Below are 46,165 nucleotides of genomic sequence, written 5' to 3' on the forward strand. Positions count from 1 at the left end.
GCGGAGCCGGTGGCGCCGCGGGATTCCTGGGCTTCGGCGGTCAGGCGGGCGGCCACGGCACCGGCGGTCAGGGCGGGGTGGGCGGTAACGGCGGGGCTGCCGACATCGGCGGCGCAGGAACCAGTTCCACGGCCCCCACCGCGGGTCAGCAGGGCTTCCAGGGTGGGGCAGGTGGTCGAGGCGGAGACGGCGGCGCCGGCATCAACGGGACGGGTGGCGGCGCGGGCGGCAAGGGCGGCATCGGCGGCGAGGGCGGCGACGGCGGCACGGGCGGCAGCAACACCGACGTCACCGGCGGCGGCTCCGGCGCCGAGGGCGGCAAAGGCGGTTCCGGGGGCGCGGCCGGCGGTGCCGGGGCCGGGTCAGACGGCGGCGCAAACGGGGCAATCGGCACCGGCGGGCGCGGCGGCAACGGCGGAGGCGGCGGTAACGGCGCCACCGGTACCGGCGGCTCCGCCGGCGCGTCACCCGCCGCGGGATTCCAGGGCGGCCAGGGAGGTGCGGGCGGCCAGGGCGGGGACGGCGGTGCCGGCATCAACGGCGCAGGTGGCGGCCAGGGAGGCAATGGCGGCCAAGGCGGATTCGGCGGCACGGGCGGTCAAGGTGGCGCCAACACCGCAGGCGGTGCCGGCGCCGAGGGCGGCAAGGGCGGCACCGGAGGCACAGCCGGAGCGGCCGGCATCGGCGGTGCCGGCGGCGGCAACGGATCGATCGGCGTGGGGGGCCAGGGCGGTGCAGGCGGCACCGGCGGCGGTGGTGGCACCGGCACCGCCGGAACCAATGCCGTCGCACCCACCAACGGATCACAGGGCGGCGCAGGCGGCGCCGGCGGCGTCGGCGGTGACGGCGGAGCCGGAATCGACGGCCAAGGTGGTGGTCAAGGCGGCATCGGAGGCGACGGTGGAAAGGGCGGCCACGGCGGTCAGGGCGGCAACAACACCGGCACCACCGGGGGTAGCGCCGCCGCGGGCGGTAAGGGCGGCACCGGCGGCGCGGCCGGAGCGGCAGGCGTCGGCGTGGACGGCGGCCTGAACGGGTCGCACGGCAGTGGCGGCCAGGGCGGGACCGGTGGCACCGGCGGCCAGGGCGGCACCGGCAACGCCGGTGGCAGCGGCAGCGGCCCCGGAAAGGGCAGCCAGGGAGGCCTGGGCGGCGCGGGCGGCATCGGCGGTGACGGCGGTGCCGGCATCGACGGCCAAGGTGGTGGTCAAGGCGGCATCGGAGGCGACGGCGGAAAGGGCGGCTACGGCGGCCAGGGCGGCAACAACACCGCGAGCAGCGGCGGCAACGGCAACAGTGGCGGTAAGGGCGGCACCGGCGGGGCGGCCGGGGCCGGCGGCAACGGCACCGACGGTGGTGCGGCCGGCTCGAACGGCGTCGGCGGCACGGGCGGCACGGGCGGTAACGGGGGCAACGGTGGCACAGGCAGCGCCGGCGCCACCTCGACGACCGCAGCCACGGCCGGCACAGGGAACCAGGGCGGCCAGGGCGGCGCCGGCGGTCAGGGCGGTGACGGCGGTGCCGGCATCGACCTGCAGGGCGGCGGCCAGGGTGGCCAGGGCGGCAATGGCGGCACGGGCGGCGCCGGTGGTGTCGGCGGCACCAACACCGGCACGAGCGGCGGTGGTGGTGGCGACGGCGGCAAGGGCGGCACCGGCGGCGCGGCCGGGGCGGCCGGATCCGGCCAGGCCGGCGGCGGCGACGGAACGATCGGAACCGGCGGACAAGGCGGCAAGGGCGGCACCGGCGGCAACGGGGGTACCGGCACAGCCGGTACCAGCAGTGGCGCGCCCACGAACGGCAGCCAGGGCGGCAAGGCCGGCGCGGGCGGCCAAGGCGGCAGCGGCGGCGCCGGCATCGACTTACTGGACGGCCAGGGTCCGCAGGGCGGAGGCCAGGGCGGCCAGGGCGGCACCGGCGGCGTCGGCGGTACCGGCGGCGCGGGCGGCAGCAACACCACGGCGGGCAGCACGACGGCCGCTGCCGATGGCGGCAAGGGCGGCACCGGTGGTACGGCCGGGGCCGCCGGCACCGGCACCGACGGCGGCGCCAGCGGATCGATCGGCACCGGCGGCCAAGGCGGCACCGGGGGTAAAGGTGGCACCGGCGCGACCGGGGCCGGCGGCAGCTCGGGCTCGGCGCCTACCGACGGCAAGCTGGGCGGTACCGCGGGTGCGGGCGGTGTCGGTGGTGACGGCGGCGCCGGCATCGGCGGCCTCGGCGGCGGTCAAGGTGGAACCGGTGGTCAGGGCGGCACCGGCGGCACCGGCGGCACCGGCGGCAGCAGCAACGCCACCGGCGGCAAGGCGACCGGCGGTGTCGGCGGCACCGGGGGCGTCGCCGGCACTGGCGGCGCCGGTGGCACCGGGACCGACGGCGGTTCTGGCGGTACCGGAGGCCAGGGTGGCACCGCCGGCACCGGCGGCGCCGGCGGTCTGGCGAATACCTCCGGCAAGGGCGGAAACGGCGGAACCGGCGGTATTGCCGGTACCGGCGGCGTGGGCGGCAATGCCGGCGGCGGAAACGGCAACGGGGGCACCGGCGGTTCCGGCGGCACCGGAGGTACCGGCGGCGTCGGCGGTAACTCCAGCATCTCCACCGGCGGTACTGGTGGCGACGGCAGCGTCGGCGGGACCGGCGGCACCGGCGGCACCGGTAGCGGCGCGGGCACGGGCGGCACTGGGGGCAGCGGTGGCACGGGCGGAGGCGGAGGCACCGGCGGCAGGAGCGGCTCTGTCAACGGCAAAGCCGGCGAGCCCGGAACGGGAGGCGGCGTCGGCAACGGTCCCACCGGTGTGAACGGTGGCACCGGCGGGAGCGGCGGCGGCCTCGGTACCGGCGGAGCCCCTGGTTAGCCGATGGGTAGTCGCGACCCGACCTGGCCGACCACCACGGGCAGCCCCGGATCACTCGGCGCGTCCAACGGCGACGGCGCCGCGCCCGCGGCCACCAGGTGCGCGGCGAACGAGGCGATCATCGCGCCGTTGTCGGTGCACAGTCGCGGTTTGGGAATCCGCAACGTCAGGCCCGCGTCGCGGCAGCGCTGCGTGGCCAGCTCGCGCAACCGCGAGTTCGCGGCCACCCCACCGGCGATCAGCAGCGTCGACACCCCCAATTCGGTTGCCGCACGCACCGCCTTTCGGGTGAGCACATCGGCCACCGCTTCCTGGAAGCCGGCGGCCACGTCGGCGGGCACGTAGGCGGGATTGCCCTCGACATAGCGGGCCACGGCGGTCTTCAGACCCGAGAAGCTGAAGGCGTACGGGTCATCGCGCGGCCCGGTCATGCCGCGCGGAAACACGACCGCGTCGCGGTCGCCGGTGCGGGCCAGCTCGTCGAGCACCCGGCCGCCCGGGTAGCCCAGGCCCAACAGCCGGGCCACCTTGTCGTAGGCCTCACCGGCCGCGTCGTCGACGGTGCTGCCCAGTTCTACGATCGGTTCTCCGAGAGAGCGGACGTGCAGCAGGTGGGTGTGCCCGCCGGACACCAGCAGGGCGACCGACTCGGGCAGTGGGCCGTGCTCGTAGACGTCGGCGGCCAGGTGTCCACCCAGGTGGTTCACCGCGTAGAACGGCACCCCCCAGGCGGCCGAATACGCTTTGGCCGCAGCAACTCCCACCAAGAGCGCACCCGCCAGCCCCGGTCCGATGGTGGCCGCGACGATGTCCGGCCTGGCCAGTCCGGCCGTCGCCAACGCCCGGCGCATCGCGGGACCCAGTGCCTCCAGGTGCGCCCGGGACGCGATCTCAGGCACCACTCCACCGAACCGGACGTGCTCGTCGACGCTGGACGCGACCTCGTCGGCCAGCAACGCCACGGTGCCGTCGGGGTCAAGCCGGGCAATCCCGACACCCGTTTCGTCGCAAGAGGTTTCGATGGCAAGGATGGTCGTCATCTATCGAGCGTCCCTCCGCATGGTGTACGCGTCGGCCCCGCTGACGCGGTAGTACCGCTTGCGCAGACCGATCTGCTCGAACCCCACACTGCGGTAGAGGCCGATGGCGGGTTCGTTGTCGGTACGGACCTCGAGGAACACCACTCCCCCGTCCGCGAAGTCCAGCAGGGCGCCGAGCAGTCGGCGGCCGATCCCGTGCCCCTGGTAGGCGGGGTCTACACCGATGGTGTGCACCTCGTACTCGAACGGCGCGATCCGCCCCAGCCGGGAGATGCCCGCATACCCGACGAGCGTGCCGCCGCTGCGGGCGCCGACGTAGTGGTTGGTCTTGCTGTGCAGTTCACGTTGGAACGCGACGGCCGGCCACGGGTCGTCGCCGTCAAACAACATCGCTTCCAGTTCGGCACACCGTGCGGCGTCCCCGTACGTCAGCGGACCCAGGGTGACCGGGTCGAGGTGGGCGGTCACGACCGAGCCGCCAGCGGCTTGGCGTCGGGTCGACGCAGGTACAGCGCCACCAGCGGCGCGGGTTCGGCGGACCACTCGGGCACCGCGCGCACCAGACCGGCCGGCGTCGGGTACCCGGGCTGGCAGTACGGCAGGTCGAACAGCGCCGCGTGCTCCGGGGACCCGGCGACCGCGCCCGCCGTACCCGGGTCGACGTCGGCCGCGGCGTTCACGGCGGGGCCTTCGGTGCGAACGCCGTCGCGGTAGCGCGCCCAGTAGACCTCCCGGCGTCGGGCGTCCGTCACCACCAAAGTCTCACCGGCGGTGAGCACGCCGATGGCGTCCAGGCTGCACACGCCGTGCACCGGGATGCCCAGTGCGTGCCCGTAGGCGGCCCCGCTCGCCATGCCGGCCCGCAGACCGGTGAACGGCCCGGGTCCGCAGCCCACCACCACGGCGTCCAGATCGGCCATCGTCAGCCCTGAATCGGAGAGCGCCGCAACAACATTGGGAGTCAGCCGCTCGGCGTGGGCGCGGGCGTCGACGGTGACCCGCTGCGCCAGGGTGGCACAGTCGTCGAGCCTGACGATGCCGGCCGTCACGGCCGGGGTGGAGGTGTCGAGCGTCAACAGGATCATGCGTGAACCCACTCCCACGTCGCGGTCCGCACGTCCGAATGGGCGAGGCGCTCGAGGCGGACGTCGAGGTGCCGTTCGGCGAGCCGCTCGACGAGCCCTTCGCCCCACTCCACCACCACGACGGCGTCTTCGAGATCGGTATCGAGGTCCAGCGAGTCGAGCTCGCCGAGCAGGTCCGCGCCGTGCTGGTCGAGCAGTCGGTAGACGTCGACATGGATCAGCGACGGATTGCCCGCGGAACGCGCGCGATGCACCCGCGCCAGCACGAACGTCGGCGACGTCACCGGGCCGTCGACGTCCATTGCCGCGGCAATTCCCTTGGCCAGCACTGTTTTTCCGGCACCCAGCGGACCCGAGAGTACGACCACGTCGCCGGCGCGCAACTTTTCGCCCAGCTTTGAACCGAGCGCGAGCGTGTCCTCGACACGCTCGAGCGTGGCCTTGCCGCCATCAAACCCAGAGTCAGCCACGGCGCCGAAACCGTCCACGTAGCCGCTCGCCGAATCGGCGGTAGTGCCACTTCAGCTTGCCCGGCTGTGACCGCTCGATCAGCCGGATCAGCCCGTCGTTGATGGTGTCCGGCTTGTCCAGCAACGCCAGGTGGCTGGCGCCAGGGACGATCACCAGCTCCGACTGCGGCAGCGAGGCAGCCATCAACCGGGAGTATTCGTCCGGGGTGAGCAGGTCGTGGTCTCCGCAGGCGATCAGGGTCGGGATCTTCAGCAGCGTCCACAGTCCCGCGGTTTCGTCGTGCTTCTCCAGGGCGCGCAGGAAGCCGACCAGGGTGGCGATCGGGGTGCCGTTCATCATCCGCTGGGAGAAGGCGTCCAGACTGCGGCTGACCTGCAGATCGCTGTAGGACGCGGCGCGCAGGATAGGGCCGATCAGGGACCGGGACACGTTGCGTCCCCGGTGCATCAGCTTCGGTGCGGATTTGGCGGTGAACCGGACCGCGTCCAGCGCCGGGTTTTTCAGGAACGCCCCCAGCGGTGAGCGGGTGACGCCTTCGGCGGCCGACGAGATCAGCGCCGCTCCCACGATGCGGCGGCCGTACTGTTCGGGGAATTGCCCGGCGTGCGACAGCACCGTCATGCCGCCCATCGAATGACCCACCAGAATGATCGGACCACGCGGCGCGGTGACCTGCAGCACCGTTTCCAGATCCTGGCCGAGTTGAGTGAGCGTGTAGGAGCCCGGCTCGCCCTCGCCGGACTGGCCGTGGCCACGCTGGTCGTAGAACACCATGCGCACCTGTGAACCCAGCACCTCGCCCAGCCGCATCCGCTGAAAGTGGAAGGCGCCCATCCGCAGACAGAAGCCGTGCGCGAAGACGACGGTCAGCGGTGCGTTGGGTGGCCCGGCCTCTCGGACCGCCAGCGGTACCCCGTCAGAGGTCATCACCACCTGGGCGCGGTCGCTGTCGAGTCGCTCGAAATCCTCGTCCGCCCAGGGGTCTTCGTCGGACGAGGTGCGTTCGATGATCGTCTTGCGGGCCGACGCACCAACCAGGGTGGCCACCGCGGTCAGCCCAGCACTACCCGCGAGCCAGGCCTTGCCCTTCGGGATGCGGTGGCTGTGGTCAGCGCTCAACGGCTTCGACCTCGCGGTAGGTCCTGGTGATCCGGCCGCGGATGCCGGTAACCACCTCGTAGTGGATCGTCCCGATCAGGTCGGCCCAATCCTGCGCGGTAGGTTCCCCGCGGGTGCCGGGCCCGAACAGGATCGCCTCGTCGCCCTCGGCCACGTCCGGCCGGCCGGGCCCCAGGTCGACGACGAACTGGTCCATACAGACCCGTCCCACCCCGGGGCGCCGACGGCCGTTGATCAGCACGTCCAGCCGCCCGCCCAGGGACCTGAACACGCCGTCGGCGTAGCCGATCGGAATCAGCGCCAGGTTCGTGTCGCGGGGGGCAATCCACGTGTGCGCGTAGGACACGCCCTCCCCGGCTTTGATCGACTTGACCAGTGCGACAGGGGATTTGACCGTCATGGCCGGAATCAGACCCATGTCGCCCAGTCTAGGCACCGGGCTGAGCCCATATATCGCGATGCCCGGGCGCACCAGGTCGAAGGTCAGGTCGGGACGGGCCATGGTGGCCGAGGAGTTCGACAGGTGTGCCACCTCGAAGCGCACCCCCTGATCGGCCGCATGGGACAGCATCTCGCGGAACCGCTGGGCCTGGATGTCGTTGATCGGCTGCTCGGGGGCGTCGGCGAAGACCATGTGCGACATCAGCCCGCGCAGTGTGATCGCCTCGTCCGCGACGGCCTGCTTGAGCGCGCTCACCATGGCGGGGAAGTCCGCCGCGGCCACGCCGTTGCGGTTCAGGCCGGTGTCCACCTTGACGGTGACGGTCGCCTGGGTGCCGGTCCGGTGTACCGCGTCCAGCACTTCTTCGAGTTGGCGCACCGAGGAGACCGCGATCTGCACGTCGCCCTGCAGGGCGGGAGCGAAGTCACAGCCCGGCGGATGCAGCCAGGCCAGAATCGGGTCCAGAATGCCGTCGGCCCGCAGCGCAAGAGCCTCCTCGACGGTGGCCACGCCGAGTTCGGTGGCGCCGGCGGCCAGCGCGGTAAAGGCGACGCGGGTCGCGCCGTGGCCGTATCCGTCGGCCTTGACCACGGCCATGACCTGCGCTTTTCCAGCATGTTCCCGCAGCACCCGCACGTTGTGCGCGATGGCGCCCAGGTCGATAACGGCCTCGGCGAGGACGCCCGGGGTCAGGGAGATCGGCGTGACGGACACGCCGACCATTGTCCCAGAACGTCAGAGTGGCGATCCAGAACGCTCAGTGGGCGAAGTGCTCCGCCTCGTAGTGCCCGCCGGGCTTGAGCTTGTCCAGCGATGCCAGCGCCTTGATGGCGTCGTCGTGCAGCGCCCGGGCCAGGTCGGCCGAGAGCCCCTCGCGCACCACGATGCGCAGCACCGACACGTCGGTCGCGTTGTCGGGCATGGTGTAGGCCGGCACCTGCCAGCCGTACCCCCGCAGCTCGTGGGAGACATCGAACTCGGTGTAGCCGCGGTCCTTGGCCAGCCGGAAGCTGACCACCGGAATGGCCGAGCCGTCGGAGATGATCTCCATGTGCTCGCCGGTGCGCAGCTGCTCACCCAGCCAGCGCGCGGTCGAGGACAGCGACTGCATGACCTGGGTGTAGCCCTCGCGGCCCAGCCGCAGGAAGTTGTAGTACTGGCCGACCACCTGGTTGCCCGGCCGGGAGAAGTTCAGCGTGAAGGTGGGCATGTCACCGCCCAGATAGTTGACCCGGAAAACCAGGTCCTCAGGCAGGTGTTCCGGGCTGCGCCACACCACGAACCCGATCCCGGGATAGGTCAGGCCGTACTTGTGGCCGCTGACGTTGATCGAGACCACGCGCGGCAGCCGGAAGTCCCACACCAGCTCCGGGTGCAGGAACGGCACCACGAACCCCCCGCTGGCGGCGTCGACGTGCACCGGAACGTCCACGCCACCGTCGGAGGCCAGCTTGTCCAGGGCCGCGCAGATCTCGGCGACGGGCTCAAGTTCGCCGGTGTAGGTGGTGCCCAGGATCGCGACCACGCCGATGGTGTCCTCGTCGACGGCGTCGAGAACCTGTTCGGGCGTGATGACGTAGCGGCCCTCCTCCATCGGCAGGTAGCGGGGTTCGACGTCGAAGTAGCGGCAGAACTTCTCCCAAACCACCTGCACGTTGGAGCCCATCACCAGGTTGGGGGTGCGGCCCTTCCAATCTTTGGTCTTGGCGCGCCAGCGCCACTTCAGCGCCAGACCGCCCAGCATCACCGCCTCGCTGGAGCCGATGGTGGACACGCCGACGGCGCTGCCGGGATCGTCGTCGCGCAGGCCCTCGGCGTGGAACAGGTCGGCCACCATGCACACACAGCGCTGCTCGATGGCCGCGGTCGCCGGGTATTCGTCTTTGTCGATCATGTTCTTGTCGAACGTCTCGGCCATCAGCTTCCCGGCTTCGGGGTCCATCCAGGTCGTGACGAAGGTGGCCAGGTTCAGCCGCGAACTGCCGTCGAGCATCAGCTCGTCGTGGATGAAGCGGTAGGCGGCTTCGGGATCCATCGACTCGTCGGGCATCCGCAGCGCCGGTACCGGCGCGGTGAACATGCGACCGGTGTAGGCCGGAGTGATCGAGTGGGTGGCCATCGACGGGTGGCTCTTGGACACGGCGATCCCTTTCGTTGCTGGTTGCTAAAGAGCGGCCACAGCTGCCCGGATGTGGTGCAGAATCCGCGACGACGAGGTCGGCGCCTCTCCGGGTCCCGGGTCGGCGGCCGACAGCGCCGCCGCCCGGGCGTGGACGAATGCCGCGGCCGCCGCGGCCTCGCCGGCGGGTAAACCGGAGGCCAGCAGCGCGCCGATCATCCCCGACAGCACGTCGCCGGACCCGGCGGTGGCCGCCCAGGACTGCCCGGCGGGGTTCAGGTAGACGGGCCCGCCGGGTTCGGCGATCACGGTGACGTTGCCCTTGAGCAGCACCGTGGCCCCCAGGGCGTCGGCGAGCCTGCGCGTCGCGCCCACCCGGTCGTCCCCGGGCGGCGATCCGGCCAGCCGGGCGAACTCCCCGGCGTGCGGTGTCAGCACCGTCGGTGCGGTGCGGTCGGCGACCAGCTCCGGATGGGCGGCCAGCATGGTCAACCCGTCGGCGTCCACCAGCACCGGCAGGTCGGTCTCCAGGGCGAACCACAGTGCGGCGGCGCCGGCCTCGTCGGTGCCCAGTCCCGGCCCGACCACCCAGGACTGCACCCGTCCGGCCGCCGCCGGGGTGGGTGAGGCGATCACTTCGGGCCAGCGCGCGAGCACTTCGCGATGGGCGCTGCCGGCGTAGCGGACCATGCCCGAGTGGGTCGCCACCGCCGCGCCGGTGCACAGCACCGCGGCGCCCGGGTAGGTCGAGGAGCCGGCCAGCACTCCGGTGACGCCCTGGGTGTACTTGTCGTCGCGGGCGCCCGGCACCGGCCAGCGCGCAACTACGTCGGCGGCCTCGAAACTGAGCAGGTCGGTGCCGGGCAGTTCCAGTCCGATGTCCACGAGTTCGACGCGGCCACAGTCAGCCAGCGCGTGCACGGGTTTGAGGCCGCCGAAGGTGACGGTGAGCGCGGCGCGCACCGCGGGTCCGGTGACGGCGCCGGTGGCCACGTCGATGCCACTGGGAATGTCGACGGCAACCACCGGGATGTCACCGGCCTGTTCGAAGACGTGAGCCGCCGCCGGCCGCAGCGGCCCCGAGCCGGAGATGCCCACTACTCCGTCGATCACCAGATCAGTTGTGGGATCGATGTTTTCGACGACACGCCCGCCCGCCTTGCGGAACGCGGCCAGCCCTTTTCGGTGGGTCTTGTCGGGGTTGAGCAGCACCGCGTCGGCGGCCGCACCGCGCCGTCGCAGGAAGGTCGCCGCCCACAGCGCGTCGCCGCCGTTGTCACCGGACCCTACGACCGCGCAGACCCGGCGGCCCGCGACTCCGCCCGTGCGGGCGGTCAGCTCACGGATAATCGCGGTGGCGAGGCCATAGGCGGCGCGTTTCATCAGTGCGCCGTCGGGCAGGCTGGCCAGCAGCGGCGCTTCCGCGTCGCGAATCGTGTCCGCAGAGTAGTAATGCCGCATCGTCAGCCCGGTGCTTCCTGTGTCTTGCGCCGTCCGAAGACGGCTTTGAACCGCTCGGCCGGATTCCAGGACCCGGTCTTGCGCTCGCGGGCCATCGGGAAGAAGGCGAGACCGATCAGCAGCGCCGCGAAATGGCCGATGGCGGTGAAGCTGAGCTCGATCCGGTCCATCACCAGCACGGGGAAACCGAAGATGAGCAGCAGCACCCCCAGGTAGCCCCAGCGCCAGGGCCGGGCGATGCGGTAGGTGAGTATCCCCATGACCCCGACCAGGAAGTAGCTGACCCCGATGTCGTGGGCGCGCACCGATCTCGACGAGGCGTCATGCATCTGAATAGCCAGGTAGAGCAGGCCTTCGCTGATATAGGTGGCGACGATGTGTGACGTCAATCCCACAGTCAGCCAACGCAATTGGCCGAGCCATCGCTCGGCCGGCGCCAGGAAGATGGTGAACAGCAGCAGGTAGGGCTCCAGGCTCCGGCCGTCAATCCACAACAGGCTGGAGAACAGCACACCCAGCGGATCGGTCGCCAGGGCGTGCACGTTGGTGTAGCGGTGCAACAGGATCGAGTGCAACTGGTGCCCGGTGAGCAGGTTCTGCACGATCGTCGTGATGGCCAGCGCGAGCAGCCAGCCGTAGGTCAGTGGCGCGCTGGTGACGTAGTGCCACACGATGCGCACCAACGCCCGGGCCCGTACCGATACCGATACCCTCGCCACCGTGTAACCCTTTCACGCCCGGTGTCGCTGCGTACAGCGTGGGGCGTCGCCCGACAGCGCAATAGGGAGCGCCGCATTCGTCACGAAACTTTGGCGTTCGGGCGCGGGCCGGTGCCACATGACCCACGCGACACCCGCTGTCACCCCGGTTATTCCTGACCCTCGATCATCGAGTTGGCCCAGGCGATGTGCCCTTCGAAGCCAAGCGATTCCGCCATTGCGCGATAGCGGTGCACCAGCTCCCAATATTCAGCATCCTCACAGCGGGCCCGGGCTACCAGCGCGCGCAATCGCAACAGCGTGATCTCGCGTATGGCCGAACCGTCGTGGACGCCCAGATTCGCCAACCGCTCGATCGCTTCGTGGGCCTCGGTAAGGTCGTCCACGTCGCCACGGTGCAGGAGTGTCTCCACTAGGACGCTGGTGGCGCAAACGCTGTAACCGAACCTTCCCTCCAGGTGTAGCTCGTCCGCGACTTTGCGCATCGCCGGAAGGGCGGCGTCGTGGTCACCGCGCCCCGCCTTCTCCTGGGCGGCCCATAACTCGACGACAGGTACCATCTGCAGGCCGACCTGCTTGCGCTGCAAGTTATCGGAAGCCTGCGCGATCAGCTGCAGTCCGCGCTGGCGGTCGGCCGAAGCCTCTCGACTCAGCAGCGCAACACCCAGCGTGTACTCGGCCATTGCCAGTGCGAGATCATTGCCGGCCGGCTCTGCCGTCTTCACCGCCTCCTCGATGCTGCGTACCGCGGAGTCGTCCACCCGCAGCACGCCGTAAGGGATCGCGTGACCGTAGGTCCAGATGACGACACCGGCGAACGTTATCGAGTCGTTGCTGTGTCGGGCGATCGCGACGGCGTCGTCGAGGTCTTGGCGCCAGCCGGGGCGGCCCAGCCACCACCGCGCAGTACTGCGCCATGCCACGGCGACCGCCAGCGGTGATGCAAAACCAAAGCTGGCGCCTTTGGCTGGGTCGCCGGCGGCCAGGTCGATGACGGTCTGCGACCACCGCAGGATTTCCCCGAAGTCACCAGCGTCCTCCCAGGTGGCGAACGCTGCGTGCGCCAACCCGGTGGTCAAGGTCGGATCGCCGATCGACTCGAGCAGCGCCATCTGTTCGGATGCCAGACGTGAGCCCTCACGCGCGCGCCGGGAGTAAAGCAGGTCGGCCAACAGCCCGGTCATGCCGACGGCTAACGACACCTTGTCCCCGGCGGCGTTGCACAACTCCCGCAGCTCCGCGAAGCGGCCCCGGCTTTCCTGGGCTGATCGGTCTTGGGAGTCGGTGGCACACAGCATGGTGCGGGGAGCAATGCGCATCGACAACCGGTCAGGGACATCGATGGGCAGTGCGTCGGCGATGCGGCTTGCCCGGTCCCAACTCGCCCGGGCGGCGCCGAGGTCACGGTTGGTGGACCACGCGGCGGCCCGCATGTGCCAGGCATACGCCGCGTGTAGCTCGCCGGCGGCCTGCAGATGTTCGGCGATCAGCGTCGCGTTTTCCTCCACCGAGTCCGGGTCGCTCTCTTGGATCGCGGCGGCCAGGCGTCGATGCCACTGGGCGCGATCGGATTTCAGTTGGGATTCGTAGGCCACCGCATGGATCAGCGGGTGGCGGAAGGCGTACTCGGCGCTCGGGGTAAATCGCACCGGATCGATCAGCTCGGCGCCTAGCAACCCATCGAGGGCCGGGTCGATGCCCAGCGCGGCGAGCAGCTCCGGTTGGAAGCGGGCACCGATCACCGACGCCGCGTTCAACGTCCGCTTGGACGCCGTGTCCAGGCGGTCGATGCGCGCCTCGATGGTCGCCTGCACCGTAGCCGGCACGCTGACGTCGGCGGCGTCGGCGCGGTTGACGTAGGCGCCGCGCACACCCTCCAGCACGTCGCGCTGCACCAATTCACGCACCATCTCCTCGGCGAAAAACGGGTTTCCACCGGCGCGCTCGGCGATGGTCGCGGCCAGGTCGGCCACCGAGAGATCCGTGCCCAGCAGCTCTGCGATCAGCGCCGCGGTGTCCGAATCACCCAGCGGAGCAAGGACTATTCTCTGTGCGCCGTGCGTCCGTGTCAGCGCTCCCTCGTACTCGGGGCGAGCGGTGATCAACACCATCGACCGGGTGCGTGAGATGACGGATAGAAAGTCGGCCAGCATAGACTCGCTGACCGCATCAATCCAGTGTGCATCCTCGATCAGGTACAGTGTCGGCTCGCTGCGCGCCAGCGTCGCGGTGTTGATCAGTGCGATTAACCGGCGTCGCCGGGCATCGGGGTCGATCTGAGGCAGCGGCACTTCGGGGTCCGCGATGCCGAGCAGATCATCAAATAGCACCAGATCCTGCGGGTCGACATGGCCGACTCGGTGCCGGACGCTGTTCCGGGCGGCCTCGCCGCCGAGGTCGGCCACGCCCATGCTCGCGCGCAGCAGCCGCGTCAGCGCATAAAATGGGACCTCAGTGGCATGCGACTCGCAGAAGGCCCAACACACTCCGACCCCGCGACCGGCGGCCAGCGCCGCGACTTCGCGGGCCGTCCGCGTCTTGCCGATGCCCGGCGGTCCCACCACAGTCACGACACCGCCGTAGCCGCCGATCGCGCGGTCCACCATGGCGTCAAGAGCCGCCATCTCCCAATGTCGGCCGACCAAGGTGGCGTCGGTGCGCCCGACTAGTTCATCGCGCGGGGCGATCCCCAGCAGCTGGCGCGCTCGCACCGGTTCTTCGGAGCCCTTGATGCGCACCCACTGCGGCTCACCCAGCTGCGCGGCGTATTCGACCAGACGCGCGGTGGACTCCGAGAGGAGCACCGCGCCTGGGGATGCAACGGCTTCCATTCGCTGCGCCAGTCCGACCGTCTCGCCGGTCGCGGCGTACCCCAGTGACCCCGAACCAATCTCACCTGCGATCACCCGGCCCGAGTTCAGACCCACCCGCAGCCGCAGGGTCACCCCGTCCCGGAATGCCACTTCACCCGCCAGTCCGTTGGCCTCCTCCTGGATTTCCAGGGCGGTCAGGCAGGCGCGAAAAGCATGATCCTCCAATGCGATTGGGGCACCAAACAGTGCCATCACGCCGTCGCCGTTGTACTCCACGGTCCCGCCGTAGCGCCGTACCACCGCCGCCGAGCGCTCCACCAGCTCGATCATGATTTCACGTAGCCGTTCCATGTCCACCGCGGCCGCAAGATCCATCGAGCGCACCACATCGGCGAACAGCACCGTCACCTGCTTGTACTGGGCTGTGTCACCGGGAACCGAAGTGGGATAACCGCATTCGTCACAGAATTTGGCGCTTTCGCGCAGGCCGGTGCCACATGACCTGCACGCCACCCCCGTTGTCATCCCTGGCTTAACCGATCTAAGAGTCCCGACTACTCAACCTTGAAGGATAAGGCGTTCACCTACGGCTTCTCGGGCCTATCGGATTTCACGGGCTTATCCGGTTGTTCCGGCGCCAGGTGCCGCCACCAGCAGGTGATGTAGATCAGCATCGAGAGCACCAGGACGACGATCACCCACAGTACGACCCTGACGTCGACCTCGGCCCCGAACGGCGGCGCGTTGGGCAGCGCGTTGCGCAGCGGCACCACCGCGAAGAGCATCGCTGCGTACCAGGTGGTCATCGGGGGCTGGAACTTACGCTTGTCCCGGGCCGTCTGCACCGCGACGAACAGTCCCATGCCGGCGAGTGCCACCAGAACCGCGATGATGACGACCGCGAACGTCTTGGTGCTCGGTGACCGCTCCAACTCCACCCGATACGGTGCGGCGGCCGCGGAATTGTCGGTCGTCGAGATGTCGATGCGCCAGCCGGCGAGACGGTCGGCGAACGTCACCGCCGCCCGTTCCGGCACCGGGTTGTCGCCCCGGAAGACCTCGACCGTGACCGGCCCGGAAACGTAGTGATCGAACGGCCAGTCGGTGACGGCTCCCGCGATGCTCAGTGGCACCGGAAAGCTGCCGGGCACCATGCCTTTCGACCATGAGCGCTTGGTGGGCGACGCCGCGGAGGTGACGACGACGCTGAATTCCTGGGTCAGATCATGGGTGCGGGGGTCGAGCAACGTAGGTCCGGGCACGATGGCGAGGTTGGCCAGCAGCACCGTGTTGCTCTGCTGAACTTCCTGCAAATCCATGGTGATGGTGGTTCCGTCGGTCATCGGCCGACCCTGGGTCAGGTCGTGCGGGCCATGACCGGCGCCGGCGTATACGAAGTTCGTGGCGATGTAGGCCGCGATGAACAGCAGCACACCGGCGATTCCGAGCTTCATATGTCATGCCTATAACCGTGTCCGAAAACCCGCAAGGACCAGCAGCGAACTCAATTCTCGGGTCTGAGATGCCGCCACCAGCAAGCGATGTACAGCGTCAGCGAAATCACCAACACCACAATGACCCACAGAATCACCGTCACGTCGATCCACGCGCCGACGGGGGGCGGGTCGGGGAGCGCGCCCCGCAGCGGCATCACCGCGAAGAGCATCGCCGCATACCAGGTGGTCATCGGCGGCTGAAATTTCCTTCGGTCGCGAAAGGTCTGCACCGCGACGAACAACGCCAGCACGGCGAGCGCGACCAGGACACCGAGAATGACGACGGCGAAGGCAGCGGTACTGGGTGACCGGTACAGATCCAGCCGGTAGGGCGCACGTTCGTTGCCCGCCCCGAGCCGATTGACCTCGATCTTCCAGCCGAGCAGCCGGTCGACCAGTGTCGCGGTGGCGGGTACCGGCGTCTGGGCTGTCCCGGTGAAGAGCTGCATCGCCAGGGGCCCCGACTCGTACTGGTCGAACGGCCAACTGGCGACATCACCGGTGAGGGTGACCGACACCGGAACGATGTCGGGCAGCGTGCCCTTGGGCCAGGTCCGCTTGCTCGTCGATACCACGGAGGTGGCTACGACGCTGAGATCGTCGTTCAGCGTGTGGGTCTCGGGGTCCAGCAGCGCCGGTCCCGGCAGGACGGTGATGTTTGCCCGCAGCACGCTGTTGTCGGACTGGATGTCCTCGATGTCGAAAGTCACCTTGGTTCCATCGGCCGGGGCGGGACCGTCGGCGATCCGACGTGGATGGCCCATACCGCTGTCGACGTACAAGACGATGGAGCCGATGTAGGCCGAGATGAAAAGCAGGACGCTCGCGATCGCAAGCTTCACGGGCCGGCCGGCTTCTCCGGCGCCAGATGCCGCCACCAGCAGGACACGTAGATCCCCATCGAGGCGACCAGGGCCACGATCACCCACAGCACCACGGTGACGTCCACCCACGCGCCGAACGGGGGCGCGTCCGGAAGCGCGTTGCGCAGCGGGATCACCGCAAAAAGCATGGCGGCGAACCACGTGGTCATCGGCGGCTGGAATTTGCGGCGGTCGCGCACCGTCTGCACGGCGACGAAGAGCGCGAAGCCGGCGATCGCGACAAGCACCCCGAGCAGGGCGATCGCGAGCGCCACGGTGCTCGGCGAGCGCTGCACCTCCGCGCGGTACGGCGTCTTGGCATCGCCCGTCCCGCCCTGTACCTCGACCTTCCACCCGGGCAGACGGTCGACGAATGTCACCGAAGCCCGCTCCGGCGTCTGCGGGGTGCCCCGGAACAGGTTGATCGACACCGGTTTGGAGACGTAGCTGTCGAAGGGCCAATCCGATACGTCGCCGCTGATGTTGAGCGAGACCGGGACGACGCCGGGCTGCGTCCCCTTCGGCCAGGTTCGGCTGGTCGGTGCGGTCGCGGATGTGGCGGCGACCGTCAGGTCTTCCTTGAGATTGCCGGTGAGCGGATCCAGTAGCGCGGGTCCGGGCGTCACCGTGAGGTCTCCGACGAGCGCGTTGCGGTAGGGCTGGATGCCCGTGATATCCAGCGTCACCGTCGTCCCGTCGGCCGATGGCTGGCCCTCGGTCAACGGATGGGCGGGGCCCATGCCGGCGAGCGCATAGAGCGCGACCAGGCCGACGTAAGACACCACGAAAACCCCGAGACTGACAATCCCCCACCTCATGGCGTCTCCGACTATTCGACTGTCACCGACTTCGCCAGATTACGCGGCTTGTCCACGTCATAGCCACGGGCCCGGGCCACCGACGCGGCGAACACCTGCAGCGGGATGGTCGACAGCAGCGGCTGCAAAAGTGTTGAAACCGAAGGTATTTCGATTAGGTGGTCGGCGTAGGGACGCACCGTCTCGTCACCCTCTTCGGCGATCACGATGGTTACCGCGCCCCGAGTCTGGATTTCGCGGATATTGGACAGCAGCTTCGCGTGCAGGGTCGCCGACCCTTTCGGCGAGGGCATGACGACGATCACCGGTAGGTCGTCTTCGATCAGCGCGATCGGGCCGTGCTTGAGTTCGCCGGCCGCAAAACCCTCGGCATGCATGTAGGCGAGTTCCTTGAGCTTGAGCGCGCCTTCCAGCGCGACCGGGTAGCCCACGTGGCGGCCCAGGAACAACACGGTCGACGACTGGGCGAACCGGTAAGCCAGATCGGCCACCGGGTCGGTCGCCGCGATCACCCGGGCAACCAGGTCCGGCATCGCCTCGAGTTCGCGGTACTCGCGTTCGACCTCGTCGGGGTACTTGGTGCCGCGGGCCTGCGCCAGCGCCAAGCCCACCAGGTAGTTGGCGGTGATCTGGGCCAGGAACGTCTTGGTGGAGGCCACCCCGATCTCCGGCCCGGCGCGGGTGTACAGCACCGCGTCGCACTCACGCGGGATCTGCGAGCCGTTGGTGTTGCAGATCGCCAGCACCTTGGCCTTCTGCTCTTTGGCGTGCCGAACGGCTTCCAGGGTGTCGGCCGTCTCCCCGGACTGGGAGATGGCGACGACCAGCGTGCTGCGGTCCAGAACCGGGTCGCGGTAGCGGAATTCGCTGGCGAGCTCGACCTCGACCGGCAGCCGCGTCCAGTGCTCGATCGCGTACTTGGCCAGCAGTCCGGAATGGTAGGCCGTGCCGCAGGCGACGACGAAGACCTTGTCGACCTCGCGCAGCTCCTGGTCGGAGAGGCGCTGCTCGTCGAGCACGATCCGGTTGTCCACGAAATGGCCGAGCAGTGTCTCGGCCACCGCGGTGGGCTGCTCCGCGATCTCCTTGAGCATGAAGTACTCGTAGCCGCCCTTCTCGGCGGCGGCCAGGTCCCAGTCGATATGAAATTCCCGGTACTCGCGGCCCGCTTGCAGGTCGTCGTTCCCGTGGAAGTCGAAGATCCGGTAGCCGTCGGCGGTGATCACCACCGCCTGGTCCTGGCCGAGTTCGACGGCCTGGCGGGTGTGTTCGATGAATGCGGCGACGTCGGAGCCGACGAACATCTCACCCTCGCCGATGCCGATGACCAGCGGCGTCGAGCGGCGGGCGGCGACGATGGTGCCCGGCTCGTCAGCGTTGGCGAAGACCAGGGTGAAGTGGCCTTCCAGCCGGCGCAGCACCGACAGCACGGATGCGGTGAAGTCCCCGGCCGTCTCGCCGTGGTGATACGCGCGCGAGACCAGGTGCACCGCAACCTCGGTGTCGGTGTCGCTGGCGAACTCCACGCCTTCGGCCTCCAACTCCTGGCGCAGCGCGGCGAAGTTCTCGATGATGCCGTTGTGAACGACGGCGATCTTGCCGGCGGCGTCGCGATGCGGGTGCGCGTTGCGGTCGGTGGGGCGGCCGTGGGTGGCCCAGCGGGTGTGGCCGAGGCCGGTGGTGCCGGACAGTTCGGCCGGAGCCATCTTGGCCAGTGCCGCCTCCAGATTGGCCAGCTGGCCGGCGCGGCGGCGCACCATGAGCTTGCCCCTGCCGTCGGCGAGCGCGATGCCAGAAGAGTCGTAGCCGCGGTATTCCATCCGGCGCAGGGCGTTCATCACGACGTCGCAGGCAGGACGCTGCCCGACGTAGCCGACGATTCCGCACATTCTGACCAGGGTAGTGCAGGCGCTGAATTATCACCGGGACCGGCGATATCGTTTATCTCTCTACCTGCATGAAAGGTCTGCTGTGTCACAGCCGTACCACCCGCCCGGCCCGTATCCACAGCCCGCCGCGTCCGGATATCCAGAGCCGCTGTTCCAGATCGGCCTGCTCAAGCACACCGGTGCGCTGATTTTCTGGCATCAGCAGACCTCGCGGTACACCGGCACGCTGCAGCAGTGTGAGCAGGCCTACAAAGACGCCCAGACCCACTGCCTGCTGGCCGGCTGGTGGAGTTTGGGTTCGCTCGTGGTGCTCAACTGGATCGCGCTGTTCTCCAATATGCGCGCCATCCGTCAGGTGCGGGCGCTGGCCCAGAACCCACACTCCTACGGGCACCACCAACACCCGGTGGCCCCGCCTGCCACCCCACCCGGCTGGTATCCCGACCCGTCCGGCCAACCCGTCCAGCGTTATTGGGACGGTGCGACGTGGACCGCCTTTACCCATCCACCGGGGCACCGCTAACGTCGACGGGTGGCCCGCATCCGCAAGCTCGTCGCCGCCCTGAACCGTCGTGGTCCACATCGTGTTCTGCGCGGTGACCTGGCCTTTGCCGGCCTGCCCGGCGTGGTGTACACCCCGGAGTCCGGGTACAACCTGCCCGGCATCGCCTTCGGGCATGACTGGCTGACCGGCTCGGCCCAGTATTCGGGCCTGCTGGAGCATCTGGCGTCCTGGGGCATCGTGGCCGGGGCGCCGGACACCCAACGTGGCCTCGTCCCGTCGGTGATGAACCTGGCATTCGATCTCGGCGTTGCCCTCGACATCGTCTCGGGTGTGCGGCTGGGCCCTGGCGAGATCAGCGTGCACCCCGCCAAGCTCGGGCTGGCCGGCCACGGGTTCGGCGCTTCGGCCGCGGTGTTCGCTGCGGCCGGCATGTCCGGTTCGGCCGGCAGGCCGCTGGCCGCGGTGGCCGCGCTCTTCCCGACGGTGACCGCTCCCCCGGCCGAGCTGCCGGCTGCGGGCCTGGACGTGCCGGGTCTCATCCTGACCGCCCCCGGTGATCCGAAAGCGCTCAACTCCAACGCCCTCGCACTGGACCGCGCCTGGGACAAGGCCACGCTGCGCATCGTCAGCAAGGCAGAAGCCGGCGGCCTGGTAGAGGGCCGGAGACTGCCGAAAGCCGTGGGGCTGGCCGGTTCTGATCGCAAGACCCAGCGGGCGGTCCGCGCGCTGCTGACCGGCTATCTGCTCTACACGCTGGCCGGCGACAAGACCTACCGCGATTTCGCCGATCCGGACGTGGCGCTGCCCCGAACCGACCCGGTGGATCCAGAAGCGCCACCGGTGACACCCGAAGAGAAGATCGTCGCACTGCTGAAGTGATCGGCGCGCGTGTGTCCCGGCGCACACGAGCGGGTAATGGCCACCTATGGCAGACGTGGAGACTCTGTACCAGCGTTGGATCAGCGAGCTGTGGGCCGGGCAGCCGGTCGCGGCGGAGATCGTCACCGATGACTTCGTCGGGCACTGGCCCGATCGGGAAGTGCACGGACCGGACGAACTGACGCAGATCATCGAGCAGACGCGGAATATGTTGAAGGAGCTGACCTTTGACATCGAACTCGGCCCGCTGCACGACGGCGACCTGGTCGCCGGCCGTTGGGTCGGCAGCGGCGAGAGCCCGGACGGCCCGGTGCGGTTCACCGGCAACGACATTCTGCGGCTCACCGATGACGGGCAGCGATTCGCCGAATACTGGACCGGCACAGCGACAGGCTGACGCGGGGCCCCGGAGCGGCCGTGGTAATTGTCGTTGATGCGGATCGGGATCGCGCTGGACTATTCGGGCGGCTTTCACGAGGCGGTCGACCGTGTCGTGGAACTCGAAAAAGTCGGTATCGACGTGGCCGTGGTCGCCGAGGCCTATGCCTTCGACGCCATCAGTCAGCTTGGCTTTCTGGCGGCCCGGACCAGCACCGTCGAACTGGCCTCGGGCGTGTTGCCTCTCTTCATCCGGACTCCCTCGCTGCTCGCCATGACGGCCGCCGGCCTGGACTACGTTTCCGGTGGCCGCTTCAACCTGGGCATCGGCACTTCCGGACCGCAGGTGATCGAGGGGTTCCACGGCGTCGAGTTCGACGCTCCGCTGGGCCGGACCCGGGAAGCCGTCGAGATCTGCCGGCAGGTTTGGCGCAGGGAGAGTCCGCTCGAGTACGACGGCAGGCACTATCAGATCCCGCTGCCCGCCGATCGCGGGACTGGCCTGGGCAAGGCCCTGAAGCTTATCAATCACCCTGTGCGGCAACGTATTCCGATATCGATCGCGGCACTGGGCCCGAAGAACGTGGAGCTTACCGCAGAGATCGCCGAAGGTTGGCAGCCGGCGTTCTACTATCCGGACAAGGCGCACCTGGTGTGGGGTGAGGCGCTGGCGGCCGGCGCCGCCAAGCGCGATCCTGAGCTTGGGCCCCTCGACGTCATGGTGGGCACGGCGCTCGCGATCGGCGACGACGTCGAGGACCGGTTCGCCTGGATCAAACCGCAATTGGCGCTCTACATCGGCGGCATGGGCGCAAGGGGCCGCAACTTCTACCACGACCTGGCCACCCGGTACGGGTTCGGCGAGGCCGCCGACCGAATCCAGGAGCTCTACCTGGCCGGCCGCAAACGCGAGGCGATCGACGCGCTGCCCGATGAACTGGTGCGCGGGGTCTCGCTGATCGGCCCGCGTGGGTTCATCGCCGAGCGGCTGGCCGTCTTCGCCGAATCGGGGGTGACCACGTTGCTGGTGCGGCCGGCGACGGCGGATGCCGGTGAAGCCGTTCGCTATGTCGAGGAGCTGCTGCAACTGCTTCCGTGACATCACTGCCCCGCCTGCGGGAGTTCGTTTGCCGCGATTTCGCAGGGCGTCGACCCCTTCGCGGGCGGGGTAGGAGGCGGCACCTCGACCGGCGGCGACTCCCCAGGGACCGTCCCGGTGACAGGTGATCCGGTTACCGGTCGCGCCGCACCGATCGGTTGCGAGACCGGCACGGCGGCCTCCCCCTGGAGTGGGGCGAACTCGGGTTTCTTCGGTTCTTCGGGTGCTTCGAGCCGGTCCGGTTCGGGCCGGTCGTTCTCGTCCTCGAACGGGTCGTCGGACAGGCTGTCGGCGGGGGCGCCGTCGGGGGCGGACGAGCCCAGCAGGTCACCCATACTCGCGACGATCCGGCTGGCGAGACTTCCAAGGCCACCGAGACCCTCCAGGCCACCGACACCTTGGGAGCCGACGCCGCCGTCGAGACCACCCGCGCCAACCGGTTCACCCGACCACCCGGTCCCTGATTCCATCGGCGCCGGCGCCGGCGCCGGTGCCGACCGGGGCGCGGCGGTAGTCGTGGGGATCGGCGCGAACCGTGCGAGCGCCGCCGGCAGCGTCCCAGCGGCCGGTCCTCGCGGCGGCTGGTCCAGCGGGCCGAAATCACCAGGGATCTCGAAGTAAGCGCGCGAGGCCGCAGCGAACCGGTCGGTGACCATGTCGTAGGCCGCTGTGACGCCCGCCCGGGTGGACAACATCGCCGACCGCCACTCATGGCGAATGTCGTTGTCCACGAACGGCTTGATCTGTTGGGCGACCACATCGCGGGCGCCCGCATCGGTCGCCACAGCGGCGGCCGCTGCCAGCCATGCCGGCCGCTGCGCCAGCGTGCGGTCGTCGATCGCAGTGGTCGTCGCGACCTTCGCGTCGACCAACTGCCACAGGTTGTCACGCAGCGACTCGCAACGCTGGGCCGCCGCGCGAACTTCGGTGACCAGCGCGCCGGCGGTGTCGCAGTGGCGCCGCAGAAACGCCACCGCGGCGTCGGCGCCCGACCCTGTCCACGCCGTCGCCAACGCATCGAGCTGGTCGCGCAGTAGTCGCAGCGCGTCCGTGGCCACCGACCCCGCGGCGCGCAACGCCACACAGTCACCGTCCAGGACGGGTAGGTCGAGCCCCTCTTCGCCGGCGTACCAGTCATGAATCAGCGCGGGGTCGCCGGTCAGGTCCGGATCCCGGTAACCGATCTGTTCGCAGGCCAACAGGTACGTCTGCGCGTGCTCAACCGCGGGCAGGCCTTCGGCCAGGCGTCCCACGACGTCCAGTCGCGCGGCCACGGTCAGGCGATCCGGGCCGCGGCATACGACTCCGCCTCAGCGTATCGATCGGCTGCGGCCCGCAGCGCGGCGGCGATTTCGACCGCCGCCCGCGACCACTGGGACAGCTCGGCGGCCAGGCGGTCGAGTTCGGCCCGCAATCGCTGGCCGCACGCGGCATACGCCCGGCCTGCCCGAGTACTGTCAAAGGCCAACCTCGACAAGTGGTTTGAGGCCGCCTCGCCGATCAGTTCCGCCGCGTCGTCGATCCGGCCGGCGATCCCTCGCACATCCGCGCTATCGAGTCTCATACCCCATTCGACGCCACGCGGGGCGCCGGGGTTCCACCCGGTTTTTAGCCGGCAGCGCCGACGGCGTCGGCCACGGTGGCCGCCAGCCGCTGCGCGATGTCCTCGTCGGCAGCCTCCACCATCACCCGGATGAGCGGTTCGGTTCCCGAGGGACGCAACAGGATTCGCCCGGTGTCACCGAGTTCGGCCTCGGCCTGCGCGACCGCGGTCTGCACCGACGGAGCCACGGCGGCGGTGGCCTTGTCGGCGACCTCAACGTTGATCAGCACCTGCGGCAACGTCTGCATCGCCGCGGCAAGAGTGGCCAGCGACGAACCGGTCTGCACCATCCGGGTCATCAGACGCAGCCCGGTGACGATGCCGTCGCCGGTGGACCCCAGGGCCGGCATCACGATGTGGCCGGACTGCTCGCCACCGAGGCTGTAGTCGCCGGCCCGCAGCTCTTCCAGGACGTAGCGGTCACCGACGCCAGTGGTGCGCACGGTCACGCCGGCGGCCCGCATGGCCAGATGGAGTCCGAGGTTGCTCATCACGGTCGCCACCAGCGTGTCGGATGCCAGTTCCCCGGCCTCCTTCATGGCCAGGGCCAGCACCACCATGATGGTGTCGCCGTCGACGAGTTCGCCGTTGGCGTCGACAGCCAGGCAGCGGTCGGCGTCGCCGTCGTGCGCGATCCCCAGGTCGGCGCGGTGGGCGATCACCGCTTCCCGCAGCGCCTCCAGATGGGTGGAGCCGCAGCGGTCGTTGATGTTGAGGCCGTTGGGTTCGGCGTTGATCGCGATGACGCGGGCTCCGGCAGCGCGGTAGGCGCTCGGAGCCGCTTGCGAGGCTGCGCCGTGGGCGCAGTCGACCACCACGGTGAGCCCATCCAGGCGGCTCGTACTGGCCTTGCCGACGTGACGCAGATAGCGTTCGGCCGCGTCCTCGGCGTCGACGACCCGGCCGATGCCCGCGCCGACCGGGCGCAGTCCCGGCCCGGTAGCGACCAGATTCTCGATCTGGTCTTCAGTGTCGTCGTCCAGCTTGTGGCCGCCGGGGCCGAAGATCTTGATGCCGTTGTCGGGCATCGGGTTGTGCGAGGCCGAGATCATCACGCCGAAGTCGGCGTCGTAAGCGCCAGTGAGGTAGGCGACTGCGGGCGTCGGAAGCACACCGACTCGCAGCGCGTCCACACCTTCGCTGCTCAGGCCCGCGATGACGGCGGCCTCGAGCATTTCACCGCTGGCCCGCGGATCGCGCCCGATCACAGCCATCCGGCGGCCGGGTCCGGTTGAACTCGCCAGGTGCCGCGCCGCGGCTGCGCCCAGCGCTAGCGCCAACTCGGCGGTCAGCTCGCGATTGGCGACTCCACGGACGCCGTCGGTGCCGAAAAGTCGACCCATGCGGACAAACCTCTCACAAGATAGCGATAGTGCTCATACCCACTTTTGGCTGCGAGCGTGCCGACCGGGCGTGCGACACGCCGACTGACACACGCTCGCAGCCAAAAAGTGGTGGCTGATCAGCGCTTGCTGTACTGAGGCGCCTTGCGAGCCTTCTTCAGGCCGTACTTCTTGCGTTCGGTGGCACGCGGGTCGCGGGTCAGGAAGCCGGCCTTCTTCAACGCCGGCCTGTCCTCGGGGGTCGCCACGATGAGCGCGCGGGCGATGCCCAGACGCAGTGCCCCGGCCTGGCCGGAGGGGCCGCCGCCGTGCAGGAGGGCGTAGATGTCGTAGCTTTCCAACCGCTCGACGGTCACCAGCGGCGCCTTGATGAGCTGCTGGTGCACCTTGTTCGGGAAGTAGTCCTCGAGGCTGCGGCCGTTGAGGTCGAACTTGCCGGTGCCGGGCACCAGGCGCACCCGCACCACAGCCTCCTTGCGGCGGCCGACGGTCTGGATCGGGCGCTCGAACACGAACGACTCGGTCTCGACCACGGCCTCTGCGACCTCGGTGGTTTCCAGACTGGTCTCGGTCACTGCGCCACCTGCTTGATCTCGAACGGAACCGGCTGCTGAGCGGTGTGGGGGTGCTCCGGGCCGGCGTAGACGCGAAGCTTCTTCTGGATCTGCCGGCTCAGCTTGTTCTTGGGCAGCATGCCGACGATCGCCTTCTCCACCACGCGGTCGGGGTGCTTCTGCAGCAGCTCACCGATGCTCCGCTGGCGCAGACCGCCGGGATACCCCGAGTGGTTGTAGGCCATCTTGCTCTGCAGTTTGTCGCCGCTGATGGCGACCTTTTCGGCGTTGATGACGATGACGAAGTCACCACCATCGACGTTGGGCGCGAACGTGGGCTTGTGCTTGCCGCGCAGCAGCGTCGCCGCTGCTACGGCAAGGCGGCCAAGCACAACGTCCGTGGCGTCGATGACGTACCACGACCGCGTGGTGTCACCCGCCTTGGGCGCATATGTGGGCACAGCGCTTACCTTCTCTTCTCTCGGGTGGATCCCGGTGCGAACCGGGGGCCGGTCAGGCGTTTGCGGTTGGGGCTGGTCTCGGCGACCGACAGTGACCCGAGGACCCACGTACCCGCAGGTACCGCACGCCAACGGAGCAGCTTACCGACGCGCATCCCCGCAGGTCAAAACGACTACCACGACCAACTGCCGGCCGCCCGGCGATCGGCGCCGGCCACCTCGGCTGCGCCGTCGCGGACCGCTTGTCCCAATTCGATCAGGATCTCATTGAGCGCGGTGGCCGCCTGGTGCCATTTGAGCTGTTCGGCCTGGTAGGCAGCGGCCGCCTGCCGGGTCCAGAGGTGCTGCAGCGGCGTGATCTGGGATCTCAGCTCATCCAGCGCCGCGTTGAAGCGTGCGGCTGTGGTGTGAATCTCCTGCCGGACGGAGTGTTCGATGGCGTCGAAGTGATACGACAGCGTTGAATCCATGACGGTCTCCGATCAGAGGGTTCCGCCGGTGGCGGCGATTCGGTCGGCATGGCTCTGGCCGGCCTCACGCAGCGCGGCTTCGTTGTGGCGGATGGTTTCGGCGATGGCGTGCAGGACGTGATGAAGCCGCGCCGACTCGGCGTTCCAGCGATCCACCACGTCCTTGAACCGCGCCGCGGCGGTCCCGCCCCACACCGACGGCGGTACGGCGCCCATCTGCCCGATGAATGCGTGCAGCATGGCCCGGATCTCGTCGTTGCGGACGTCTGTGGTTGCTGCGACCGATCTCATCAGGTCGAAGTCGGTGTTGAGTGCGTCGGCACCCGCAGAAATGCTCATCTGGTCCTCCTGTCGTCTCCTTGTTCGACCCGCGTGGACGCGGTTTGGTTCCATCGACTTCCCGGGTCTCACCCCACCGCGTGCGCGGTCCGCACGGCCTGCTCGCAGGCGGACCGGACGGAGTCCCGCTCCGCGGGCCGGCTCTGGCATCCGATGCTGATCCGCAGCGATCCGTCCAGCAGCACCGTCCACCGCACATCGTGGGCCGCCCGCACTTCGCGATAGGTCACTGCGGGACGGCCGGCGCTGACCCCGGCCGGGTCGAAGTCGACGAAGACCCCGGCTGGTTCGGCGTCGATCGCGCGGCGCAACCGGTCGGCGGCGCCGGCCAGCGTCTCGCCGGACGTCGGCGTTTGCGTGACGTGCAACGCCGACTCGGGGTCAGACGGTGAGGTGATCTGGACCCGCGCCGAACCCGGCCCGGAGGTGACGCGCTGGGTGAGCCAGCCGGCGGGGATCGTCAACGCCACGTCACCCTCGACCAGAACCGTCGTGGGCGCCGCGCGGGCCACCGGGGGCGGATTCTCGGCGGTCACCGCGGGCAGCACCAGACCCGCCGCGGTGACCGTGACGCCCGCGACCGCCAGCCGCGCACGAGTTCGACCGCCGAATGTCACGACCGGTTCCCGGTCCGGAATCGATGCCGCCGCGCGGGCCGGATTCGTCGCACCGATGTCCTCGACCGTGGTGACGAGGTGCCCGGTCGCAATGGCGTCGGTGATCGCTCGGGCGAGCCGACGTGCTCCGGGTACCGCGGTCGGGGCGTCGATCACCACGTTGCCCGGTGTCATCGTGGCGATGACGCGGGCAACCTCCTCGACGACGCCCTGCTCGCCGGTGCGGCGCGGCACCGCAACGACACCGTCTCCCGAGACGGCCACCAGCCGTTCGGCGATCTCCACCACTATCGCCGAATTCTGTTGTGCCAGAATAGAAGCCCGCGTGCATACGGTGGCCTCGGCGCCCGCGGCCGCGGTGACCACGTCGACCCGGGCCGTCGACCACCACGACGGACACATCACGAGCACGCCGAGGTGCCCCGCGGTCAACGAGCACAGCACGTCGCGCCACAGCTCGTCAACGGCGACCGGCCGCCCGTCCACCAACGCCACCGGGTCGTCCACGGCCTCCAGCGCCGCTACGAAGCGCGCGTCGGTCTCGGCTGTCGCGCAACACAATCGGCTGACGTGCAACGGCCCGGCCACGACGACCGCGCGGTGCGCGGTCACGCGGGCGGGCTCCAGGCCACCTGCACCAGCTGCTCGACGCCGGGGCGCGTGATCAGTGTGCCGCGACCGGGTGGCAGCGGTGCGGGTGGCCTCGACCCAAGCAGGGCACCCTCTTCCGGGCGGCCACTCATCATCAGTCCCATGCAGCCCAGGTCTCCCAGACCGGCGAGCAGCGGCTCGAACAATGCCCGCGCGGCGCCCCCGCTCCGTCGCGCGGCAATCATGTGCAGTCCCAGATCTGTTGCATACGGCAGGTATTCGAGCAACGGGAGTAACGGGTTCGCGGTCGACGTGGTGACCAGGTCATAGTCGTCGACGACGAGGTAGATCTCGGGACCGGTCCACCATGATCTTGCCTGCAGCTCTGCCTGGCCGACCTCAGGACCCGGCATCCGCAGCCGCAGCAGATCGACCAGCTCCGACACCAGAACCTCCAGGGCCGCGGGCGCCATGGCGTACCCGCCCAGATGTTCCGACATGACGACGCCGAGCAGTGTGCGCCGGAAGTCGACCAGGAACAGCCGGGCCTGCACCGCGCTGTTTATGCGGACGACCTCGCGGCACAGGGTCCGCAGCGCGGCGGTCTTGCCGCAGCCGTTGTCCCCGAGTATCAACAGGTGCGACCGCTGCTGGAAATCAATTGCAGCCGGCTGCAATCGGTGTTCTTCGAGACCGAGCACGATCCGGGGCTCGTGTTCGAGGACGACGGCGTCGTAGTCGACCTGGGTGGGTAACAGCGGTATCGGCGGCGCTGCGGGGCCGCCGCGGTGCAATTCGAGTTCCTCCGGTCCCGGCAGGGCGACCATCATGTGCAGGCCGTCCACGCTGAGACCGCGACCGGGACGGTCGGTGGGGACCTGACGGGCCTGCCGGCGGTCAAGCTCGGAATCGGCGGGATCACCGAGCCGCAACTCGATGCGGGTGCCGAGCCGATCTTTAAGCGCCGGCCTGATCTCCGCCCAGCGACCGGCTGACACCAGCACGTGCACCCCGTACGAAAGTCCCTGAGCCGCAAGCGCGGTGATCGAATCCGCGACCGCGTCGAAGTCCTGGCGCAGGCCCGCCCACCCGTCGACCACGAGGAACACGTCCGGGAAGCAGTCGAGCGGACCACCGTCGCGGCGGCATACCTCGCGGGCGTGTACCGCCGATTCCATCTCGGCCGCCATACGCCAGACGAGCTCTGGCTGAGTCCGGTCGGCGACCGCGCCGACGTGCGGCATGCCGCGCAGGGCGGACAGTGCTCCGCCCCCGAAGTCGAGGCAATAGAACTGCACCTGTCCGGGACTGTGCGTGGCGGCCAATGCGGTGATGAGGGTGCACACCGCCGTCGACTTGCCCGACCGGGGCGCTCCGACAACGGCGACATTGCCGGCGGCACCCGACAGGTCGACCGTCAGCGGCACGCGACACTGCTCGTAGGGACGGTCGACGACGCCTATCGGAACGACCAGACGTGTCGGCCTTCGACCGGCCAGCAGCGTCCGCAGCCGGGGCGCCACATTCAGCGGAGGCAACCACACCTGGTGGGCGGGAGGCCCCTGGTGCTCCAGGCGGTCGAGGAGCGTGTGCAGGAGCGAGGGGCCGGGTTCCTGCTCCGAATGGCGCACTGCCTCATAGTTTTCGGCGGTGAAGCGGCGTACGCCGGGCGCTGCCGGGCCGGCGGCACCGTCCGACGGTGACGGTCCCGACACGCAAGCGGCCTGGAAGCGGACCAGCTCTCCGCTGGCGGCGCGCAGCAACCCCGCTCCCGGCGTGCTCGGCAGTTCGTAAGCGTCCGGGGTGCCCAGCACCGCACGTGACTCGCCGGCGGACAGGGTCTTCAGGCAGATCCGGTAGGACAGGTGGGCTTCCAAGCCACGCAGCCGCCCCTCGTCAAGCCGTTGACTGGCCAGCAGCAGGTGCATGCCGAGGGATCGTCCGACCCGACCGATCGCGACGAACGTGTCGGCGAAATCGGGATGCTGACTGAGCAGTTCGGAGAACTCGTCGACGATGATGAACAGTGTCGGCAGCGCAACCGATCCGGGCGCCCGAGCCTGGGCGTACGCCGCCGCGCTGGCGAAGTTACCGGCCTTACGCAGCAACTGTTGCCGTCGGTTGATCTCTCCCGCCAGGGCCTCACGCATCCGTGCGACCAGGGCTGCCTCGTCGGCGAGGTTGGTGATGACCGCCGCCACATGCGGCGCCCTGGCGAAGTCGAGAAATGTTGCGCCCCCTTTAAAGTCGATCAGCAGTAAATTCAGCACCTCGGGTGAGTTGCGGATCATCATGCCCATCGCGACGGTGCGCAGCAGCTCGGACTTGCCCGATCCGGTGGCTCCGACGCATAGCCCGTGCGGCCCGATCCCCTCCTCGGCCGCCTCCTTGATGTCCAGCAGCACGGGCTGGCCGTCCAGGGTGGCGCCGATCGGGACCCGCAAGCGTTCCCGGCGATTCTGGTTGTGCCACAACGCGATCGGGTCGGCACCGTTGCCGGGGAAAACGGCCGTGCCGGCGGGTCCTGGCGCACCTGAGGCGGACGCCGCAATCCGGCGCGCGCACACCACCGCATCGTCTCGGTCGAGGTAGTCGGGAGCCTCCAGCAGGTCCTGCCCGGCGGAATGCCGAATCGTCAACGATGACGCCGGAACGCCGGTCCGCAGCACGGTCGCACCGCTGATCTCAACGTCGTCGTTTCCGGCAGCGTCGACGATCACCACCACATGCGGGTGCACCATCCGCGCCGAACCGGCCGGGTCCGTTGCGCTCGGATGTTGATTGTGCGGCAGCCACTTCAACCAGTCCCACTCCGCTCGATCCGTCACGGCAGCGACGATCAGCAACTTCTCGGGCGGATGCGCTATCGCCAGCTGGCAGACGATTGCGCGGAGCAGTCCGCGCACCCGGTCTGCGTCGCCATCGATGGTCGTCCTGTCCAGTACGCGTAGCGGTATCGCGATCGGCGCATCCGGGAGCGTCGAATATGTTCGCACGAAGCGATTCAGGGCCGAGACGGTCAGAGGATCACACCGGCGCGCAGGTCGTCCCGGCGCGACCACCAGAGCGGGTTTCAGCGGAATACTTCCGACACCGACCCTGACCGAGCAGGACTCCGCTTCGGTGGACTGTCGCCTCCACATGCGGTCGCCGCCTGTCAACGTCCAGAGACTGTCCGGCTCTGGATGCAACGTCGTCAACGACGCATGCTGCGCGACAATGGCTTCGGTGACTTTCGGGCGCAATGCGCACAGGTAGTCCAGATACTCGTCCCGGTCACCGGCTATCGCCGCACCCCGGCGTCTGCCCCGCCCGGCCGTCAGGGCCAGCGACACCAGCATCATGGCGGGAACGGCCAACAATGCGGGGTTGCGCGCGGCGGGAGACCCGGTGCAGAGGACCACTCCGGCGACGGCCACGGACGCGACGGCCATCACGGCCGGCAGCACCAGCGTGCTCGAGGACGCCGATTGCGACAGTTCGGGCGGGGCGGCTACTTCGATGACCGCGGCCATAGTTCGACGACGTTAAGCGGCACCGAGATTCATGGCAATTCAGTTGTGGATAGCCGTAAGCAGCGCGCTGCCGAACCGTTTAGCGTGCCGAGGATGTCTACACCCGATCCGGAGTTGCGTCGCGTTTCCGTCCACGCCGGCAGCGCCTCCGTCGACCTGACATTGCCCGCCGCGGTGCCCGTTGCGGAGTTGATCCCGCCGATCGTCGATGTGTTGGGGGGCGTGACACCGGGGGCGCGCTACCACCTGGCGCGGCTCGGCTGCGCCCCGTTGCCGAACTCGACAACACTGCGGCAGAACGGTGTTCGTGACGGTACCGCGTTGGTGCTGAGCCGGCAGCCGCCCGCACCCCCGGCCGTGCGTTACGACGACGAGGCCCAAGCGGTGTCCGCGGCGCTGGTCCGCTCCCCGCGGTCCTGGCGGGGAATGACCGCCGGTCTGGCCGCCGCCTGCTTCGCCGGCGTAGGCGCGCTGGTGCTGGTTCGCTGGGCAGGTGGCGCCGCCCATGCCGACATCGCCGCAGCGGCAGCGGTCGTCGCCGCTGTAACTGCCCTGATGTCTGCGGTTATCGTCCTGCGCGTCCACCGTGACCCGATCGCCGGCCTCACCCTCAACCTCATTGCCACAACGTCTGCGGCACTGGCTGGTCTGCTCGCGGTGCCCGGTGCTCCCGGCGCCCCGCATCTGCTGCTCGCCGCGATGGCGGCCGGCGCCATGGCGGTCCTGGCGGCCCGCGTAACCGGTTGTGGCTCCGTCACATTGGTCGCGACGGCATGCTGTGCGCTGGTCGCGGCCGCGGCCGCGCTGGCCATCATCGTCACCGGAGCGCCGTCGCACGCCGTCGGGTCGGTGACCGCGCTCGCCTGCCTAGGACTTATCGAGGTCTCACCGCGGCTGTCGATCCGGTTGGCCGGCCTGGTGCCCGGCATCGAGCACGATGACCCCAGGCCCGAAAGTGAACTGACGGCCAGGGCCTTGCGTGCCGACAGTTGGCTGACCGGTCTGCGCGGCGGCTGCGCGGCGGCTGCGGCCGTTGCCGCCGCGACCGCCGCGCTGGCCGTACACCGGGCGATCGCGCTGGCCGCCCTCACCGCAGCCGTGTTGATGCTGCACGCACGGACCGACAGGGCACGGGCACCGATGTATGTCATCATCGGAATCGGCACGCTGACAACCACATTCGTGATTGCGGCCGTCGACCTGCCGCAGCAGGCGCCGTGGATCGCCGCGCTGTCCGCTGCGGCGGCTGTCGCAGCGATCTACCCGGGTTTCGTGGCTCCCGCCGTCACGCCGATGGCGCGCCGCGGTGTCAATGCCATGGGGTGCATTGCGCTCGCCGCCGTGGCTCCGCTGGCGTGCTGGACGTGTGGCGCGTTCGGCGCCGTCCGCGGCTTGAGTCTGGTTCGTGCGTGAGCGCCGTCCGGGTGGTGCGTCCCCTGCTCGTCGCGGTGCTGGTGTCCCAGTGTGCGGCACCGCCCGCGCAGGCGGTCACGCCGCCGACGGTCGACGAGAAGTGGCTGCCGGCGCCGGCATTGCCGGCACCCGTGCAACCCACCGTGCAACGAGAGACGTGCGCGGTGGCCACGATGGAACCCGGTGGCGCAGAGGCGCCGGCGCAGCTCGCGGGCATCGACCTGCCGCAGATCTGGCAACTCACCCGAGGTTCAGGTCAGCGAGTTGCCGTCATCGACACCGGAGTGCACCGGCACCCCCTACTGAAGAACCTGATAGCCGGCGGTGATTACGTGGCCACCGGAGACGGCACCCAGGACTGCGACGCCCACGGCACCCTGGTCGCCGGCATCATCGCCGCCGCAACGGATTCCGCATACACCGGGATAGCTCCCGACGTCACGCTGATCAGCATCCGCCAGTCCAGCTCCAAGTTCGCGCCTGCCGCCAAACGCTCCGACGGCGGTGTCGGCGACGTCGCGACGCTGGCCAGGGCCGTGCGCACGGCCGCCGATCTGGGGGCCACCGTGATCAACATTTCGTCCGTCGCCTGCGCCCCGGTGGCCCAGGCGCCCGACGACCGGGCGCTGGGCGCCGCACTCGCCTATGCGGTGGACGTCAAGAACGCGGTTGTGGTGGCGGCGGCCGGCAACAGCGGGTCGCACTGCCCACCCCAGCCGGCCGGCGTCACTCGCGACACCGTGGCGGTGGTGGTCAGCCCAGCCTGGTACGACGACTACGTGCTGACCGTCGGTTCGGTTGATTCCCAGGGCATTCCGTCATCGTTCACCGTGGCCGGTCCGTGGGTGGATGTCGCGGCCACGGGTGAGGGGGTCACCTCGCTCAACCCGGTCGGTGACGGACTGGTGAACCGGACCGACGGACAATCGGCCATCTCGGGCACCAGCTACGCGGCTCCGGTCGTCAGCGGACTGGCCGCCCTGATCCGGGCCCGCTTCCCGGCGTTGACCGCCCGTCAGGTGATGCAGCGCATCGAGGCCACTGCGCACCACCCGGCCGCCGGATGGGACCCGCTGGTCGGCAACGGCACCATCGACGCTCTCGCTGCGGTCAGCGCCGACATCCCGCCCAGTGCCGCACCCGGTGCCAAGCCGCTCGGCGTGCCGGCACCGGGTACCAGCACCCGCCCGGACAACCGGCGGCGCATGGTCGTCGGCGCCGCGATCTGCCTGACGCTCATGCTGGGGGCGCTGGCGACGAGTCGACGCTCAGGGTCCCGGCTGCAGGGTGTCCCGGGCGACTGACGCCTTCTCCCGGCTCAGTTCCGGTCCGCACGGCAACGCGGCCAGCACCGGCCACGGCGCCGGCGTTGGCGTCGCTGGCAGCCCGAGCAGGTGAGCCGCTTCGTCGTCGTGGATCGCGAACCGCACCCCGGTGTCGGTCACCAGATAGCGAGTGTCCACCCGGGTGCTGTTTCCGACCCGGCTCTGCGTGGCCACGTAGGCACTGTGGCCCGCGGCGAGGGAGAATGCATCCACCGCCGGTCCGGGTCCGTCGGCTTGCGCCAGCCTCACCGCCCCCGTGGCCGACGGGCGCGGGTCGGCCAGAAATCCGATGTCGGGCGGACCCGACGCGACGGGAGTCCACACCGCACACCACGTCGAACCCCCGGGGTCCGACGGCACCTGCTCGGGGATCCCGGAGACCGGCAATGTGTCCACGCTGGGGGCCGTGCGCAGCAGGCCGGGGTCCACGGTGGTGATCTCGGCCGAGACCTCGAACCGGAGCAGGTCCGCGATGACCTGGCTGATTCGCTGGACCCCGGCGTTGAGCACGACGTAATACTCGTCACCCGCGGCGCGTGTGATTCGTAGCACAGTGCCCACCCGAAACCCGGGCAGCCATGCCCCCGCGGGGCCGCCCGCGCCAGGTAGCCGGGGAGCCGCGATGGGCGGTGCCTCCGGAACGGCATTCAGCAAAGTCTGAGAGACGATGCGTGGAGCCCGGTCCGGCAACCTCAACGCTCGCACGACAGCACGATCGGCGAGGTCCACCAGCGCCCGCCGGCCGCGGTACAGCAGGTAGGCCGGCCCGCCGGTACGGGCGGCCACCAGCAGCGCTTGTCCGCCGCCGACGCGACCGGCCGGCGAATCCACCCCCAGTAAGACCGCCGTCCCTCCCGCACTGTCACACACCGTCCAGCGCGACTCCTGCGCAGGCAGCGCCGGAGCAATCAATCCCGGTGCTCCCGGAATACCAAGCAGTGGGCCGCGTTTGGTCCGCGCCAGCGCAGACTCCGCCACCGGTCGCGGATTGGCATCGGTCGCGGCGATCAACCGCGCAGACGCCAGGTTCAGCACCGGATGCCAGGTGTCCGCGACCTTCACATACAGCGCCCCGGAGGCCTGACCCATTACGATCCGAGCGTCGCCCAGACCGGGCTGAGGCCAGAGCCGGCTGAGGAGCAGGCAACCCGTCAAGGCGATGACGGTCAAGACACACCCCACCGCCAGCGAATTCCGCCACAACCTCCCGGGTGAGCACTGCAGCACGTCCAGCAAAGCAATCTCGATGCGCCGCAGCCGGTAACGGTACCCACTCACCTGCAGCCACGTCGCCACCTGCAGCGCCACACATCTCCCATATCGTCGTCCTGCCCGTCGGTTACGGTAGGCCGTCCACGGGCTGCGCCTGACCCGTTATCCACAACGCTGGAGGTTTTGCTCTGCCGCGCCGCGGGTAAAATTTCGGCGTGTATCAGCACTTCATGCGCCTTGCCGGTCGGGCCGGTGTAGGCCTCGCAGCCCTGTTCGCCGCTGTCCTGCCGGTCAGCCCGCTCGCCTCGGCGCCGTCCGCGTGGGCCGACGACTGCCCTGACGCCGAGGTGGTGTTCGCCCGGGGAACCAATGAGGCTCCGGGCCTGGGCCGGGTGGGCGACGCGTTCGTGGACTCGCTGCGTCAACAAACCAGTGGTCTCAACATCCGCACCTACGGCGTCAACTACGCGGCCAGCAAGTTGCAATTGCACGGCGGCGATGGAGCCAATGACGTGATCACTCACGTCAAAGCCACGGTGTCCTCCTGCCCGAACACCAAAATCGTGCTGGGCGGTTACTCGCAGGGTGCGTCCGTGATGGACATCGTGGCCGGCGTTCCGATCGGCGGCATCAGTTGGGGCAGTTCCCTGCCGCCCGAATACGTCGGCAACGTCGCGGCGGTGGTCACCTTCGGCGACATCGCCGACCGTGCCGGCGGATCACTGCCTACCAAGAGCACCCTGCTCGGCTCCAAAGCCGTCGACTACTGCAATCCGCAGGACCCGATCTGCCACGCCGGCGCCGGCAACGAGTGGAGCGGACATACCGAAGGCTACGTGCCCTTCTACACGACCCAGGGGGCCGCTTTCGCCGCGCCCAAGATCATGAACGGCACTCCGCACATGCCCGGCCAGCTGCCCCTCGTTCCTCAGATACCGGGCGTCGTGCCGCAGAACCCCGCCCTGGCACCGCAGGTGCCCGCCACTCCCATCACTCCGGTGCAGCAGCCCGTCGTTCAGGTGCAGTGACGCACCGTCGACAACGCCTAGCATTGGGGCCATGAGATGCGCCCCCCTGGGTCGGTTGACGGCCGCCGCACTCGCGGCGGCCGCTCTGTTGGTGGCCCCTCCGCTGGCACCGCCGGCGCAGGCAGCTTGCCCGGACGTCGAGGTGATCTTCGCCCGCGGAACCGGCGAGCCGCCCGGCCTCGGCCGGGTGGGTAACGCTCTGGTCGGGTCGCTGCGCCAGCAGACCGGCCGCAATATCGGCGCCTACGGTGTGAACTATCCCGCCAGCCGGGACTTCCTGGCCGCCACCGACGGAGCCAACGACGCCAGCGACCATGTGCAGCAGATGGCCAACTCCTGCCCCGACACCAGGATGGTGCTCGGTGGCTATTCCCAGGGCGCCGCGGTTATCGACATCGTCACCGCCGCACCGCTGGCCGGCCTCGGTTTCACCCAGCCACTGCCACCCGAAGCTGCCGACCATGTCTCCGCGGTCACCCTGTTCGGCAATCCGTCCGGCCGGGCCGGCGGCTTGTTGACCGCGCTGAGCCCGCAATTCGGCGGCAAAATACTCAACCTGTGCAACGAGGGCGACCCGATCTGCTCCGACGGCAACGTATGGAAGGCGCACCTGGGCTACGTCCCCGGCCTGACCAATGAGGCCGCAAACTTCGTCGCGGGCAGGATTTAGCGGGGCGAACGGATGTCGCGGGTGATCAGATTGCGCGCGGCCAGCTGGTCATCCGGCGGGTAGTCCACTCCGATCAGCGTCAGGCCTTGCGGTGGCGCTGCCGCGAAATCGCTGGATCGGCTTGTCGCGCTGAGCAGTTCACGACACCAACGCGGGTCTCGCCGATGCTCGCCGACGGCCAGCAGGGCACCGACCAATGAGCGCACCATGGACCAGCAGAATGCGTCGGCGCTCACGTGCGCGGTGACCAGATCCCCGTCGCGCGTCCAGTCCAGCCGTTGCAGCTCCCGAATCGTGGTGGCACCTGCACGGTGCCGGCAGAAAGCCGCAAAATCGTGCAGTCCCAACAGTTCTCGCGATGCGCAGATCATCGCGTCCAGGTCCAGCGCGCGTGGCCAGGCGGTGACGAACCGCGCCTGCTGCGGCAGCACGCCGTAGGGCGCTGTCGACAGTCGATACACGTAATGCCGCCGCAGCGCCGAGAACCGGGCGTCAAAACCAGCTGGCGCACGCGTGATCTCGATGACCCGGACGTCGGCCGGCAGAAACCGCCCCAACCGGCGTACCAGCGATCCGAACTCCGGATCGCCCGCGCGGTCTGATCGCGAATAGGCGTGCGGCAAGGCGTCAGCGGGAACATCGGCATGAGCCACCTGCGCGGTGGCGTGTACGCCGGCGTCGGTGCGGCCGGCCGCGCGTAGCCGCACCGGCGTGCGGAACACGGTCGTCAGCGCCGCATCGAGGACGCCGGCGACCGTGCGTTGCTCCGCTTGCGCCGCCCAGCCCGCGAATTCGGTTCCGTCGTAGGCGATATCAAGCCGCAGACGGACGTCCCCACTAATTCTCGGAGTTCTCCGACGTCTCGTCGGCCTCGACGGCCTCGGTCTCGACGGCCTCGGTCTCGACGGCCTCGGTCTCGGTGGCCTCGGTGGCCTCCTCGGCCGTCGGGCCCTCGGCCGCCTCCGGCTCGACCGCCGCCTGAGGCGCCGCCGCCGCCGCGACCGGCGCGGCCTTCTTCGAGGACTGCACCCGCCGCGCCCGGTCGGCCTCCGACGTCACCGTCTTCTCCCGAACCAGCTCGATCACGGCCATCGGAGCGTTGTCGCCCTTGCGGTTCTCGACCTTGATGATGCGGGTGTAACCGCCCTCACGGTCGGCGAAGAACGGTCCGATCTCCGCGAACAGGGTGTGCACGACGTCCTTGTCACGGATCTTCTTGAGCACCTCACGCCGGTTGTGCAGCGTGCCCTTCTTGGCGTGGGTGATCAGCTTCTCCGCGTAGGGCCGCAACGCCCGCGCCTTGGGCTCGGTGGTCTTGATCCGGCCGTGCTCGAACAGCGACGTGGCCAGGTTGGCCAGAATCGCCTTCTGGTGCGAGGACGACCCGCCGAGACGAGGACCCTTGGTGGGCTTGGGCATTGCGACTTCTCCTATGTGGGGCCGGCCCCCGTATCAGGTAGGGCCGGGACGGGGGTTCTTTAAAGCTGCTCGGTTTCGGCGTAGTCCTGGTCGTCGTAGGCACCCTCGGTGGACCAGGTACCGGTGGCGACGTCGTAGCCGGCGACCTCGGACGGGTCGAAGCTGGGCGGGCTGTCCTTGAGCGACAGACCGAGCTGGTGCAGCTTGACCTTCACCTCGTCGATGGACTTCTGCCCGAAGTTGCGGATGTCCAACAGGTCCGACTCGGTGCGGGAGACCAGTTCGCCGACGGTGTGCACGCCTTCCCGCTTGAGGCAGTTGTAGGACCGCACGGTCAGGTCCAGGTCGTCGATCGGCAGCGCGAACGAGGCGATGTGGTCCGCCTCGGCCGGCGACGGCCCGATCTCGATGCCCTCGGCCTCGACGTTGAGTTCGCGTGCCAGACCGAACAATTCGACCAGCGTCTTACCGGCCGAGGCCAGCGCGTCGCGCGGGGTGATCGAGCTCTTGGTCTCGACGTCCAGGATCAGCTTGTCGAAGTCGGTGCGCTGCTCGACACGGGTCGCGTCCACCTTGTAGGTGACCTTGAGAACCGGCGAGTAGATGGAATCGACTGGAATACGGCCGATTTCGGCGCCCGAGGCCCGGTTCTGCACCGCCGGCACGTAGCCGCGGCCGCGCTCGACGACGAGCTCGACCTCGAGCTTGCCCTTGTCGTTCAGGGTCGCGATGTGCATCGACGGGTTGTGCACGGTGACACCGGCCGGCGGCACGATGTCGCCCGCGGTGACCTCACCCGGGCCCTGCTTACGCAGGTACATGGTGACCGGCTCGTCCTCCTCGGAGGACACCACCAGGCTCTTGAGGTTCAGGATGATGTCGGTGACATCCTCCTTGACGCCGGGGACCGTGGTGAACTCGTGCAGGACGCCGTCGATGCGGATGCTGGTGACGGCCGCGCCGGGGATCGACGACAGCAGCGTACGCCGCAGCGAATTGCCAAGGGTGTAACCGAATCCCGGCTCCAGCGGTTCGATGACGAACTGGGACCGGCTGTCGGTGAGGATGTCCTCGGACAGGGTGGGCCGCTGAGAGATCAGCATTGTTTCTTCTTCTCCTTCTCGGCACCCGCTATTTGATGCCGTTAGGTATCCCGCGCCGGGCGGCGCAGAACATTCTTACTTCGAGTAGAACTCGACGATCAGCTGCTCGGTGAGCGGGACGTCGATCTGGGTGCGCTCAGGCAGCTGGTGGATCAGGATGCGCTGCCGCTCCCCCACCACCTGCAGCCAGCTCGGGATCGGGCGGTCGCCCGCGGTCTCCCGCGCAATCTGGAACGGCACCGTGTTCAGCGAACCGTCTCGGACGTCGATGATGTCGTACTGCGACACCCGGTAGCTGGGCACGTTGACGTGCACGCCGTTGACCGAGAAGTGACCGTGGCTGACGAGCTGGCGGGCCATCCGCCGGGTACGCGCCAGGCCGGCGCGGTACACGACGTTGTCCAGCCGGCTTTCCAGGATGCGCAGCAGTTCCTCACCGGTCTTGCCCGAGTGGCGAACGGCCTCCTCGTAGTAGCGGCGGAACTGCTTCTCCATCACGCCGTAGGTGAAGCGAGCCTTCTGCTTCTCCTGCAGCTGCTGGCGGTATTCGCTTTCCTTCACCCGGGCGCGGCCATGCTGGCCGGGCGGGTAGGGCCGCTTCTCGTAGGACTGGTCGCCACCGACGAGGTCGGTGCCCAGCCGGCGTGACTTGCGAGTGACGGGTCCGGTGTAACGAGCCATGGGTATGTCCTCCTAGACCTAGACGCGCCGACGCTTGGGCGGGCGGCAGCCGTTGTGCGGCTGGGGAGTGACGTCGGAGATCGCGCCGACCTCCAGGCCCGCGGCCTGCAGCGAACGGATCGCGGTCTCGCGGCCCGAGCCCGGGCCCTTGACGAACACATCGACCTTCTTGACACCGTGCTCCTGCGCCTTGCGCGCGGCGTTCTCGGCAGCCAGCTGAGCCGCGAACGGCGTCGACTTCCGGGATCCCTTGAACCCGACGTGACCCGACGAGGCCCAGGCGATCACGTTGCCCTGAGGGTCGGTGATCGTCACGATCGTGTTGTTGAACGTGCTCTTGATGTGAGCGGCGCCGTGCGGGATGTTCTTCTTTTCCCTGCGGCGGGTCTTCTGGCCCTTCTTGGGACCCGAAGCGGTTCCCTTCTTCGGTGGCATCGGTTACCTGGCCTTCTTCTTGCCTGCGATGGTGCGCTTGGGGCCTTTACGGGTCCGCGCATTGGTCTTGGTCCGCTGGCCGCGCACGGGCAGCCCGCGACGGTGTCGCAGGCCCTGGTAGCAGCCGATCTCGATCTTGCGACGAATGTCGGCTTGCACCTCACGGCGCAGGTCACCCTCGACCTTCAGGTTCGCTTCGATGTAGTCGCGCAGATGGGTCAGCTGGTCATCTGTCAGGTCCTTGGTCCGCAGGTCCTTGTCGATGCCGGTGGCCGCGAGAATCTCGATCGAACGGGTGCGGCCGATGCCGAAGATGTACGTCAGCGCGATCTCCATGCGCTTGTCGCGCGGCAGATCGACGCCTACTAGTCGAGCCATAGGTGGCGTTTCCTCTTTCTCAGCGGAGGTCTTTTCCCAGTCCGTTCCTCACCTGATGGTGAGGGCCCGGCCTCCGTCCGGGCGTGTCTGAGCGACGTATTCGCTCAGTGGTGCTGGGAGGTCAGCATTCAGTTGTCGACGTCGGCAATCAGCCTTGCCGCTGCTTGTGACGGGGATCTTGGCAGATCACCATGACCCGTCCATGCCGACGGATCACCCTGCACTTGTCACAGATCGGCTTGACGCTCGGGTTCACCTTCACGGCAGTCTCGGTCCTGTTCTTCTGGTGGTGTCAGTTGCTACTTGTACCGGTACACAATGCGGCCCCGGGAAAGGTCGTAGGGAGACAACTCCACCACCACCCGGTCCTCGGGCAGGATGCGGATGTAGTGCTGCCGCATCTTGCCGCTGATGTGGGCGAGCACCTTGTGGCCGTTTTCCAGCTCAATGCGAAACATGGCATTGGGCAGGGGTTCGACCACGCGACCCTCGACCTCGATGGCACCGTCCTTCTTGGCCATTACTTTTCGGAGATCCTCTACTTTTCGTCCGTACCTGGTTGGGCGCAGCATTCGTCCGAACTACAAAACGTGAGCCGATAATGGAAATTCCCGGAAGAAATTTCAGACAGGGCACGCCAAGAGTCGGCACGGACGCCGCACCGTTGGTCCACGATACCCGTAGCCCCGCGTTCGACGCAAAAACGCCCGGATCCCGCTGCGAACCGGAATACGCCACACCGCCCGCCAGGTTGGAGCGATCATGACCGCTTCTGCTAACAGCAAGCCCGATCTCGGCCGGTTCGGATCGTTCGGACGCGGCGTCACGCCCCAACAAGCAAAAGAAATCGAGGACCTCGGCTACGGGGCCGTGTGGGTGGGCGGCTCCCCGCCCGCTGAACTGGACTGGGTGGAACCGATCCTGGACGCGACCACGACGCTGCAGGTCGCCACGGGCATCGTCAACATCTGGACCGCACCGGCCAAGCCGGTCGCCGAATCGTTCCACCGGATCGATAAGGCCTATCCCGGCCGTTTCCTGCTCGGTATCGGCGTCGGCCATCGCGAGGTCATCACCGACTACAAGAAGCCGCTCGACGCCCTTACCGAGTACCTGGACCAACTCGACGACTACGGCGTGCCCGCCAGCCGCCGGGTGGTGGCCGCGCTGGGCCCGCGGGTTCTCAAGCTGTCGGCGGAGCGCGGTGCCGGCGCGCACCCGTATCTGACGACGCCCGAGCACACCGCCCAGGCGCGTGAACTCATCGGGCCATCGGCGTTCCTGGCACCTGAGCACAAGGTGGTACTCACTACCGACGCAGAGCAGGCTCGCGCCGTGGGCCGAAAAGCCCTCGGCATGTACCTGAACCTGACCAACTACCTCAACAGCTGGAAGCGACTGGGCTTCACCGAAGACGATCTGGCGAAGCCCGGCAGCGACCGGCTGGTCGACTCCGTGGTCGCCTACGGCACCACCGACGCGATCGCGGCACGGCTGCGCGAGCACCTCGATGCCGGCGCCGATCACGTGCCGGTGCAGGTTCTGACCCGCAGCGAGAACCTGGTCCCCGCGCTTGCCGAATTGGCCGGGGCACTCGGGCTGTAAACGGGTATAGGGACCGGCGATGACTGAATCCGTTTCACTCAAACCCGACTTGGGAAAATTCGGCGTATGGCTGGGCAGCCGGGGCATCGCCCCCGAACTGGCCGGCGAGATCGAGTCGCTGGGGTACGGCGCCACCTGGATCGGCATGTCACCGGATGCCGAACTGGCCTGGGTCGAGCCGGCGCTCGAGCAGACCACCACACTGCAGCTGGCCACCGGCATCGTGAACATCTGGGCCGCGCCGGCCGCGGCAGTCGCCAAGTCCTACCACCGCATCGAAGATGCGCATCCGGGCAGGTTCCTGCTGGGCGTCGGCGTCGGTCACCCCGAGCACACCGACGAGTACCAGAAGCCGTACGACGCTCTCGTGTCCTATCTCGACGAACTGGACAGAGGCTTTCAGGGCGCCCCAGTGCCGAACAGCCGCCGGGTACTCGCCGCACTCGGGCCCCGGGTGCTGCGGCTGGCGGCCGAACGCAGCGCGGGTGCCCACCCGTACCTGACCACACCCGAGCACACCGGCACCGCCCGCCACCTGCTGGGCAACACGGTGTTCCTGGCACCCGAACACAAGGTCGTGCTCACCACAGACGCCGACGAAGCGCGTGCCGTCGGGCGCGAGGTCATCGACTTCTACCTGGGCCTGAGCAACTACGTGAACAACTGGCTGCGGCTGGGATTCACCGACGAGGACGTGCGCAAGCCGGGCAGTGACCGGTTGATCGACGCCTTGGTCGCTTACGGCACCCCGGACGTGATCGCGCGCCGCCTCAACGAGCACCTGGACGCCGGTGCCGACCACGTCGCCATCCAGGTGCTGGGTTCTTCGGGACCGGAGAAGCTGCTACCCGCGCTCACCGAACTGGCAGGAGCGCTCGGGCTCTCCGGTTAAGGTTTGTAGCCATGCGGCTGCTAGTCACCGGGGGGGCGGGCTTTATCGGGGCGAATTTCGTGCACAGTACGGTGCGCGAACACCCCGAAGATTCCGTGACGGTCCTGGACGCGTTGACCTACGCCGGACGCCGGGAGTCACTGGCCGGCGTCGCGGACTCGATCCGGTTGGTCGAGGGCGACATCTGCGACGCCGGACTGGTGTCGGCGCTGGTGGCCGAGTGCGACGCGGTCGTCCATTTCGCGGCCGAATCTCACGTCGACAACGCGCTGGACAACCCCGAGCCGTTCCTGCACACCAACGTGGTGGGCACCTTCACCATTCTGGAAGCGGTTCGGCGCAACGGGGTGCGACTGCACCATATCTCGACCGACGAGGTGTACGGCGACCTGGAACTCGACGACCCGCAGCGGTTCACCGAATCCACGCCTTACAACCCGTCAAGTCCCTACTCGGCGACCAAGGCCGGCAGCGACATGCTCGTCCGGGCCTGGGTGCGGTCCTACGGTGTGCGCGCGACGCTGTCGAACTGCTCGAACAACTACGGCCCGTTCCAGCACATCGAGAAGTTCATTCCACGCCAGATCACCAACGTGCTCACGGGGCGGCGGTGCAAGCTCTACGGCAGCGGACACAACGTACGCGACTGGATCCACGTCGAGGACCACAACAGCGCGGTGCGGCGAATTTTGGAAAAGGGTGAGTCCGGCCGCACCTACTTGATCAGCTCGGAGGGCGAGCGGGACAACCTGACCGTGCTGCGCACGCTGCTGCAGTTGATGGGCCGCGATCCCGACGACTTCGATCACGTCACCGACCGCGTCGGCCACGATCTTCGCTATGCCATCGACCCGACCCTGCTCTACAACGAATTGGGTTGGGCGCCAAAGCACACCAACTTCGAAGAAGGGCTGCAAGCCACCATCGACTGGTACCGCGACAACGAATCATGGTGGCGGCCAATCAAAGATGCCGCAGAGGCACGCTACGAGAAGCGCGGTCAGTGACATGAAAGTTCGTGAACTCGACATCCCGGGCGCCTGGGAGATCACCCCGACCATCCACGGCGACTCCCGCGGCGTGTTCTTCGAATGGCTCACCGACAAAGGTTTCAGCGCGTTCGCCGGACACCGGTTGGATGTCCGCCAGGCCAATTGTTCGACGTCCTCGGCCGGTGTGTTGCGTGGCTTGCATTTCGCACAGCTGCCGCCGAGCCAGGCCAAGTACGTGACTTGCGTGCGGGGTGCGGTGTTCGACGTGGTTGTCGACATCCGGGAGGGCTCACCGACGTTCGGCAAGTGGGACTCGGTGCTGCTCGACGACCAGGACCGCAGAAGCGTCTACATCTCCGAGGGCTTGGCCCACGGTTTCCTTGCACTGCAGGACAATTCGACCGTGATGTACCTGTGCTCGGCGGAGTACAACCCGGAACGCGAGCACACCATCTGCGCCACGGACCCAACCATCGGGGTGGACTGGCCACTGGTCGACGGCGCCGCGCCGAGCCTGTCCGATCGCGACGCCGCGGCGCCCAGCTTCGCCGACGTTCGGGCCTCCGGCCTGCTTCCCACCTGGCAACAGGCTCAAGATTTTGTCGCCGACCTGCGCGCTCACTGACATACTGCTTCTCAACATCTGCTGTGTGTGCCGATCAGTCGAAGGAGACACTGGTGAAGCGTGAGCTGTTGGTCGCCCTGAGTGCGACGACCCTCGTGGTGGGCATGGCCGGATGTTCGAAGGACGAGAAATCGCCGGGCACCTCTTCCAGCTCACCGGCTTCGTCGAGTGCGGCCGCGCCGGCCAACCCGGCCACCAGCTCCGCCCCGCCCGCCGCACCTGCCGCCGCCGGAGAGACGAAGGTCATCATCGGCGGCCAGCCGCAGCCGGTCAGCGGAGCGGTCGTGTGCGAGACCAACCAGGGCAAGTTCTCCATCGCCATCGGTGACATGATGACCGGCGTGATCGTCGGCCTGGAGCAGGACGCCTCCACGGTCCGCAGCGCCGGCCTGGGCACCGTCGACGGCGTGGTCCTCAGCTTCACCGAAGGCGCTCCCGGCAACAGCGCCAAGGCGACGAAGAACGGTAACGCCTACCAGATCACCGGCACCGCAACGGGTGTCGACAATGCGGGGCAGCAGGTCAGCAAGACCTTCGAGGTCGATGCCACCTGCCCCTAGGCGGCATGGAAGTCGATGATGGTGATGCCCAGGGCGTCTTCCATCTCGCTGATATGGGTGATGGCGTAGATCGGTGGTGCGACGGATCGGTAGCGGGCGTCGGTGGGGGTGATGTATTCGGTGGTGTGCACACCGTTTTCGTCGTGCGCGGTGACGCGCCAGCCGGGTGATTCTTTGACGTAGTTGCAGCGTTCGCACAGGCCTTCGCCGTTGGTGGCGGTGGTGGGTCCGCCGTGTTGGGCGGGGGTGATGTGGTCGCGGTGGCGGATGGGGGCGTCGCAGT

Annotated in this window: 47 protein-coding genes; 14 read left to right on the forward strand and 33 right to left on the reverse strand. The window is 68.7% G+C overall.

The features are described 5' to 3' along the window. Positions 1-2,855 (forward strand): hypothetical protein (locus tag AO501_RS38385; protein ID WP_055579837.1); only part of this gene is annotated, 2,855 nt, incomplete at its 5' end. Here AO501_RS38385 and tsaD read toward each other — a convergent pair. The 14 genes from tsaD to glmS form a co-directional block, all read right to left on the reverse strand. Next, on the reverse strand, positions 2,852-3,895 hold the full coding sequence (tsaD, locus tag AO501_RS22535; RefSeq protein WP_055579838.1) for a tRNA (adenosine(37)-N6)-threonylcarbamoyltransferase complex transferase subunit TsaD: 1,044 nt from the start codon (positions 3,893-3,895) through the stop codon (positions 2,852-2,854). The genes AO501_RS38385 and tsaD overlap by 4 nt on opposite strands. Next, positions 3,896-4,363 carry a ribosomal protein S18-alanine N-acetyltransferase gene (gene rimI, locus AO501_RS22540; protein WP_055579839.1) on the reverse strand — a complete coding sequence of 156 codons (468 nt, stop codon included), beginning with the start codon at positions 4,361-4,363 and terminating at the stop codon, positions 3,896-3,898. After that, complete coding sequence (tsaB, locus tag AO501_RS22545; protein ID WP_055579840.1) at positions 4,360-4,980, reverse strand: tRNA (adenosine(37)-N6)-threonylcarbamoyltransferase complex dimerization subunit type 1 TsaB; 621 nt, start codon at positions 4,978-4,980, stop codon at positions 4,360-4,362. The genes rimI and tsaB overlap by 4 nt, the downstream gene beginning before the upstream one ends. Continuing rightward, entirely contained in the window at positions 4,977-5,468 is a 492-nt protein-coding gene (tsaE, locus tag AO501_RS22550; protein WP_231752579.1) for a tRNA (adenosine(37)-N6)-threonylcarbamoyltransferase complex ATPase subunit type 1 TsaE, read from the reverse strand. The genes tsaB and tsaE overlap by 4 nt, the downstream gene beginning before the upstream one ends. Beyond that, positions 5,443-6,507, reverse strand: coding sequence for an alpha/beta fold hydrolase (locus AO501_RS22555; protein WP_231752581.1), 1,065 nt, complete (start codon positions 6,505-6,507; stop codon positions 5,443-5,445). The genes tsaE and AO501_RS22555 overlap by 26 nt, the downstream gene beginning before the upstream one ends. 52 nt (positions 6,508-6,559) lie before the next feature. Further along, a complete protein-coding gene (gene alr / locus AO501_RS22560) occupies positions 6,560-7,726 on the reverse strand; it encodes an alanine racemase (protein WP_055579875.1) in 1,167 nt (388 codons plus the stop codon). A gap of 43 nt (positions 7,727-7,769) precedes the next feature. Then, positions 7,770-9,152: a glutamate decarboxylase gene (locus AO501_RS22565; RefSeq protein WP_156452737.1), complete on the reverse strand. Its 1,383-nt coding sequence runs from the start codon at positions 9,150-9,152 to the stop codon at positions 7,770-7,772. A 24-nt stretch (positions 9,153-9,176) separates the two neighbouring features. Then, positions 9,177-10,592 (reverse strand): bifunctional ADP-dependent NAD(P)H-hydrate dehydratase/NAD(P)H-hydrate epimerase, encoded by a 1,416-nt coding sequence (locus AO501_RS22570; protein WP_055579843.1) that lies wholly within the window; start codon positions 10,590-10,592, stop codon positions 9,177-9,179. A 2-nt stretch (positions 10,593-10,594) separates the two neighbouring features. After that, complete coding sequence (locus tag AO501_RS22575; RefSeq protein WP_055579844.1) at positions 10,595-11,311, reverse strand: rhomboid-like protein; 717 nt, start codon at positions 11,309-11,311, stop codon at positions 10,595-10,597. Between the two features lie 149 nt (positions 11,312-11,460). Then, positions 11,461-14,649 carry an AAA family ATPase gene (locus tag AO501_RS22580; RefSeq protein ID WP_055579845.1) on the reverse strand — a complete coding sequence of 1,063 codons (3,189 nt, stop codon included), beginning with the start codon at positions 14,647-14,649 and terminating at the stop codon, positions 11,461-11,463. A 59-nt stretch (positions 14,650-14,708) separates the two neighbouring features. Next, positions 14,709-15,578 (reverse strand): DUF4436 domain-containing protein, encoded by an 870-nt coding sequence (locus AO501_RS22585; RefSeq protein ID WP_055579846.1) that lies wholly within the window; start codon positions 15,576-15,578, stop codon positions 14,709-14,711. A 50-nt stretch (positions 15,579-15,628) separates the two neighbouring features. Next, positions 15,629-16,462 carry a DUF4436 domain-containing protein gene (locus AO501_RS22590; protein ID WP_055579876.1) on the reverse strand — a complete coding sequence of 278 codons (834 nt, stop codon included), beginning with the start codon at positions 16,460-16,462 and terminating at the stop codon, positions 15,629-15,631. After that, a complete protein-coding gene (locus AO501_RS22595) occupies positions 16,459-17,301 on the reverse strand; it encodes a DUF4436 domain-containing protein (protein WP_055579847.1) in 843 nt (280 codons plus the stop codon). Before AO501_RS22595 ends, AO501_RS22590 begins: the two co-directional genes overlap by 4 nt. An 11-nt stretch (positions 17,302-17,312) precedes the next feature. Beyond that, positions 17,313-19,190, reverse strand: a complete 1,878-nt coding sequence (gene glmS, locus AO501_RS22600; RefSeq protein WP_055579848.1) for a glutamine--fructose-6-phosphate transaminase (isomerizing) — start codon at positions 19,188-19,190, stop codon at positions 17,313-17,315. Positions 19,191-19,272: 82 nt separating this feature from the next. Between glmS and AO501_RS39595 the strand changes: the two genes are divergently transcribed. From AO501_RS39595 to AO501_RS22620, 4 genes are read left to right on the forward strand one after another with little or no spacing between them, the layout of a single operon-like run. Further along, a complete protein-coding gene (locus tag AO501_RS39595; protein WP_231752580.1) occupies positions 19,273-19,713 on the forward strand; it encodes a DUF2510 domain-containing protein in 441 nt (146 codons plus the stop codon). Between the two features lie 9 nt (positions 19,714-19,722). Continuing rightward, on the forward strand, positions 19,723-20,574 hold the full coding sequence (locus AO501_RS22610; RefSeq protein WP_055579849.1) for a hypothetical protein: 852 nt from the start codon (positions 19,723-19,725) through the stop codon (positions 20,572-20,574). 46 nt (positions 20,575-20,620) lie between these two features. After that, entirely contained in the window at positions 20,621-20,971 is a 351-nt protein-coding gene (locus AO501_RS22615) for a nuclear transport factor 2 family protein (protein ID WP_055579850.1), read from the forward strand. A 36-nt stretch (positions 20,972-21,007) separates the two neighbouring features. Continuing rightward, on the forward strand, positions 21,008-22,051 hold the full coding sequence (locus AO501_RS22620) for an LLM class F420-dependent oxidoreductase (RefSeq protein ID WP_055579851.1): 1,044 nt from the start codon (positions 21,008-21,010) through the stop codon (positions 22,049-22,051). Positions 22,052-22,053: 2 nt separating this feature from the next. On the opposite strand, the gene AO501_RS22625 is transcribed toward AO501_RS22620, so the two are convergent. From AO501_RS22625 to eccCb, 9 genes are all read right to left on the reverse strand, one after another. Then, positions 22,054-23,325: a hypothetical protein gene (locus AO501_RS22625; protein ID WP_055579852.1), complete on the reverse strand. Its 1,272-nt coding sequence runs from the start codon at positions 23,323-23,325 to the stop codon at positions 22,054-22,056. A gap of 2 nt (positions 23,326-23,327) precedes the next feature. Continuing rightward, positions 23,328-23,615: a type VII secretion target gene (locus AO501_RS22630; protein WP_055579853.1), complete on the reverse strand. Its 288-nt coding sequence runs from the start codon at positions 23,613-23,615 to the stop codon at positions 23,328-23,330. Between the two features lie 44 nt (positions 23,616-23,659). Further along, entirely contained in the window at positions 23,660-24,997 is a 1,338-nt protein-coding gene (gene glmM, locus AO501_RS22635) for a phosphoglucosamine mutase (protein WP_055579854.1), read from the reverse strand. A gap of 119 nt (positions 24,998-25,116) precedes the next feature. Further along, positions 25,117-25,572 (reverse strand): 30S ribosomal protein S9, encoded by a 456-nt coding sequence (rpsI, locus tag AO501_RS22640; protein WP_063892910.1) that lies wholly within the window; start codon positions 25,570-25,572, stop codon positions 25,117-25,119. Beyond that, positions 25,569-26,012: a 50S ribosomal protein L13 gene (rplM, locus tag AO501_RS22645; protein ID WP_055579855.1), complete on the reverse strand. Its 444-nt coding sequence runs from the start codon at positions 26,010-26,012 to the stop codon at positions 25,569-25,571. The genes rpsI and rplM overlap by 4 nt, the downstream gene beginning before the upstream one ends. Before the next feature lie 173 nt (positions 26,013-26,185). Beyond that, entirely contained in the window at positions 26,186-26,482 is a 297-nt protein-coding gene (locus AO501_RS22650) for a WXG100 family type VII secretion target (protein ID WP_055579856.1), read from the reverse strand. A 12-nt stretch (positions 26,483-26,494) separates the two neighbouring features. Beyond that, positions 26,495-26,821, reverse strand: a complete 327-nt coding sequence (locus AO501_RS22655; protein ID WP_055579857.1) for a WXG100 family type VII secretion target — start codon at positions 26,819-26,821, stop codon at positions 26,495-26,497. A 68-nt stretch (positions 26,822-26,889) separates the two neighbouring features. Further along, positions 26,890-28,050, reverse strand: a complete 1,161-nt coding sequence (locus AO501_RS22660) for a type VII secretion-associated protein (RefSeq protein WP_055579858.1) — start codon at positions 28,048-28,050, stop codon at positions 26,890-26,892. Further along, positions 28,047-31,544 (reverse strand): type VII secretion protein EccCb, encoded by a 3,498-nt coding sequence (gene eccCb / locus AO501_RS22665; RefSeq protein WP_055579859.1) that lies wholly within the window; start codon positions 31,542-31,544, stop codon positions 28,047-28,049. The genes AO501_RS22660 and eccCb overlap by 4 nt, the downstream gene beginning before the upstream one ends. Before the next feature lie 93 nt (positions 31,545-31,637). Between eccCb and eccD the strand changes: the two genes are divergently transcribed. Both eccD and mycP read left to right on the forward strand, forming a co-directional pair. Then, positions 31,638-32,957: a type VII secretion integral membrane protein EccD gene (gene eccD, locus AO501_RS22670; protein WP_055579860.1), complete on the forward strand. Its 1,320-nt coding sequence runs from the start codon at positions 31,638-31,640 to the stop codon at positions 32,955-32,957. After that, positions 32,954-34,261: a type VII secretion-associated serine protease mycosin gene (gene mycP, locus AO501_RS22675; protein ID WP_055579861.1), complete on the forward strand. Its 1,308-nt coding sequence runs from the start codon at positions 32,954-32,956 to the stop codon at positions 34,259-34,261. Before eccD ends, mycP begins: the two co-directional genes overlap by 4 nt. Here mycP and eccB read toward each other — a convergent pair. Beyond that, positions 34,226-35,590: a type VII secretion protein EccB gene (eccB, locus tag AO501_RS22680; protein WP_055579862.1), complete on the reverse strand. Its 1,365-nt coding sequence runs from the start codon at positions 35,588-35,590 to the stop codon at positions 34,226-34,228. The two genes, mycP and eccB, sit on opposite strands and share 36 nt — an antisense overlap. Positions 35,591-35,724: 134 nt before the next feature. Between eccB and AO501_RS22685 the strand changes: the two genes are divergently transcribed. Both AO501_RS22685 and AO501_RS22690 read left to right on the forward strand, forming a co-directional pair. After that, positions 35,725-36,522, forward strand: a complete 798-nt coding sequence (locus tag AO501_RS22685; protein WP_082658788.1) for a cutinase family protein — start codon at positions 35,725-35,727, stop codon at positions 36,520-36,522. 31 nt (positions 36,523-36,553) lie between these two features. Then, positions 36,554-37,192, forward strand: a complete 639-nt coding sequence (locus AO501_RS22690; RefSeq protein WP_055579863.1) for a cutinase family protein — start codon at positions 36,554-36,556, stop codon at positions 37,190-37,192. Here AO501_RS22690 and truA read toward each other — a convergent pair. The 8 genes from truA to infA all read right to left on the reverse strand — a co-directional run bounded on the left by truA (position 37,189) and on the right by infA (position 41,729). Further along, the gene (truA, locus tag AO501_RS22695) at positions 37,189-38,034 is read right to left on the reverse strand and encodes a tRNA pseudouridine(38-40) synthase TruA (RefSeq protein ID WP_082658784.1); all 846 of its coding nucleotides are present in this window, start codon (positions 38,032-38,034) and stop codon (positions 37,189-37,191) included. The two genes, AO501_RS22690 and truA, sit on opposite strands and share 4 nt — an antisense overlap. Further along, entirely contained in the window at positions 38,030-38,611 is a 582-nt protein-coding gene (gene rplQ / locus AO501_RS22700; RefSeq protein WP_055579865.1) for a 50S ribosomal protein L17, read from the reverse strand. The genes truA and rplQ overlap by 5 nt, the downstream gene beginning before the upstream one ends. Positions 38,612-38,670: 59 nt before the next feature. Beyond that, positions 38,671-39,714: a DNA-directed RNA polymerase subunit alpha gene (locus AO501_RS22705; protein WP_055579866.1), complete on the reverse strand. Its 1,044-nt coding sequence runs from the start codon at positions 39,712-39,714 to the stop codon at positions 38,671-38,673. Between the two features lie 75 nt (positions 39,715-39,789). Next, positions 39,790-40,395 (reverse strand): 30S ribosomal protein S4, encoded by a 606-nt coding sequence (rpsD, locus tag AO501_RS22710; RefSeq protein WP_055579867.1) that lies wholly within the window; start codon positions 40,393-40,395, stop codon positions 39,790-39,792. 18 nt (positions 40,396-40,413) lie between these two features. Continuing rightward, the gene (rpsK, locus tag AO501_RS22715) at positions 40,414-40,830 is read right to left on the reverse strand and encodes a 30S ribosomal protein S11 (protein ID WP_055579868.1); all 417 of its coding nucleotides are present in this window, start codon (positions 40,828-40,830) and stop codon (positions 40,414-40,416) included. Positions 40,831-40,833: 3 nt separating this feature from the next. Next, entirely contained in the window at positions 40,834-41,208 is a 375-nt protein-coding gene (rpsM, locus tag AO501_RS22720) for a 30S ribosomal protein S13 (protein WP_055579869.1), read from the reverse strand. A 148-nt stretch (positions 41,209-41,356) separates the two neighbouring features. Further along, entirely contained in the window at positions 41,357-41,470 is a 114-nt protein-coding gene (rpmJ, locus tag AO501_RS36215) for a 50S ribosomal protein L36 (protein ID WP_003886927.1), read from the reverse strand. Between the two features lie 37 nt (positions 41,471-41,507). Next, on the reverse strand, positions 41,508-41,729 hold the full coding sequence (infA, locus tag AO501_RS22725; RefSeq protein WP_003418601.1) for a translation initiation factor IF-1: 222 nt from the start codon (positions 41,727-41,729) through the stop codon (positions 41,508-41,510). Positions 41,730-41,970: 241 nt separating this feature from the next. Between infA and AO501_RS22730 the strand changes: the two genes are divergently transcribed. The 5 genes from AO501_RS22730 to AO501_RS22750 are packed head-to-tail and all read left to right on the forward strand — an operon-like array spanning position 41,971 to position 45,882. After that, complete coding sequence (locus AO501_RS22730; RefSeq protein WP_055579870.1) at positions 41,971-42,813, forward strand: LLM class F420-dependent oxidoreductase; 843 nt, start codon at positions 41,971-41,973, stop codon at positions 42,811-42,813. A gap of 19 nt (positions 42,814-42,832) precedes the next feature. Then, on the forward strand, positions 42,833-43,705 hold the full coding sequence (locus AO501_RS22735) for an LLM class F420-dependent oxidoreductase (protein ID WP_055579871.1): 873 nt from the start codon (positions 42,833-42,835) through the stop codon (positions 43,703-43,705). Between the two features lie 11 nt (positions 43,706-43,716). Then, a complete protein-coding gene (gene rfbB, locus AO501_RS22740) occupies positions 43,717-44,712 on the forward strand; it encodes a dTDP-glucose 4,6-dehydratase (protein WP_055579872.1) in 996 nt (331 codons plus the stop codon). Position 44,713: 1 nt separating this feature from the next. Next, positions 44,714-45,322: a dTDP-4-dehydrorhamnose 3,5-epimerase gene (gene rfbC / locus AO501_RS22745; RefSeq protein WP_055579873.1), complete on the forward strand. Its 609-nt coding sequence runs from the start codon at positions 44,714-44,716 to the stop codon at positions 45,320-45,322. Between the two features lie 53 nt (positions 45,323-45,375). After that, complete coding sequence (locus tag AO501_RS22750; RefSeq protein ID WP_055579879.1) at positions 45,376-45,882, forward strand: lipoprotein LpqH; 507 nt, start codon at positions 45,376-45,378, stop codon at positions 45,880-45,882. Here the strand turns inward: AO501_RS22750 and AO501_RS22755 are convergent. After that, positions 45,879-46,165, reverse strand: a 287-nt coding sequence (locus AO501_RS22755; protein WP_197419926.1) for an HNH endonuclease, incomplete at its 5' end; no start/stop codon positions are given. The two genes, AO501_RS22750 and AO501_RS22755, sit on opposite strands and share 4 nt — an antisense overlap.

The sequence above is a fragment of the Mycobacterium gordonae genome (assembly GCF_001417955.2).
GTDB lineage: Bacteria > Actinomycetota > Actinomycetes > Mycobacteriales > Mycobacteriaceae > Mycobacterium > Mycobacterium gordonae_B.

Coding starts and splice junctions, on each gene's coding strand:
- rpsK (WP_055579868.1), bottom strand. CDS start 40,830: ATGCCACCGAAGAAGGGAACCGCTTCGGGTCCCAAGAAGGGCCAGAAG.
- tsaB (WP_055579840.1), bottom strand. CDS start 4,980: ATGATCCTGTTGACGCTCGACACCTCCACCCCGGCCGTGACGGCCGGC.
- eccCb (WP_055579859.1), bottom strand. CDS start 31,544: ATGGCCGCGGTCATCGAAGTAGCCGCCCCGCCCGAACTGTCGCAATCG.
- rfbC (WP_055579873.1), top strand. CDS start 44,714: ATGAAAGTTCGTGAACTCGACATCCCGGGCGCCTGGGAGATCACCCCG.
- AO501_RS22615 (WP_055579850.1), top strand. CDS start 20,621: ATGGCAGACGTGGAGACTCTGTACCAGCGTTGGATCAGCGAGCTGTGG.
- AO501_RS22580 (WP_055579845.1), bottom strand. CDS start 14,649: ATGACAACGGGGGTGGCGTGCAGGTCATGTGGCACCGGCCTGCGCGAA.
- glmM (WP_055579854.1), bottom strand. CDS start 24,997: ATGGGTCGACTTTTCGGCACCGACGGCGTCCGTGGAGTCGCCAATCGC.
- AO501_RS22585 (WP_055579846.1), bottom strand. CDS start 15,578: ATGAAGCTCGGAATCGCCGGTGTGCTGCTGTTCATCGCGGCCTACATC.
- eccD (WP_055579860.1), top strand. CDS start 31,638: ATGTCTACACCCGATCCGGAGTTGCGTCGCGTTTCCGTCCACGCCGGC.
- AO501_RS22630 (WP_055579853.1), bottom strand. CDS start 23,615: ATGAGACTCGATAGCGCGGATGTGCGAGGGATCGCCGGCCGGATCGAC.
- AO501_RS22655 (WP_055579857.1), bottom strand. CDS start 26,821: ATGAGCATTTCTGCGGGTGCCGACGCACTCAACACCGACTTCGACCTG.
- AO501_RS22620 (WP_055579851.1), top strand. CDS start 21,008: ATGCGGATCGGGATCGCGCTGGACTATTCGGGCGGCTTTCACGAGGCG.
- AO501_RS22735 (WP_055579871.1), top strand. CDS start 42,833: ATGACTGAATCCGTTTCACTCAAACCCGACTTGGGAAAATTCGGCGTA.
- AO501_RS22685 (WP_082658788.1), top strand. CDS start 35,725: ATGCGCCTTGCCGGTCGGGCCGGTGTAGGCCTCGCAGCCCTGTTCGCC.
- rpsD (WP_055579867.1), bottom strand. CDS start 40,395: ATGGCTCGTTACACCGGACCCGTCACTCGCAAGTCACGCCGGCTGGGC.
- glmS (WP_055579848.1), bottom strand. CDS start 19,190: ATGTGCGGAATCGTCGGCTACGTCGGGCAGCGTCCTGCCTGCGACGTC.
- AO501_RS22650 (WP_055579856.1), bottom strand. CDS start 26,482: ATGGATTCAACGCTGTCGTATCACTTCGACGCCATCGAACACTCCGTC.
- AO501_RS22570 (WP_055579843.1), bottom strand. CDS start 10,592: ATGCGGCATTACTACTCTGCGGACACGATTCGCGACGCGGAAGCGCCG.
- infA (WP_003418601.1), bottom strand. CDS start 41,729: ATGGCCAAGAAGGACGGTGCCATCGAGGTCGAGGGTCGCGTGGTCGAA.
- AO501_RS22690 (WP_055579863.1), top strand. CDS start 36,554: ATGAGATGCGCCCCCCTGGGTCGGTTGACGGCCGCCGCACTCGCGGCG.
- rplQ (WP_055579865.1), bottom strand. CDS start 38,611: ATGCCCAAGCCCACCAAGGGTCCTCGTCTCGGCGGGTCGTCCTCGCAC.
- tsaD (WP_055579838.1), bottom strand. CDS start 3,895: ATGACGACCATCCTTGCCATCGAAACCTCTTGCGACGAAACGGGTGTC.
- AO501_RS22705 (WP_055579866.1), bottom strand. CDS start 39,714: ATGCTGATCTCTCAGCGGCCCACCCTGTCCGAGGACATCCTCACCGAC.
- AO501_RS22595 (WP_055579847.1), bottom strand. CDS start 17,301: ATGAGGTGGGGGATTGTCAGTCTCGGGGTTTTCGTGGTGTCTTACGTC.
- AO501_RS22730 (WP_055579870.1), top strand. CDS start 41,971: ATGACCGCTTCTGCTAACAGCAAGCCCGATCTCGGCCGGTTCGGATCG.
- rpsM (WP_055579869.1), bottom strand. CDS start 41,208: ATGGCTCGACTAGTAGGCGTCGATCTGCCGCGCGACAAGCGCATGGAG.
- rfbB (WP_055579872.1), top strand. CDS start 43,717: ATGCGGCTGCTAGTCACCGGGGGGGCGGGCTTTATCGGGGCGAATTTC.